Genomic DNA, 57,671 nt, shown 5'->3' with positions numbered 1-57,671 from the left:
CGCCAGCTTCGTGAAGGGCGATGTGCGCGGCCAGGCTGCACGCGCCGGGGCAATAGTAGAGCTTCATCAAATTTCTCCGGTTCCGAGCGTTCAGGCGGCGATGGCTGCGTGCGCAACTTCGGGATGGACCGCCCGTAGGCCGATCTGGATGCGGTTCCAAAGATTGATCGCACCGATCATCGCCGTCAGGTTGGCGATCTCGCCCTCGTCGAACTGGCTCTTCAGCAAGTCGTAGTCGGCATCCGGCGCACCGGAGCGCGCCACGTTCGTCAAGGTCTCGGTCCAGCCGAGCGCGGCACGTTCCCGAGGCGTGAAGGCGGGCGATTCCCGCCAGGCGTCGAGCAGATGGATGCGCATGTTGCTCTCACCATGCTTCACCGCATCGGTGACGTGCATGTGGATGCAGAAGGCGCAACCGTTGATCTGCGAGGCCCGTAGCTTGACCAGTTCGAGCAGGCTGTGCTCGAGCCCGGACTGCGCGATGGCGGTCTCGACCGCCATCATGGCCTTCATTGCCTCGGGAGCGGCGGCGAAGATGTTCATGCGAGGAGTCATGACGGGGTCCTTTGCGCGACGATGACCGGGGATGCGGCGCGGCGGCGATCGTCGCGCGCCGACCAGAAGGCGAGAAAGGTGCCGAGAAGCGCCGGAAGGGTGACGGCCGGAAAATCGCGAGCGATGGCCGACGCGCCGCAGATCCCCACGGCGACCTCCCAGAAGTGGAAGAGCGCATGCCCCCACAACCACACGGTCGGCGCGGCCCAGCAGACGATGCGGTAGCGCGGCTGCGCTGCGCCGAGCAGGAACGCCGCACCGATGAACAGGAAGATCAAGCCGATGTCTCGGATGAAATGCTGGTTGAACGGGCCGGTCGTCGTCACGCCGGGAACGGCGAAGTACCAGCCCGTCGGCGAATAGAGCATATACGAGCCGTTGAAGATGGCGGCCGCGCCCATCACGGCCGCGAGGCCGAGGCAGAACTTCTTCATGGAGCGATCCCCGCGCTAGTTCTTGGGCGGCGGCGCGACGTTGGCGATCCACCAGTCGAACGTCGTCGCCCCCAGCTTGGCGCTCGCGCCGGGGATCAGCGAATCCTGCGACAGCTTCACGCCGAAGTACGGCGCTTCGGGATCGATCACCACCTTCCGCGGGTCGCGATCGTATGCCAGCACGCGAGCCACGATCTCATTGATCGGGAACTTCTCCGGGCCGGCGATCTCGATCGTGCCGTTCACCGCGGGTGCGAGCGCGGCTTCCACCACTGCGTCCGCCACGTCCTCGGCCGCGATGGGCTGGATCGACGCGTGCGACAGCCGCACCACGTCGCCATCGGTGGCCGCCTGCGCGATGCCGCGCAGGAACTCCATGAACTGCGTCGCGTGGAGCAGCGTGTAGGGGATCGGCGCCGCCTTGATGAGGGTCTCCTGCGCCAGCTTGGCGCGGAAGTATCCGCTGTCCTGCAGGTTCTCGGTGCCCACCACCGACAGGGCCACGTGCAGCTTGACCTCCGCCTTCGTCTCGGCTTCCACCAAGTTCCTGCCGGCGGTGGTGAAGAAGTCGAGCACCGCCTGGTCCTCGAACGATGGCGAATTCGCCATGTCGATCACGACCTCGGCTCCCGCGAGCGCCTCGTCCAGGCCCTGCCCGGTGATGGTGTCCACCCCGGTGTTCGGCGAGGCGGCCAGCGCTTCGTGTCCGAGACCGCGCAGCTTGGCGACGACTTTCGATCCAATCAGCCCAGTGCCGCCGATGACTACGATCTTCATCTGCATTCGCCTTCCGAAATGGTTTTCCGAGATTCGGGCACGATGTCGTCCCGAGGATGTGAGCTAACGGGCGGTCGTGTCGCGGACGAGGACCGAGACGTGGCAAACGCACTGTACCAATGCCGGACGCTCGCAGCGCCGGCATGGAGGACCTCCCGCGTTGCGCCCCGGCGGCCGGCACGAAGCATCACAGCTCGTCGGCCTTGGCCAAGCCCAGTCCGCGCTCGCGGTGGACGACGACAGCGTTGAGGAGGCTGTTCGCGATGCTTCGCGCCCGCTCCATGACGAGCGCGCGGGCCTCGGCCGATCCGATCTCCGTCAGGGTCGCATCGAACAGGTCCAGCCACCGCGCGAACTCGTCGCGGTGGAGATCCGGGATCACGACGTGCTTTAGCATCGGATTGCCGTTGAACTCGCCCGAGCTGAACAGGATGGAGCGCCAGAAGCGGTTCATGCTCTCCAGATGCGGCGCCCAGTCCGCGACGTGCGCCTCGAAGATGGGGCCGAGGACCTCGTCGCTCCGGATCCGCGCGTAGAAGAGGTCGACCATCCGCGCCACGAATTCGTCATCGACGCCGAGCGACGCCGCATGGTCCCGCTTGGCGGACCGAGCCGCCAGGGCGTGTCGGCTGGCGTTCACGACACCCCCCTCGCGCAGCTGGACGCGAAAACCAACGTGACGGACGTGCCAGCACCGGGAGCGCTGTCCAGCTCGACGCGGCCGCCGATGTCCGCGGCGAAGCGCGCTACCATGGGCAGGCCGATGCCGCTTCCGCCGCGCTCGCACTTGGTTGTGAAGAACGGTTCGAAGGCGCGCGCCCGGATCTCCGGCGACATCCCACAACCCGTGTCGGCGACCCGCAGGAAGGGCCCGTCGCCCAGTTCGCCCACGGCGATGGACAGGATCCCGCCTTCCGGCATCGCGTCGCGCGCGTTGAGCACGAGGTTCAGCACGACGTTCTCCAGCTCCGCGACATCGCAGCGGACGCGCGGGCCCGCGAGGGCCGTGAGGGCGACCATCACCCCCGGACCCGCTACGGATCGAAACGTGGGCAGCAGGTCGGCCGCGCAACGGCCGAGATCGACGGGTTCGACCAGCGCGGCCATGCGCGCGGCTCCTAGGCGATGGCGGATGAGCGAACCGGCGCGGTCAAGCGAGCTTCTCGCAGTGGCCATCACCTCGCTCAGGTTCTCCGAAGCGGCGATCTCGCGGGAGATTATGTTCAGCGCGCTGGAAGCGACCTGAACCAGATTCCCCAGATCGTGGACGGTGCCCGCCCGATCATGGTCGATCGACACCGCTGACAGGAAGCGGCCCGCTTCCACGGACATGTTCTGCTGCGACATCTGCATCGACCCACCCCTCATCGAGATACTCGATGCCGTCTTAGACTGCGCGTTGCCCCCCGCCAGAACCGAGGCGTGCCATTACCACTGTACCAACCAGCCGGATGCGGCCGGTCGCCCTCCAGGCTCGACCGTCGAGGCTCATTTGCGTCCGATCCACCCGCTGCGCCGCCGCAACGTGGAATCGCTTGCAAAAGACCGACGGTCTCTTATTCAGGTCGCCGAAGGGAAGGCGTGCGCATGCGGTTCACAGACGAGGACATACCGAAGCTCGATGTGGATTTCCGGCGCGGGGTAATGGCCATACTCGCGAGCGTCGCCGCGTCGCCTTCCCGAACGGCGGCGGCGGACCGGATGGCCGCGCGCAGCGCGCCAGCCCCGTGAGGAACCGGTGCGGCCGGCATGCCGGTCGCGAGGCGCGCCGAGGTCAGAACAGGTTCAGCGCGTCAACCTCGCACGCATCCAGGTCGAGATTGAAGACATCGCGCAGCCGCGCCCTGTAGCTGCCTGCATCGGCGATAACCTCCTCATGCTTTCCGCCGCCGGAACGCTCGGTGTAGTGCCGGTCAAGCATGAAGGCGAAACCGTCCAAGCGGACGATGTTGACGAACTGGCGGTCCCGGAAAATGCTCCCCGCGGCGGTCGACGTCCAGTGGTTGGCCAGTTCGAGATCCGCCGGGAACACCTGTCGCAGATCGAAGCTGTACTGCGCCTGGACCTCGGTCTCCTCCGCCGCCCCGTCGCCTCCCGGGACGACGCGGTCCAGCCGCCAATCGTCGGGCTTACGCGTGAGCCTGAAGTATGCCCCGTCCCGATCCTCCGTCCGCGCGCCATCGACCAGCGGCATCGGCGGTGCGAAACTGCCGCCGAACCCTGCGTCGGCTATCCACCGAGCCCCCTCGAAGTCGACGAGCAGGAGGCTGTGGGTCAAGGGCGGCGTTTCGGTGGCTCCGAGCCACACCCGCGCAAGCAGCGGGCGCACGTCGAAACCCAATGACACGAGCGCATCGAGGAAGAGGCGGTTCTGCTGGAAGCAGTAACCTCCTCTCCCGCCCGTCACCAGCCGGTCGAAGACGCCGTCGCCGTCGATCCGCACCGGCCGCCCCAGGCGCACGTCGACGTTCTCGAACGGGATCGACGACCGGTGCGCGAGCTGAACGGCCGCCAGCGTGGCCGCGTCCGCGTTCCCGGTCTCGGCGATACCGATGCGTTCCAGGTATGACTTCAGATCGAACATGATTCACTCGCTCCGTTGTATGTTTCAGGCAGGAAGCGGCCCGCATCGCTCAGCACGGCGGCGCGTTCCGGTGCGAGCGGTCGGGTTTCCGCGAAGAACGCCTTCAGCGTCTCGCTGAGATGGCGGGTCATCCTGCCGAACGCCTCCTGCGTCTTCCCAGACATATGCGGCGTGAGGAAGGCGTTCGGCACGTCCGCCCAACGCGACGCGGGCGTCGGCTCCCTATCGAAGACGTCCAGCGCGGCGCCGCCCAGGCGGCCGGCACGAAGGGAGCCGATCAGCGCCTCCTCGTCGACGAGCTGGCCGCGCGCGACGTTGACCAGGAACCCCTCGGGACCGAGCGCGTCGATGACCTCGGCGGAGATCAGACCGCCATTGTCGTGCGACCGGGCCGCGACCGCCAGTATCTCGCTCGAGCGGGCGAGCTCGACGAGACTCGAGACCCGGGGCCAGGGAGACGGCTTGGCCCGCGGCCCCCACCAGCTTACGGACATGCGGAGGGCGGTGGCACGCTTCGCCAGGGCGCTGCCGATGCGGCCCAGGCCGACGATCCCCAGACGGGCGCCGATCATGGAACGGTTGAGGATCGTTCCTCCTCGGTCCCAGTCACCTCCCCGGAGCGCCTGGTTGCCCTCGATCAACGATCGCCGATGCATGATGATGGTGCCGAGCGCATGGTCCGCGACGTCCTCCTCGTTGACGCCTTCGGCCAACGTGAAGCTCATTCCCGCTTCCGAGAGCCGATCGACGTCCAGGGCGTCGTAACCGCGGGTCGCGCACGCGACGAGCCGCAGGTCGGGCATCATCTCCATCAGACCGAAGTCCAGGGGAACGTCTCCCGCCACGACCATCACGCCAGCGCCGAGGTAGATGCTCGGATCCTGCGGGACCCAACCGGCGATGACCTGATATTCCGCCGCAAGCCGGGGCATCAGCTTCGCAAGCGAGGAGTTGGCGATGACGACTTTCTCGGCTGGTCGGGTCATGACTGGTTCGTTCCGTAAGCGCTGGAGGATCGAGCGCCCCGCCGGGGGACGGTGGGACATCTCGGATGGCGTCTGGGGTGCGCGCCCCGTCCGCCGGACTGTCTCGCGAGCACTGGGCCATCCGGCCACCCGGCGGGATGCTCGCCTGCCGTTTCGTCGGCCGCAGGAGAAACCGGAGAAGCCCTGCGTTCATCATCCCCGTCATGTCCGGTCTACATGGCGCGCTCTTACGCCGGAACGGCACCACGCCGTCCCGCGCGGGAGCGCTGCGGACGTTGCGGCAATGCTTCGGCTACGGTCGGATGCGTCGTCGACCATGGTCGTGCCCGCACCTGACGAAGGCGCTTCTGCAGCCTTCCGAGCCGCGCCCACAGACCCGAATGTGGAGCTTCGAGCTATACCATCCGCAAGGCTGGACGACCGAAGGTCCAGGCGTCCGCGCGTCGGCATTTGCGCCACCGCCTTGCCGGCCCGTGCGCGGGGCGGAGGCTCAGGCTCGACGCGCCTTCCTGGCGGAATCAACGAGGCAGCGAACCTGAGCGCCGGCAGCGCGACTGAAGCCCGACGCCTCGAACATGTCGCCCTCCTCGGGACTCATCGACGCACCTTCGACGCGATACAGCAGAGCGTAGCGCCGGAGGGCTTCCAACCGCGAATTGGCCAGGCTCTTGTCGGTGTCGTTGCCGAACAGCCGCTGCAACGCGCGGGCCACGCGTCCGGCCGGCCTCACCGTGCGGGGATGGTCGAAGGCGGACAACGCGACGACGGTCTCCTCGAGCCTGGACAGAGTAGCCGGCCGCTCCGGCGGAAGCCGTCGCCGCATGCGCCCCTCGGAGACGGCAGTCCCCATTCCCTGCAGGCTCGCGCGCGCCGCCGCGCCATACGACGGTTCCCGCTCGACCGAACGCAATCTGTTCATCGCTATCTCCATCTGACGAGAGCGCGGGTGGTCGGCCAGCTCCTGGCAATCCCATGCAGCTCAGTGTTTTGGAGTATGCCCAACCCGGTCGAAGCGGCAGACCCAAGATGCGGCAAACCACATGCACCGATCAACGACGGGACGGTCAACCAAGAAGACCTTCGATCCGTCGGAGCGCAGGACCGTCGACGCAGGGCGTTCTGACCCCCGTGACAGTCGAACGGACGTAAATCGGATCATCGCGCGCCGGCGGCCGTGCAGCGGCATCACCGGGCGGGCCGCTACGGACGAGCCGACTCCCGGCCGACGCCGGGGCGTCGACCGGACGGGCCGGACGTGGATCGAGAAGGACCATCGCCGTGATGAAGCCGTTCGCCTGCATGACGCCAGCGAGCCGGTCGTGCCGCCGTCGGCCGCGACCGAGCAAGCGGAGGTCTGTAGGCCGCCGATCAGTGGCGACGGATGCGGTCGACGCTCCAGGCGCCGCCGCCGGCCGCCGAAAGATACAGGAACGCGAAGCAGTAGTGGATCGCCGCCTCGCCACCGTTCAGCAGCGGAAAGAAGCCCTGCGGCGCATGCACGAGGAAGTAGGCGACCGCCATCTGACCGGAGAGAAGGAACGAGATCGGACGTGTGAAGATGCCCACCAGAACCGCGACGCCGCCGAAGAGCTCCAGCAGCCCCGCCAAGCCGCCCAGGCTCATGAGCGGCGCGATGCCGGGCGTCGCGCCTGCGGGAAATCCGAACAGCTTAACGATGCCGTGCGACATGAACAGGAAGGCGACGACCACCCTGAAAACCGACAGGAGGCGCGGCGCCCATGCCGAAGCCGCCGGGACGTCCGTATCCGATCGGTGACGGGCATTGATTGATCCTTCCACGGCGGCCCGGGACATTCCCTGGACCGCATTTCCAACTACGACAGGTGCGTTTCAGGACGCGCGATGCCCGCCGACGGGACGTCGGACGCTCCCCGCGGCAGTCTGGAATCACGCCGGTCCGGCCTAGGCGCCGGTCTGAACGGTGGCGGGTGGGAGCCGGAATGCGACGCCCAGCCGGTTGTAGGCGCTCATGAGCCCGATCGTGATCGTCAGGTCGACCAGCACCTTCTCGGACATGACGTCCAGCGCCGCCTCGTAGTCCTCGTCGGGAACGTGGGTCGTGGCGACGTTCGCCACCGACTCGGTCCATGCGAGAGCCGCGCGCTCCAAGTCGTCGAACAGGCCCTCCGCCTCGCGCCAGGTCGGCACGAGGACGAGCTTCTCGACTGCCATCCCACCCTTGAGCAGGTCGCGGGAATGCATGTCGATGCAATGCGCGCACCCGTTGATCTGCGACGTCCTCAAGAAGACGAGGTCGATCAGCTCCTTCGAGAGATCCGTGTGATGATGAAGGTAGGTGTGAACGCCGAACAGCGCCTGCATTCCGGCGGGGGCGACCTTGCGGCTGTCGATTCTCGTCTTCATGTCTAACCTCTCATGAAAGGATGGGCGCTCCCCCGGCGATGGACGCCAGGAGGACGTCCACCGGCCCCGCCGACGATCGACTTGGCCGGCAACACTACCATCGTCCGTACCGCGGCTACGCCAAGTGGCGACGCCCACCGGAGGCCCCGAAGGACCGGGCGAGCAGGTCATTCCTCCGTGAAGCGGCCGGAACGGAGGTCCAAACCCACCATTCCGTCCGCCACGGCATTCGCTCCAAGCATTCGGGTCGAACGGACCGCGGAGGGGGACGACGCGGGTTCGGGGGAACGTCGCGGCGATCCGTTCGACCACATGCCCGACGCCCGGTCATTCCACCGAGCGTCTGACGAGCGTCGTTCTGCGACTCTTCACCGTGAACCGGTAGACCCTAAAGTCGATCTTCCTGCTGTACCAAGTGGCCGACCGGACCTGCGCCTGGCCCCGCCCGGCCTTCGTGCCGCTCCGGCGCGGCTTCGGGAAGCGATACTCGGGCCGGCATAGGCGGGCGATCACCGGGTCCGCGCGGGACGATCACCGGCGCCCCACGCGCCCGAGCCACGCGGCCTGCGGGACGGGAGCGGAACTTCGCGACGGCACCCATCGCCTTTGACGGGTCGCCTAGTGGACCGTCTCGATCAAACGCTCCAGCGCCGCGCACGCCTTCTCCAGCTGGCCGGGTCTGAGGTTGGTGACGCCCAGCAGCAGGCCGGGGTCGGCCCTGTTGGGATCCGAGCTCCAGACCGACAACGGAACCGGTGCGATGCCCGACTCCAGCGCCCGCGCCGCGAGCGCGACGTCGTCGATCCCGACCGGAAGACGCTTCAACACCGTCAGCCCGGCGAACGCCTCCGCGCCGCCGCCATTTCCGAGACAGGTCTGCAAGGCGTCTCGGCGTTCACGATACAGCGTCTTCATGTGCCGCAGATGCCGCAGGTAGTGACCGTCGGCTATGAAGCTCGCGAGAGCCAGCTGGGTGGTCGCGTTCGGAGCGGGGCAGAGATAGCCGGCCACCTCGCCGAACCTGGCCGCCAGCGACATCGGTGCGACCACGAAACCCAGACCGAGGGCCGGACTGATCGTCTTGCCGAAACTCCCGATGTGTATGACCCGGCCGTAGGGGTCCGAACCAGCCAGGGCCGGCGCCGCGCGACCGGACAGCTGGAGCTCGCTCAGATAGTCGTCCTCCACGATCCAGGCGTCCTCGCGATGCGCCCATTCGAGCAGCGCGCGGCGGCGCCGCGGCGACAGCGCGACGCCGGTGGGTGCCTGCTGTCCAGCCGTGACGACCGCGATGGCCGCATCCGGCGCGAGCGCCACGCCGTCGGCCACGACGATACCCTCCCCATCCACCGGGACTGGCACGACCTTCATGCCGGCCAGCTCCAGGCCCGTGCGCGCCATCGGAAAGCCGGGATCCTCCATCCAGGCCGTCCGCCCGAACGCCTGGAGCGTGAGGACCGCCAGGCAGAGCCCGTTCTTGTAGCCGTTCGTGAGGATGATCTGGTCGGGAAGGCAGCGGATGCCGCGCGCGATGGCCAGGTAGCTGGCGATCTGGGCCCGCAGTTCGGGATGGCCGCGAGGATCGGCCGGCCCGACCGGCGCCATCGCGTCGTCGCGGACGGCCCGCGTGCGCATCCGCGACCAGAGCTTGTGCGGGAACGCGTCCTGCGCCGGTACGCCCATCTGGAACGGCAAGGGCTTGAGATAGAAACCGAGCTCGACGCCCAGCAACGGACGCGGGATGTCAACGGGAGTCGCGGCGGGGAGGCTGCACGGCATCTCCGCCACCCTGGTGCCGGCCGCGCCTGCGGGAACGACCAGCTCCTCGTCCACGAGACGCTCATATGCCGCCTTCACCGTGCCACGCGCCACGCCAAGCTGCGTCGCCATGTCGAGCCACGACGGCAACCGCGCGCCGGGCTCCAGCCGACCCTCGACGATCGCATCGCGAAGGTTGCTGGTGATCTGCTCGGTGATGGAGACGGAACGCGTGCGATCTATCGCGATCGACAACCGCGTGGCAGCTAGGAGCTTGGTCATGGGTCCCCCTTCCAGCCAGGGCTTCGACGGACGTGGCGGAGCCCCGTATGCATCCACGCCGGAGCCGTGTCGATTGCGCGGGCGTCTATCTTTAGATAGTTCGTAACGGATCGCGCCGCAGACTACACCTCAACCATGGCAAGCGCAGTTCCACGGTCGGGCTTCCGGGGCTTCGAGCATTCTCCCTGGGGAAGCCGATCGGGCGATCGCGGCGGAGACACAATGCCTGAAGCGTCGCGACCGATGGGCATGGGCTCGACCAGCGATTGCGTGGTTCTGATCGTCGAGGACGACGCGTCCATCCGCGACGCGCTGCGCCGCCTCTTCAGGAGGGAAGGCCTGCCGGTCCAGGTGTTCGAGTCCGCCGACGCCCTCCTGCAGGCCGAGCTTCCCGACCTGCCGAGCTGCCTCGTGCTGGACATCCGCCTCCCCGGGCGCAGCGGCCTCGACCTGCAGGGCGACCTCATAAGCGCGGGCGTCCAGATCCCCATCGTGTTCATAACCGGCCACGGCGACATCGTGATGTCCGTCCAGGCGATGAAGGCCGGCGCATCCGACTTCCTGACTAAGCCGTTCCTGGCCGGAGACATGCTGGGCGCGGTGGCTTCGGCGATCGGCAAGGACCGCGCGCGACGGGCCGAAGCGGCGGAGCTGAGCGTCCTGAGGTCCCGTCATGACGCCCTCAACGACCGTGAACGGGACGTGATGGCGCTCGCGACCAACGGAATGCTGAACAAGCAGATCGCGTGGCAGCTGGGGCTGACCGAGATGACGGTGAAGATGCACAGGGGGAGCGTGATGAGGAAGATGAACGCGGGCTCGATCGCGGAGCTGGTCAGGATGGCCGACCGCCTGAAAGGTCGGGAACCCGGCCCGCCGATCACGCGGGAGCGATAGCCCAACCTTCCCTTCCTGACGCCGCCAATGGGTCCAGGACGGGTCGGCGGCCATCGCCGGAGCAATGTACTGAAAGGCTGGAACGACCACGTGCCGCAACAAGGTGTCATATCAATCGTCGACGACGACGATTCCGTCCGCGGCGCGACCAGCAAGCTGCTGCGGATCGATGGCTACGACGTGCACGGTTTCCCATCCGCCGAGGAATTCCTGCGGTCCCCCGTGCTGGGGACGACCCGTTGCCTGATATCCGACGTCCGGATGCCGCGGGTCGGCGGGTTGGAGCTGCAGGCGCGGCTGTCCGCGCTGGGCTACCGCATCCCCATAATCTTCCTGACGGCGTTTCCCGAGGACAGGAGCCGCGAACGCGCGCTCGCGGCCGGCGCCCTCTGCTTCCTGAGCAAACCGTTCGACGCCGAGATACTCACGGGTTTCATCCGGCAGGCGATGGAACTGCCGCGCTGAGATCCGCGCCGCCGGCTTCGGGAAGCGTGAAGCGGAGGAAGGCCCCGCCCTCACCGTTGGCACCCGCCCAGATGCGGCCTCCATGCGCTTCGATGATCGATCGGCAGATCGACAGCCCCATGCCCAAACCCATTTCCTTCGTCGTGTAGAACGCCTCGAAGGCCTCCTCCTCCGCGTCCGGCGCAAGGCCGGGGCCGCTGTCCTTCACAGTGACGACGACGTCGCCGTCCGCTGCCTGCCCGGTCGTGATGAGAAGTTCGCGGGGTCCCCCGTGCTCGAGGCTCATGGCCTCCACGGCGTTCATGATCAGGTTCAGTATCACCTGCTGGAGCTGGACCTTGTCCCCACGCACCGCCGGCAGCGCGTCCGACAGCTCGAGGCGGACCGAGACGGAATTCCTGTCAGCCTCTCCCCGCATCAGCTCCATCACCTCCCTGATCGGATCGTTGATCTCCAACTCCTCCTCGGTCGACGGGGACTTCTTGATCAGCCCGCGTATCCTGGCGATGATGTTGCCGGCGCGAATGCCGTCCTTGACGATGCTCTCGAGCACCTCCCGTATCTCGACCATGTCGGGGGATCGGCTCTGGAGCTCGCGGAGCCCGGCCTGGGCGTTGGTCACCGTCGCCGTGATGGGCTGGTTCACCTCGTGCGCGATCGAGCCCGTGAGCTGTCCGAGGGTCGAGGTCCGGTTCGCATGCGCCAACTCGAGCTGCGCCTCGCGATACCGCCGCTCGTTCTCCCGTGCCTCGAACTCCGCCCGCTTGAGATCGGTCAGGTCGAGGATGTAGGCGACCCCCTGATCCGACTGGGTCTCGAAGACCGCGGCACCGATCAGGATCGGCACCCGAGTGCCATCCTTCCTGTAGTATTCCTTCTCGCGCGCCCTCATCGCCCCGGTCGTCTTCAGCTCCTCGGCCTCCTCCTCCAGATGCACGTTCTGCCATTCCGGCGGCGTCATGTCGAACCAGCGGAGCCCTGCCTCCAGATCGCTTCGATCGTATTGCAGCATGCTCAGGAACGCGTCGTTCGCATCGATGAGGTTTCCGTCAAGGTCCCAGATGACGATCCCGATCACGTCCGATTCGACGAGCCGCCGTATCTTGGACTCGCGCTCCTCGATGCCGTGGTACAGGCGGGCGTTCTCCAGCGAGATCGCCGCCTGCAGCGCGATGAGCTTGAGGACGGCCAACCTCTCGCTCGTGAACACGCGGGGTGCCAGATTGTTCTCGATGTACAGGAGCCCGATCAGCTGCGTGCGGTTGATCAGCGGCAGGCAGAGTAGCGACCGGACGTCGTTGCGGTCGAAATAGGGGTCGTCCGAGAACGTGTTCGGCGCCAGGGCGTCCTCCAGGATCACGCTTTCCCGAACCCGCGCCACGTAGCGCAGGACGGAATGCGGCACCGAAGCCTCGGGCGCGACCTCGTGACGCGAATGCACCACGAGACCGTCCGCGTCGATCAGCGCATGGGCCTCGATGCGGTGACCCCCGTCCTCCATCAGCAGCAGCACCGCCTTCTCGCCGCCGGCATGCTCCATGGCCGTGCGCATCAGGGTGTCGATGAGCCTGTCGAGCGCGGTCTCGCCGGAAATCTCCTGGGCCACCCTGATGACCGTCGCCAGGTCCAGACTCTCGACCAGGGAGGTCGAGTGGGTGCCCGGACCGGACGCCTGCGCCGGACCGCGCACGTTCTGCATGATCAGATCGAGCTGTTCCACCTTCCCCACGGCTCCCCACCGGAGATAGCCCTCCCTCGCCTCACGCAGATAGGCGCGCGCGATCGTCTCGAACCCCTCCTCCCGGTAGAAACGGGCGGCCAGCTCGTTCGCGAGCGCCTGATGATGGACGAAGCCATGTTCCCCCGCCGCCTGGATCGAGCGCTCGTAAAGCCTCATCGCTTCCGGGATCCGGCCCTCGATCCGGGCGATTTCCGCGCCGACCAGGGTCGAACGGTTCTCGAAGTTCACCTGGCAGTTGCGGGTCCACCCTTCCAGACGCTCGCGGTGCGCCCGCAACGCGTCCATGTGCACGGACCTCGCCACCTCGTCCGCGTCGCCGTGCAGCGCCGCCCGGGCCAGGGCGGCGAAGAAGTGGTATTCCGCGAGTTCCAGCGATGCGGTCGAGGTCCAGAGCAGCGGCTCGGCCCTGGCCGCCGCGTCCAGCGCCTCCGCGTGGTCGCCCGACAGGAAGCGCGACTGGAGCTTGCGCACCCAGTAGAAGCACCCGGCGACGGGCAGCGTCTCGATCCTCCGCTCGAACTCGACCTCGCTAAAGCCCCCGCCATCGAAGCGCCCCAGCGTCGGCAAGGTCCCCCGCAGCGTGCGCACGAGTTGGAGCTGAGGCGCCATGAGGTCGGCTACGAAGCTGAACTGGTGATCCCGCGCGTATTCCAGGCCGAACTCGACCTCCCGCTGGACCGCCTCAAGATCGTCGCCCGCCGCCAGCAGTATCGTGATGAGGTTGCAGCAGCTGAACCCGGCGAAGATGACGTCCCCGACCAGGTTGGCCTCGTTGAAGGCCCGCTGGAGCATCGGCCGCCCCTCCCGGACATGCCGGGCCCAGGGATTCACGTGCGCGCCGAAGAGCATGTAGGCGCGCACCCTGAAGCGCTCCAGACCCTGCCGCTGGACGAGTTCGAGGCCGAGCTGGCCGAACTCGAACCCCGACCGGTAATCACCGAGATATGGCCCCAGCACCATCCCGAGCCAGACGTAGGCGGCGCAGGATCCGTCATTCCCGCCGTGGTCGAGGCTCAGGATGCCCATCCGGCAGACGATGACGCACAGCAGGTTGTCGTTCGTCGCCACCGCCGCGGGAGCGAGCTGCAGCAGCACCTCCATCGTAGCCAACGCCGCCTCATCCTCCATCGGCGGGAGGCCGCCCAGCGACGCGATCGGGCGCGCGGCAAGCCTGCGGCGCAACTCGGCGTGCTCGTCCTCGACGTTCTGCCGCGTGGGGTGCGCGGACCAGTTGGTGCCGATCTGGCGAAGGAACTCGAGCCCCACGTCCACCGCCTCCCTGGGCTGGTTCAAGGTGACGAAGATCTCCCCGCGCAGGCGCACCACCGCCGACAGCTCCGTCAGGTCGGCGACCCTGTGGCGCAGCGCGGCCAACCGCTCGTCCGCCTGGACCGGGAGGCCGGTCAGGAATTCGCATTCCGCGACCTGCAGCTCTAGCGCGAAGGCTAGATCCCGCCGACGCTCCCAATCGCCATCGCCGAGCTTCGCGGCCCCCGCAGCGAAGTAGCTGAGAGCCGACGCATAGGCGGCCGACGCCTTCGCGCGCTTGCCCGCCACCAGATTGAGCTCCGCCAACTCCGCCCGCTCTTCCGGGGAATCGATCAGCGCCGCCGCGCGGTTGAGCTGGTTGACGACGTCCAGGATTGCCGGCTCACGCCCCCCCGCCGGGACATTCCGGGCGAGCAGCCTGCCTATCCGAAGGTGGGCCGCCACCCGAAGCGTGTCCGACAGCATCGAATACGCCGCCTCCTGCACGCGGTCGTGCGTGAAGCGGTAGCCGTGGGGCGTGCGCTGAACGAGTTCGAGGCGGCGCGCGGGGAACATCGTCGCGTCGACCTCGGCGGCGCCCGCCTCGAGGACGAGCGCCAGCGTCTCGACGTCGGCGGCGTTCCCCAGGCAGGACAGCTCCCTCAGCGCCGCCTGCGTGTCGCCGGGAAGCCTCGCGAGCTTGTCGACCATCAGGTCCACGACGTTGGCCGTGTATTGCTGCGCTTCGATGCGACCGACGTCCCAGGACCAGCGACCGAGCTCATGGCTGAACGTCAGCAGGTCGTTCTCCGCGAGCGACAGGAGGAACTCGACGACGAAGAAGGGGTTGCCCTCGGTCTTGTCATGGACGAGCTCGGCCAGCGTCGCGACCTCCTCCGTGCCGCTCTCCAGCGCGTCCGATATCATCTCGGCGACGTGATCGCGCGACATCGGCCCCAGGGCGACCTCGGTCACCCTCCCCCCGGCCGACTTGATCGCGCCCAGCTTGCGCCTGAGCAGGTGGCCCTCGCCGACCTCGTTGTCGCGATACGAGCCGATCAGCAGCAGGTTCGCGAGCTCGGAACGCGTCAGCATGTCCTCGAGCAGGTCCAGCGTGGCTACGTCGACCCACTGGAGATCGTCGAGGAACAGGATGAGCGGGTGTTCGGGCCGCGCGAACACGCCGACGACCCGCTGCAACAGCGACTGGAAGCGGACGCGGGCCTGCAGGGGAGGAAGCTCGGCGGGCAGAGACTGATCGCCGACGACGAGCCTCAGCTCGGGGATCAGATCGGTGATCAGCCTTCCATTCGGGCCCAGCACCTGCAGGAACACGTTGCGCCACTCGGCAAGCTCCGTCTCGGTCTTGCCGAGCAGCAGCCGGACGAGTCCCTGGAGCGCCTGAACCAGCGTGGCGTACGGGTCCTCGCGCTGGTTCTGGTCGAACTTCCCGGACGCGAACAACGCGTGCGGCCGGGACTGCGCCTTGCGCAGATCCTCGACCACGGCCGACTTGCCGATCCCGGAATATCCCGACACCAGCATCAGCTCCGGGCCCTCCGACGCGACCACGCGCGCCAAGCATGCCATCGCGATCCCGTGTTCGCGTTCGCGACCATACAGCCTCTCCGGGATCAGCAGGCGGTCCCGGCAGTCATATAGCCCGAGCTCGAACGGATCGATGCGGCCGGACGCCGCCCACGCCACCGAACAGCGGTCGAGGTCGCGCATTAGACCGGACGCCGTCTGGTAACGCTCCTCCGGCGTCTTCTCCAGCAGCTTCATGATGATCGCCGATACCACGTCAGGCACGGCGGCCAGCCGCTCGCACGGGGGAACGGGCCTCTTCGCGATGTGGGAGTGCACGAGCTCCATGGGGTCGGTCGCCGTGAACGGCAGCACGCCCGTGACCATCTCGTAGAATGTGACGCCCAGCGAGTAGAGGTCGCTGCGCGCGTCGACCGACCGGTTGGTCCTCCCCGACTGCTCCGGCGACATGTAGGCCAAGGTACCGCCTATCGTCTCCGGCGGGGCCGGCTCCTGCCGCTCGCGGACGAGACGGGAGGCGAGCCCGAAGCCGGTGAAGCGCACGCTTCCATCGACCGAACCGACCATGATGCTGCTCGGCTTCACGTCCCGATGGATCAGACCGCGCGCGTGCACGCCGCCCAAAGCGGCAGCCATCTTCGACGCCAGCGGGAGGAAGCAGACGATCTCCACCGGCCGGTCCACCCGCCCAACGAGGAGCTCGCCGCCCGGATCCTCGAGCACGAGCACCGTCGAGCCCCGCACCCGCTTCAGATCGATCGGCAGCAGGGCCCATGCGCCGTCCAGGACGCTCCGGAGATGGTATTCGTGTGTCAAGCGGTCGAGGGTCGCGCGCGCGGGGTTATCCGACACGGGAAACGCCAGCAGGACGCGGCGGTCCACGTCGCCCGCCGCGTCCTCATAGGTGCCGCGGCTCATGCCGATGTCCCCGCCCAATAGCTGGACGTCGCGCTGCACGCCCATCTCGAAGAGGCGCTTCATCGGAGCCCGCCGCGGACCGGGCCCGTCCTGCCCAGGGATCGACGCGCCGGAGCCGGCGACCCTGCCGGACGCTCCGTCTTCAGATCAGCGGTTCCCTCTCGCGGCGCGACGGGTTCCGCCGCGGCGACGCCAACGAAGCGGCCGAATCCATTGCGTGGGCAAAATCCCGCCGTCACGCAGGCGGTCGGCCTACCCGAGATCGGCAACGACCGCCGCCCACGTCCTGCAGCCCGGACCCGTCTCACACGACCGGGGACATCGCGTCGCATGTGATCTTACCCCCGTCGACCGACCCACCGCCGGCGTCCGTCGCGGGCGGCGAGCCAAGCCCGGATCCAGCCGCGCCGCCCGTACGCAATTTCCACCTATCCGAGGAACCGTCGCCTCCACACAGGTGCGAGATGTCGTAAACGCACTGTACCAAGATGCCCATCCGATCCCGTTCTTGGGTCATAGGGCCGTGGGCGCGAAAAGGGCTCGCCAACACACGCGGCGAGCCTGGCGCGTTCGAATACGTTGGTAACTAAAGATAGCAGCCCGGTTCATCGACACGCGACGCGCTGGAGGTCATAGTCGGACCATTCCAACCACGCGACCATACCACCAGGGTTTTGACATGCCGGCACTTCCGAATGCGAAGAAACACGACATCGTCATCGATCGGTCGCGCGCGATGCCCATCGCGGAGCAGATCACCACCAACCTCCGCGACGCCATCCACGCGGGCCGGCTCGAGGCAGGAGCGCGTCTTCCCTCATGGCTCGACATGGCGACCCAGCTCGGCGTCGCCCGCGGAACGGTGAAGACGGCCTATGAGCGGTTGATCGACGAGGAGCTCGTCGTGTCCTCCGGCGCGTCAGGGACACGCGTCGCGCAGCGGAAGATCGGATCGTCGCCCGAGCCGTTCCTGGATATCCCCGCACCGATGCAGGGCTTCACGAGAGGGTTCTACCTCAAGCCGCTCCCGTTTCAAATGGGCGTTCCGGCGCAGGACGCCTTCCCCGCCAAGCTGTGGTCGCGCATGCGCACCAAGTCCGTGCGCGAGGACGCCATGGCGCCGGTCGGCGAGACAGATCCGCGCGGTCATCCCGACCTGAGGACGCAGATCGCCAGCTATCTGGCCATCGCGCGCGGCATCCGCAGCCACCCGGACCAGATCATCCTCACCAGCGGCTACAAGAACGGCCTCAGCCTAGCGATCACCACGCTCCAGATCCAAGGCCGCTCGGCCTGGATGGAGGATCCGGGATTCCCGATGGCGCGCATCGCGCTGGGGTTGGCGGGAATGAAGGCCGTGAACGTTCCGGTCGACGAGGAGGGCATCCAGGTCGATCACGGCGTCCGCGTCGCGCCCGACGCCGCGATCGCTGTCGTGACCCCGGGGCAGCAGGCTCCGACTGGCGTCGCGCTCTCCGCGCAGCGCCGACACGCGCTGCTCGCGTGGGCGGTCCGTGAGGACGGTTGGATCATCGAGGACGACTATCTTAGCGAGCTGCAGCTGTCCGGGCGCGCGGTGCCCGCGATGGCCAGCACCGATCCGGACGGTCGCGTGATCCACATCGGCAGCTTCGGGAAGACCCTCAGTCCGGCGCTCGGCCTCGGCTTCCTGATCGCGCCGCCATCTCTCGCGCAACGCTTCGGGGAAGTGGCGGCCTTTCTGAACCCCGCCCCCAACACGACCACTCAGCTGGCGCTGGCCGCCTTCCTGTCCGAAGGACACTACCTGCGTCACCTCCGTCACATGAAAGTGCTCTACCGGGAGCGGCGCGACGCGCTCCAGCGATGCCTGGGTTCGGACTTCGGGGTCGACGCCTTCGCGGGTCTGGCCCTGCTGAAGCATTTTCCCGAGGGCACCGACGACGTCGAGCTCGCCGCCCGCGGCATCCCACTCGGCATCGCCCCCCTGCCGTTGTCGATCTGGAGCAGCACGCCGGAGCACTCGCCGGGATTCGTCCTGGGCGTGACCAATCTGGCCAAGAGCAACCTCGAGAAGGCCTGCGCGTCGCTCCGGAAGCTGCTGGCGGATGCGGAATGATCAGTTTGGGAGAAAACAGTTGAAGCTGCTGCACGTCGACGCCGGTCTGAGACAGGGCAAGTCGATCTCCAGGGATCTGGCGAGGCATTTCGTGGAACGGCTGCGTCGTGACGTCCACACCCTCTCCGTCGACCATCTCGATCTCGTCGCCGTGGCGCCGCCGCACATCACCGAGGCCTTCGCCACCGCCACCTACACGCCGGCGGCCGAGCGGACCGACGCGATGCGCAAAGCGCTCGCCCGCTCGGACGCGCTCTGCAAGACCCTGCTGGCGGCCGACGCGCTGCTGTTCGCGATGCCCATGCACAACTGGTCCATGCCGTCCGCGTTCAAGGCATACATCGACGCGATCGTGAGGGGCGGCATAACCTACGTGGTGACGCCGGACGGACAGTTCCAAGGGCAGCTGACGAACCGCAAGGTGCTGTTCCTGACCACGCGAGGCGTGGATCTCCGAGCCGGCTCGCCGCTCGCCGGCCTCGACGCGCTGACCCCCGCGCTCAAGGCGGCGTTCGGCTTCATCGGGGTCGAGGATCCCGTGTTCGTGGATGCCCAACCCGTGCAGTTCGCCTCCGACGAGGCGATCCGGGAAGCCCTCGCTCGCGCGCGCGATGAACTGGACGTCGTCGCCGATCAGTGGGCCAGCGCATGGGCCGCGGCGCCCGAACGGTCCAAGGCCGCCGCCTGATCGTCCCCGTCCCCTTCCCGCCATACCGGTAGATAGATGTGGAAGGTCGTCCCCTCGCCGACCGCGGATTCGACCTTTACGCCGCCACCCGAATCTCGGGCGAAGGCGAAGACCTGGCTGAGCCCCAGACCGGTGCCACGGCCAGCCACCTTGGTCGTGAAGAAGGGCTCGAATATCCTCGAGGCCACATCGGGAGGAATGCCGGACCCCGTGTCGGCGACGGACATCCGCACGTAGCCCCCCATGGCCAGGTCGACCGCCCTAGCGTCGTTAGCGACGAGATCGATCCGCTCCGTGGAGATGGTGAGCCGCCCACCCCCAGGCATGGCGTCCCTCGCGTTGACGCACAGGTTCAGGATGGCGTTCTCCAGCTGGCTCTCGTCGCCGCAGGCGCGCGCGGACCCCGAACCAGTGGAGGTCTCGACGATGACCCCGCCACCGAGCGTCCGGTCCAGCAGGTCCGTCAGGCCCCCGATCACGGCGTCCACGTCGACCGCCGAACACCGGACCTGCTCCTTGCGGGCGAAACCCAGCAACCTCGCAGTCAACGCCGTCGCACGGCGCACCCCCTCCTCGGAATTGTCCAGGCACCGTTCAACGGCCGGTTCGCACACGCCGATCCTTCGGCGCAGAACCTGCAGACACCCCGAGATGACCGCGAGCATGTTGTTGAAGTCGTGCGCGATCCCACCGGCCAGCTGGCCGATGGCGTCCATCTTCTGCGCCTGGACCAATGCATCCTCAAGGTCGCGCTGAGCCATCAGCGCCCGCGCCCGATCGAAAGCCGCCGACGCGACGAGCTCGAGCGCGTGCCAGCGTCGGAGCATGGCCCAGAGCGCGAGGGCCGTCAGGCTCGCCGCAAGCAGAACGGCGATCCCCACGGCGAACGCCTCGGACCGCCAGCCTGCCAGCACCTCGGCCTCGCTCCGGCCGATCTCCACCCGGATCGATGGCGCGAACGTAACTGTGGCCGCGACCAGGTGCCGAGACGGCGCTCCACCGCCACGGCCCGCCACCTCGTACATCCCGCCAACACCGTAACGGCCGCTCGGGACAAGGGCCGCTGTGGAGCCGCTGACGGGATCGCCCGGGCCTGCCGGAAAGACCGTTATGGTTCGGCCGTCAGCCTGTCGCAGCGCGATGAACTGGCCACGCGCCAGATGGAGGGATTCGTAGAAGCGCCTGAAGTAACTGAGCCGGACCGCCCCGATGACGATGCCCACGAACCGCCCCTTCGCATCGTTCAGACGCCTCACGAGATACACCGTAGGCTGCCTGGTGAACCGATCGACCAGCGCATCGCTGAGATAAGGGGCGTCGCCTCGCCTCGCAGCCACAGCCTTGAAGTATGGCCGGTCGGCGAGGTTCCAATACCGCACCGGCCACTCGCGGGAATAGTTCAGGATCGTTCCGTCGGTGGCCACGATCGTGACCGCGTCGAGCTGGGGAAGACCCGACAGCCGGGCCCGCAGGGTCTCGTGCATCGCTTCGGAGGTTCCGAGCCGCGACAGGCTACTGACGCTGAGCGCACCACCGGAGGAGAGCTGCGACGCCACTCCGTCCAGCACCAACCCCACGCTCTGGAACGAGCGCTCGGTCTCGCCCGCCAGCAGCAGATCCAACGTACGCAGCTCCGTCGCGGCATCGGACAGCCTGCCCTCGCGCCGGGCGAGGACGCCGAGCATCGCGATCAACGCCAGCAGACAGACGAAGGCCGTTCCGAGTCCGACGACGAGCCGCGCGTTCGGCTTCGGCCCGACCCCAGTGCGCCCATGCGCCCCAGAGCGCGAACCTGCGGGCGCGTTCACGGTCGTGCAGCCAGACCCGAGGAGATCGCGGCTGCGCCGCCGGACGCGCCCGCGGGCTTCATCGCGCAGGCGTGTCCGTGATGTGGGCCGCGGCTAGCGCGGTGGCCACGAACGTCACGCGGCGGCCTTGGAATTCGGCCACCTCCACGTCGTCCGCCGTCGGCAGCGCACCGACGTTGTTGGACACGGCGGACGCCCCGTAGGGCGTGCCGCTCTTGAACATCGCGGGGTCGGCATAGCCTAGCGGCACGATGATGAGCCCGAGATGCGCGAGCGGCGTGTAGAGCGAGATCAGCGTCGACTCGTTACCCCCGTGCTGCGTCGAGGACGTTCCGAACACGGAGCCGGCCTTGCCGTTCAGCTTGCCTTGGAACCAGATGCCGCCGAGGCTGTCGATGTAGGCCTTCAGCTCGGCGGCGACGGAGCCGAAACGCGTCGGCGTCCCGAAGATGATCGCGTCCGCCCACTCCGCATCGGCTTCCGATGGAGCGTCGTAACGGGCGTTCATCTCCTTCGCCTGCTGGGACCAGCCCGGCGCGAGCGCCATGGTCTCCGCGCTGACGAACTCCCGCGCGCGACGCATGCGGACTTCCGCTCCTGCGGCGCGCGCACCCTCGGCAACGGCAAGGGCCAACGCTTCGGTGACGCCAGAGCGGGAGTAGAAGGCGATCAATACCTTGGTGGCGTCCATCTTGGTTCCTTGCTTCAAAATTGATGAAGGCGGGATCGGCTTCACCGGGGAAAGTCAGCCTGAGCGTGACAGCGCGTCTATCGTCGGCCCATCGGCGAGGTCGCCGAACCAGATCGTCAACATGGATCGAACGACCGGCTCTCCGGTCGCCTCCGCGAAGAGCGTGAGGCTCGCATGCAGCCTTCGGACGTCGGCTTCGCCGAAGAGGACGATGGGCGAGATGTCGGCCAACCAGCCCAACGTCTCGAGGCATTCGCGATAACGGCCTCCGAGGGTCGGAAACTCGAGGATGGCCCGCGCCTCGTCTAGGGAGCCGACTCCGAAGTCGGAACTGCGCGCCTCAACATAGACGCCGGTCAACCGGGGGAAGATGAAGTCCATGTGCGGCGTGCACATCACGCCGTGGCGCAGCATCGCCAGCGCCTCGTCGTAGACGGGCGCCTGGGCCGTCACGAAGCGATGCAGCCGATACTCGTCGTCGATCATCGTCATCGGCTGTTCATCCGTCCACGACGTCGGAGTATTCGGGATGATTGGCGTAGAACGCGTTCATAAACGGGCATCGGATCAACGCGCGCCGCGCACTGCGCCGGATAAGCTCGAACGTCCCCGCCGCGAGCTTGGTCGCGATGCCATGCCCGGCATATTCGGATGGCACCTCGGTGTGGATTAGCGCGACCCGCCCCCCCTCGTCCCGGTAGTAGGCGGCGGCGATCGCGTCGGGAGATATCTTGAGCTCGAAGCGATGCATCCCGACGTTTTCCGTCACCGTCGTGTCCATGAGCATCGTTCCCTGCTGCCGGCGCGATCGCCACGACCTGACTAGGGGGCGTGCTCGCACTGCTCCAGAACCGAGAACCGAGGATGACGCTATACCAAGACCGCCGCCAGCCCGGCGGCCGAGCGCCGCGCCGGACGGACCGCGACCCCACGCCGGGTTCACGGCAGAGCTGGGTGCCTGGCGGATGCCGTCGCGCACCGCGCCCGCCCGCAATTGCCCCCCGTCGGCGAACTCTCTTCGCTGACGAGCCCGCTTCAGCCGACCACTATCATCCAGTCTGCCGGCACAGCGCCCGCCGGGCCCGGAGTCGGCTGTGACAAGGGGTGGCTGTGCGGCGACGCCAGCTCCCGTCCTTCGACCTCCCGGCCCAATGCGTAGTCCCAGAACCAGTCCTCACCGGGCTCGAACGACTGCATGACGCGGTGCCCGGTTTCCTCAAAGTGGGCCGTCGCGTGGCGGTTCGGGGAGGAGTCGCAACAGCCGACGTGGCCGCATTGCGCGCATCGGCGCAGGTGGAACCACCAGCCCCCGGTAGCGAGGCACTCGACGCAGCCGTCACCGGAAGGCGCGACCGTGGGATCTATGCCGTTCATCATGTCGTGGAATCCTTCTCGTTGGGGATGAGCATCAGCGAAGTGCCGCAGGCTTGGACGCGATCAAGTCTCCGCCCCGGCAACGGTGTGCCAGACCGCGCCGTCCAGCGGCACCTCGGACGCGATCCCCTCGAGGATGTCCGGGAAGGCCGCTGCAGAGACGGCGCGCGACATGACGTAGTGATCATCGAACACGATCGACGGAACGGACCTGACGCCTTTGGCTCTCCAACCGGCCAACTCCGCCCGGACGTCGCCCGCGAACCGTCCGACTCCAGCAGCGCCCGCGCCGCGGACCTGTCGAGCCCAGCCGCGCCCGCCGCCTTCGCCAGGACGGCGTGGTCGCCAAGGTCGAGGTTCGCGCCGCAATTCGCCCGATGGAGCTCCTCGGCGAGCTGCAGCTGCCGCCGTTGCGGACGAGCCCAGCGGAGGAGTCGATGCGCGTCGAACGTATTGGCTGTCCGCAGCGATCGCCATGTCGACGCCGGCCTCAGCTGCACGTTCGCGCAGGACGGCGCGCCGCCGGTCGAACGCCGCGGGATCCATGCCGTGCATCCACGCCGAATACTCCATCAGGTTCTGACCGCCTGCAGGCATCCACGGGTTCAGTTCGTAGGGACGGAGCACGATCTCGGCGTCGATCAGGCCGAAACTCAGCACGAGCGCGCGCCTGAGCTCAGCGAGACCGATCGCGCTCCGGGGGCACGACACGTCGGCAATCACATCGATGTTCACGGGTCTGGTCATCCCGACATCTCCGACCACGCGATGTTCATGGCGCATCCGGCCGGAAGGACTTCCCTTCGACCACCGGCGGCGAGAACCGCGACCCACGCTCCAGGGTGCGGTGCACCGGGCAGCGATCGGCGGCGCCGAGCATCGCGGCGCACTGCGCCTCGTCAATCTCGCCATCGATCACGATCCGCCTGCTGAACAGGTCCGATCGCTCGGCATCACCGTCCTTCCGGTGCGACACCGAAGTGCTGATGCGGTCGATCGGAAGGCCGTTGGCCATCGCGTGCAGCCTCAGGGTCATCGTAGTGCAGGCGGCGAGCGCCGCCGAAAGCAGGTTGAAGGGGGTCGGGCCGGAGCCGAGGCCGCCGACGGACTCCGGCTCGTCGGCGATGAAGTTCGCCTGTCCGGCGCGCATCGCCAGCTGGAACTTGCCCAGCCCCGTCTCCTCGGCCTCGGCGTCGTATCCCTCGCTGGCGATCGGAGCCGCCGCCGGCAGATACCGCGACGCCCATGTTCCGATGACGTCGGCTGCGAAGTCCGCGTCGCGGGGATCCGACAGGAGATGGTCGGCACCGTCCAGCGACACGAAACTCTTCGGATGCCTCGCCGCGACGTATATGCTGGTCACGTTCTCGATCCCGACGATCTGATCGACCGACGAGTGCAGGATCAGGAGTGGCCGCCGGAGACTGGCGATCGCCGCCGCCTGACCGCCCGTCCGCAACCCCTCGATCAACCCCCGCCCCACGACGAACGAGCGCCCGCCCAGCGTGACGCGCGCGCTCCCCTCCTCCTCGATTCGGGCAAGGTCGTCCTCGCCGAACAGTCCGATCGCATGGGCCGTGTCGAACGGAGCGGCTATAGTCGCGCACGCCCGCGCTTGCGGTAGCCGGCCGGCCGCAGCCAGGATGGCGGCACCTCCCAGGCTGTGGCCAAGAAGGAGCGAGGGGGCGATCCCAGCCGCGCCCATCGCGTCGCTCGCGGCCACCAAGTCGTCGACGTTCGACGCGAACGTCGCGTCGCCGAAGCTGCCGCCGCTGGCCCCTAGCCCCGTGAAGTCGAAGCGGAGCACGCCGATGCCAACTCCGGCCAAGCGACGCGATATCCGCACCGCCGCTTTGTTGTCCTTGCCGCAGGTGAAGCAGTGCGCGAACAGAGCCCACGCTCTGGCCGGGCCGGCAGGCATCTCCAGCTTGCCCGCCAACCGGTCGCCGGCGTGGTTCACGAAATCGAATTGGGTGGTCGGCACGGCCGTCTCCTAGCGTTCAGGCGGCTCTCGGATCGTCGCCGGGTAACGGTGTGGACTCGCTCTCGCCAAGCACGCCTAAACAAAGCCGCAGCCTCTTCCACGAACAACGCATCGCTCGGGTCCCATTGCTGCTTATGGTCCACAAAACCTTATATGCGCGAAGCGGAGACGGCATCAGTTCCGAGACCTGACAATCTTGGTATACCAATGCCCGAATGCGACGGGGTCCGCGGCGAGGGAGAAGAATCACGCCTCAGCAAGGGCAACCCGGATCCGTCATACGAGCGCGTGCCGCACACGATCCGGTGGCCGGGGACGAAGGAGCGCATCCTTCGTTGGTCAGCCGCGTATCGCGGCGTCGGAGGGAGGCAGGTCCGGCTGCACCAGTCCCATAAACCGCGCAGCCCGACCTTTCATGCGGCCAGCAGTTCGTCCGCCGGTCCGAAGAACTCGTAGTGAAGACGCGACGCCGGAACGCCGGCGAGCAGCAGGCCGCTCACGAAGCTGCGCAGGAACGGCTTCGGGCCACAGAGGTAGACGTCCGAGTCCGCCAGCGGTGCATTCGCGCGAAGCCAATCGATCGAGACGAACCCGTCCTCGTCGTGCGTGGTGCCAGCGACGTCACCTTCGCCCGGATCACTGTAGAACGTGTGGACCCGGATGTTGCCGTGAGTGGACGCCAGATCGCGCACATGGCGGTCCATCGCGTGCGTCGCGCTGCTCGTGGTTCCATGCACATAGTAGGTCCGCAGCGCGGGATGACGGGCGGCGATCTCCTCGACCATGCTGATCATCGGCGTCAGGCCCACTCCCCCCGACAGCAGGATGACCGGCCGCTGCGGCTCGTCCTCCAGGAAGAAGTCCCCCGCCGGAGGGGTTGACTCGACCACGTCGCCGATCTGGATGCGATCGTGTAGGAACAACGATCCACCGTTCCCGCGAGACTCGCGCTTTACCGAGATGCGGTATTGGTCGGTCTGCGGTCCGGACGAGATCGAGTAGTTTCGCTTGAACGCGACCCCCTCCGGATCGTAGCGGATCGTCAGGTATTGGCCCGCCTTGTGGGGAATGACGGATCCGCCGTCCGCCGGCTGCAGAATGAACGACGTAATCAGCGTGCTCTCCTGGATGCGGTCCACCACGACGAAACGCCGCCAACCGGTCCAACCGCCAGGCGTGCCAGAGATTTCCGCGCGAAGCGCGCTCTCGCGGCCCATCAGGATGTCGGCGAGGAACCAGTAGGCTTCGCCCCATGCGGTCACGATCTCATCGGTCGCCGCGGCACCGAGGACCTCCCGGATCGCGCCGAGCAGCGCCGTTGCGACGTGCGGATAGTGCTCCGGCAGGATATGATAGCCGATATGCTTTTGCGCGATGCGCTCGACGACGGGCAGCACGGCACCAAGGTTGTCGATGTTCTGGGCGTAGGCGAGGATGGCCGCCGACAGCGCATGGACCTGCGCCCCGCCCTCCCCCTGGTTGGCGTGGTTGAAGAGCTTGCGGACCGACGCGTCCTCGAACAGCCGCGCATACATCGTCTGCGTGATGTTCGGCCCGTGCTCGATCAGGGCAGGTATGGTCGCCTTTACCAGTGCGACGGTCGTTTCGCTGAGTGCCTTAGTCATCATGCGGTCCTTGGATCTGCGTAGGTCGCGGCAGCTGGCCGCTGGTGGATGTGAACGGTCGGAAGACGGTCTCCGGCGACCCTCGTCGCCGTGGGACGAATCGAAGCGGCGGGCGTGGGTGACGCCATCTCGGCCATGCTCGTGCGCCACATCGACAGCCAACGCCGGAACAGGTCGGGCGTGAGCTGACCGGCGTGGCGGAGGTGCAGCTGCACCGGATAACCGCCGCGGCTCGCGGTGCCGCCGACGAAGGACGACCAGAACTCTTCGAGGTGCGCCTCCCCCGGACGCGCGTCGTACATCTCTTCGGCGAACACCCCGGCCAGCGCCGGGTCGGCTCGAACGCGGTCGTAGAAGCGCTCTACGAGAAGACGCACTGACTCGTCGGTGATGCCTGCGGAATGTGTCGTGCTCATGGGCGAAATCCTCCGATTCCCGAATGCATCAGATAATGATGCATTGCGCATGCATCTTTACGCCCGAGCCGTAGATTAAAACAAGTAGCGAAAATGCATCTAATCGTTAAAAACGTTCGGACGACGGGTTGGGCATGGGAGCGATGGACCGGATGATGCGGATTTCGGACGAAGAAGACGGTACCGGCCGGACCACGGGAACGCGGGTCCCGACGGCCCGCGCAACGGCCTCCGCTCTCGGCTGGGGCGTCGCGACGCGTGGGCGGCCGCCATGCAACTGACGCGCTACACCGACTACGGCATCCGGATCATGCTGCACGTCGGCGCGCACGACGAACTCTCGTCGATAGCTCAGATCGCCGGTGCCTACGGGATATCCAAAAACCACCTCATGAAGGTCGTCCAGCATCTCGGACAGGGCGGATTCCTGGAGACCATCCGCGGCCGGAACGGAGGGCTTCGCCTCGGCCGCCCCGCCGACGAGATTACCCTCGGGCAACTTGTGCGTCGAACGGAACAGGGGTTCGATCTGGTGGACTGCACCAACTGCCTGGTCGCTCCGGCCTGCACCGTGCCGCGGATCCTGGGCGAAGCGACGCAGGCGTTCCTCGGCGTCCTCGACCGCTACACGCTGGCCGACATCCTCTCCCGCAGAGTCGACATGCGCAACCTCTTCGGCAGCGCCTCATCACTCGGCGAGGTCATCGCCGACATCTGAGACGCCGCCGCTGGCAGGACCGGACTTCTCCCGCCCCTATTCCAGATCGACGCCTGTCAGCCTGCTGCTCACGGTCCAAAGCCGTTCGGCGTTCGCCGCATCCGTTCCATAGTCGGCCACGCCAGGCTGACCGATCACCCCCTTCGGCAAGACCGAGGCGACGTCGCCGTTCTCGCAATAAACGCCGCCCATGCCGTCCAGCACGGGGGCGGTGGCGCACCAGACCGAGGTCGCGGCCCCCTGCTCCGGCGTCTTCATATCGCGTCCTGGGTCGATGACCGGACGGCCCTCGCCATCACGTGCGCCGAAGGAGTCGATTTCAGCGCTGGTCAGATGGCGCGCCAGCGGGCCTAAAACCGACCCAGGATGGGCGGAAAAGGCTCGAACGCCGTGCCGCTCACCAAGACGATCCAGCTCTAGCGCGAAGAGTATGTTGGCGGTCTTGGACTGACCATAGGCCGCCCACTTGTCATAGGCCCGGCGGTCGAAGGAGAGGTCGTCGAAGTCCAGATCGGCGATCTGATGGCCACGTGACGATAGCGACACCACTCGCGCGCCGCACGCCCGGCGCAGCGCAGGCCAAAGCCTGCACGTCAGACGGAAGTGCCCAAGGTGGTTCGTGGAGAACTGCGACTCGTTCCCCTGCGTATCCCGCCCGATCGGCGTCGCCATGACGCCCGCGTTGTTGACCAAGATGTCCAACGCTCGACCGGTGGCCAGATACCTGGTGCCGAACGCGTCGACCGACCGGGCGTCCAGCAGGTCGACCTGCTCGATCGTCGCCGAGGGCACCGCCGACAGAGCATACCGCGCGCGCTCCGGGTCGCGGGCGGTGATCACGATCCGGGCGCCGGCCCCCGCCAGAACGCGCGCTGTCTCCAGCCCGAGATTTGAATGGCCACCGGTGACGATCGCAGTCCGGCCGCTCAGGTCGATGTCACGGATAACGTCCTGGGCCGTGCTGAACGCATTGAAACCGGAACCCAGCGGTCGTTGTAGGCTCGTCATGTTCACGTTTCTCCTTGGCGACCAAAATAACGCCAGGATATTGGATTATCTATGCTTGAAAGTCTCGATTTGTATATCAATAATCCGACAATGGCCGATCCGTTGTCCGATGTACTGTCGCTCCTCGATGCTGAAACTTTCGTATCCACCAGCCTCAAGGCCGGGGGCGACTGGTCCCTGCGCGTCGGCGGCCATGAAGGCCTGAAATTTAACGCTGTTTTGTCGGGCACGGCCTGGTTGGCGATCGACGGGCGTGCCGACCCAATCAGGCTCGCAGCGGGCGACTGCTTTCTGCTCGCGCGCGGGCTGCCCTTTACGATGGCGGCCGACCTCGTGATCCCCCCAGTCGACGCGGCAGAAGTCTTCCGCGCCACGCAGGGAGCCGTCGCGACGATGGGCGACGGAGCGGACTTTCACGTGGTCGGTGGAAGGATGACGCTCGACGCCGCGTCGTCGGCGATCCTTGTCGATGCGCTGCCCGACTGCATCCTTCTCCCCGCGGGATCCGAACGTGCTTCCGCGATGCGATGGCTCCTCACCCGTTTCACAGTGGAGGCTGAGGGCACCGATGCCGGGCATAGCGCGAGCGCGGCGAAACTGATGCACCTGATGTTCATCGAACTGATCCGAGCCCACCTGTTACTCTCTGATCAAACACGGGAGGGGTGGCTCCACGCCCTCGCCGATCCAAGGATAGGCAAAGCGCTCCGCCTCATGCACGAGACGCCAGCGCACCCTTGGACCTTGAGCCAGTTGGCCCTTAGCACGGCCATGTCGAGATCGAGCTTCGCGCAACGGTTCCGCGAACGCGTCGGAATGCCTCCGTTGGAGTATCTCGTGCGGTGGCGGATGCGATTGGCGCGTCGTGACATGCTCACGCGACGGCAGTCGATAGCGGAAGTCTCCCAGCGCTACGGATATGCTTCCGAAAGCGCCTTCGGCAACGCTTTCAAGCGCGTGTTCGGCCACTCGCCGCGACGATCGGTGCTAGAGGCGACCCGGCATGAGGGCCGACGGCGACCCGATTGATTGTCGCGCGTCCCAAAGGTGGGATGCTCGGCCGCCCCGCTCGCGACGGCTTCCGACCCTTGCCGGCGGCCACTCCCCACCTGTCGGCCCTGCCGATTACGCGGCCGGTCAATCGGTGACGCCCACGAAGCCCTGAAAATGCATTCCAATGCGCTCACGTCATCGCGGTACCGATGTCAGCCCCCGCCGGTGCGCGATCGAAACCAACGCCATCTTGTACCAAGCTCGACGTCATATGCTCGCTCTTGGTACATTGCGAGCGTCACCTCTCGGTCCTAACAGCCTCTTTTCGCCCATGGTCTAAGGGCGGAAGCGACGTGGGACTTCCAAGCCGCCGCATCAACCGCCGGGGTTAACCCGGCCTCCTCCGCTAGAGAGCAACAATGGCGCACAGTGGCGATGGAACGTTTGATGGCCTTTCGGACCCGACAATACTCCCGGGCATACTGGCCATGGCCGGCTGCTCCGGGCAGGCCCCTGCACGCCAGAGAATGATCGATCTCGCCGTCGATTGCGTCGTCGCGCTCGGTGCCGACGTCACGCTCCTCGATCTGCGGGATCTCGATCTGCCGTCATATACAAACCACGACGACGCCGGCCTCCCCCAAGGGGCCTATGCGTTCCGCCAACTCGTGTGCGCGCACGATGGCTTCCTGATCGGGCTCCCCCACGAAAACGAACCGTCGCTTTCACTTCTTCTGAATGCAATCGCATGGAGCGTCTGTCCCCAATTCGGCACGGGAGCGGCGCAAGCCTACTCCGGCAAGTGCGCGTCGCTGATATCGGGGATCGTCGCAACCGAGCCGGCAAAGCGGAACGTCGCGGTTCTGACCGCGAAGCTGACCGAACTCGGCGTCCTAGTAATGCCGGAATTCATCAAGTCCCCTGAAGCCGGGACGCACGAGCAAGAAACTGCCTTTCATCAAGCCGGCGAGCACAGGATGAGGGAGCAGATGGACATGTTCATCAGCACGATCCGCTGGGCACAAGACCGGTCACGGAAGGGGGCCGCCGAGAACGGCCACAGGGAGACGTAAGTTGTCGCAGGTGGTCGAGACGCCGCTCTCGCTGGAATACCGACGTTGATATCCCGTGATTAACCTCGTATTCGTAACGGAAGGGCGCCTCTTGGACAGAGCCAGCAGGGCTTCGACGCCGGCATCCGCATCATCAGGGCTGTGCCGCAGCACATGATCGCGGTCCCGATTGGTGGTGAGATCAAAATGGTAGTGTTCGGCTCCCTCGCGTACTTCGCGGCCAGGTACGGCCGCAAGTCCCGGTCGATCTGCTGTGTCACCGCTGCGTCCGTGCCCGGATGGCCACCGGTTCCGAATAGCGTTGGGAGTTCGAGCGTCGCGTTGAGGCACTGGACATCGACGTTCCAGGCTCGCTCACGCTCGACGAGATAAGCCTGATTCTGCAGGCCGCCCTCGAAGGCGCTGGCCTCTGCTACGTCAGCGAATGGTCGGCTCGAACCCATATCGCCGCCGGTGAACTCATCCCGGTGCTCGAGGACTGGAGCCCACCCTACCCCGGCCTGTGCCTCTACTATCCGGGACGTCGCCACATACCGGCCGGCCTCCGCGCGTTCATCGACCTCATCCGAGAGCAGAACCGGGAGGCGGACGTCAACCTTCCCCCGACCAACTGATACCGCGCCCCGGATCACCCCGATCGCACTGCGACGCCATCGGCGGCACAGATCGCATCAACTGCGAGATCGATGTCGTCGTCGTCGAGGTACGGAGCCTGCGCGTAGATGATCGAGGGTTCACCGCTGAGGCGCGCCGCCAGATGGCCCAGGCCGAGCAGCTGCTCGGCCCCCTTCACGCCCAGCGCGATCTCCGACGTGCCGACGCTGGCCACCTTCAGGATCAGTCGGTTGCCGAGATTATCCCGCAACTGCATCGGCATGACGTTGGCGTCCGGGCGCTGCGCCGCGAAGATCAGGTGCATGCCGGCGGCGCGGGCCTTCACGCCCAGACGCGACACGTTCGCCGTGACCGCCGTCTTGTACTCCTCGGTCAGCATCCACTCCGCGAACTCGTCGTGGACGAGAAAGACGTACCGGAGCCGCTCGGCCGGACCGACCTTGGTGTTGAAGGCGCGGATGTCGCGGGCGCCATTGGTCCGGAACAGCTCGTATCGACGCTCCATCTCGGCGACGAGCAGCTCCATCACCTCGACCGCCCGGGTCTGATCCACTATGACGCCGCCCTGCAGATGGGGCAACCGCTCGACCGCCGCGTAATCAACACCCATCTTCGGATCGATCAGATAGATGTGGGCGAGATCGCTGGTGTTCGTGGCGGCGATGTCCAGCAGCAGCGCCTGGATCAGCACCGACTTCCCCGATCCCGTCGCACCCGCCACGAGCGTGTGGGGCTCATGCCCCTGCCCGCCCGCGAAGGGACCGCCGAGATTGAGATAGAGGATCTCGCCGTCAAGCTCCTTCAGCCCGAGGACGAACGACATGTTCACGCCGGCCGCATTCCGGTTCAGCGCCCTCCGGCCCCAGACATCCCACAGCGACACCACCTGTCGCTGCGGTCGGGCCACGCCGACGACGATCTCGCCCGGAAGGGGAGATATCGAGATCACCCGCATTCCGTGAGTCGTCAGCAGCGCCGACTGCCTGCCTTCGATGTCCTGCACACTCAGCCGGTCGCTGCCCATGAAGCGGATGAGCGCCGCGTTGGGAGTCAGCCGCGTCCCCAGGACCTTGGCCTGCAGGCTATATCCCATCAATGCCGAGCGCAGCTTCTGCGCCGTCGCCTCGAGCCAGGCCTGCTCATCCGCCGAGTCCTGATGAGCCTCCTGCGCACGCGCCTCGATCAGAGGTCCGATGGCGAGCGTCGAGGCCGCTCCGGCCGTCGTCGTAGAAGTCGGCGAGTGGCTGACCGTCATCTCGACGGCTTCCCCCTGTCCGACGGGAACACCGTCACCGTCCGTGGCCGGTGGCACCTGCGCGACGTCCGGATCAACGTGACCCTCAGTCGGCGGGATGCTGGCCCCACCTCCGACGACGACCGCGGATGACGGTTCGGCCGCCGTCGGGCCGCCAACGGCCGGCGACGGGGCACCTTCTTCGTCCTCGTCCTCGTCATAGTCGTGCACGACGGGAGTAACGGGCACTTCGCGCTCCGGTTCGAGCGTGATCGCCTTCGTCCAATCCACCCGGGGCGCCGGATCGCGATAGGACGGGCGCTCCCAGCTGTCGGTCTCCCCCAAGCCGGATCTGATCGGCTGCAACGGCTTGCCTGCCTCATACGCCTTGATCAACTGGCGGAGACCTTCACGCGTGAAGGTCTCCTGAAGGCCGTCGGTCACGCCCGGAACCGGATCCTGCTCACCCAGACTGCTGCCGTCGGCCGCGGGCCCGGAGATGAAGATGTGGGAGTAGCCACGCAGATCGATCGGAACGGCGCCGCGACGGATTCCGTCACGGACCTGTTCCAGCAACGAGGCCTGGCCGAGAGCCGCGGTCCCGTCCAGGAGAAGGTCCGCGATCCTCGACAGCCACAGGTCGCGATCGAGCCGCCCTGGATCACCGAAAAGCGCGTCGTCGATGCGTGCGACCGTCTGCCGCAGTTGCTGCTGCGACTTGCGGCTGGCCTCCGCCGATCCGGACTGATCGACATACTTCGCCTCGGTGACGATCGCGCGCAGGCGGGGTGCTCCATCCTCACCCTCGACCAGGCACAGCGCGAGGATGTCGGCGATGCCCTCCTCGCGCTGGCCGAGCCACTCGGCGTAGTCATCGAGAAGGAACCAGGCGACCGCGGCCTGAGGGCGCAGCTCCTCCGCGACGAGCGCGCGGCTCAGCACCAGCCCGATCAGCTCGCCGGCCGACACGCCGCGCTTGGCGGCGCGCAGCACGATGTCGCCGGAGATCGAATTCGCGTCCTCGATCATCCGGCGCGCGAGCGCTGAGACGCGCTCGTCATCGAGACCCAGCGAGAGTTCGGTCAGCCGTCTGCGAACGAGCACGTTGAGGATGCGGAGTTCGGAGGTGGAGGACACGACGATGTTGCGCCCGTGCGTCCGTTGCCGCCGGTACCGTATGACGCTGATGCCCTGCGCCGCGAGCTGCCGCTTGTCGAGGAGGTCGTCGTAGGTCGCGACCCATTCGGCCATCTCATGCACCTCGTCGAACATCGCCTTGAGGCCCGAGTCTTGAAAGGAGATCTGCCGCGCCGGGAGGTAGTGTTCGCCCGCGCCGTGCGATTGCCGGCGGATCACGTTCGCGACGGCGTCGACATAGGCCCAGCCGGCGTCCGGCTGCCTCGGGCACGTGAGGTAGACCGTCGCCTTCAGCTCGTCCTCGGCCGTCACCCGACGATAGGACCAGCGCGCCGGCACATGCTCGAGCAGACCGGGATTCGAACCTGCCGCCGGGACCGGGAACCACTGCTCGCGCGCCTGGCGCGACACGACATCGTGAAGGAATGCGACGTCGATCTCGCGGGTGGCGTTCCCCGGACGCACGGTACCGCTGTCGAGCATCACGCCGATGCGGAGCTTGGACATGAAGTTTCGCGAGGTCTCGCTAACGACCACCGCATCCGGATCGCCTTCCGAACGGTCGAGCAACTCGCCATAGACGCGGGAGAGCCGGGTCCGATCGCGATGACGCACCAGGACGTTGCAGTGCACCTCCTCCTGGTCCTGCACCGAACTCAGACCGTTCACCGTCGCGAGCGGCAGGCCGGCCGCGTCGCAGTTGAACAGCATGATGCTGAGGTTCGACCTCTCGTGCGGTTGCAGATCAAGATAGCGTTCGAGCAGCGCCCGTATCTGCTTGGCCGCCTCGGCCGGGTCGACGTCGGTCGTCGCCTCGGACGGATCGCGCACCGGGCGTTCGAGCAGGCTGTAGTCGTTCACCGTCCCGGTGTCGGAAAGGAGCACGGCCTCGCTGCCGTCGTATCCCACCGCGATCTCGGGGTAGAGCGGATGCGCGAGCTCGTCACGGAGATCGGAGAAGAACAGGCGGGAGTCGCCGAAATTCACTTCGACGTCGGAAAGCAGGTATTCGGCGAGGCCGGCGACCGACCGCATCTTGACCGCGGATGCCGCGAGCCGAAGCGGATGCCACGGCGCCACGATCGCCGAGGGTGCGCTACCGGCCACGGGGACGACGCCGAGGCTCAGCACCGGCTCCCACAGGTCCCGGCGGTTGAGATCGCCGGGTGCGTGCGCGGAAAGCGCGTTCAGCAACGTCCCGTAGGTCGCGGCCTGCTCGATGAGGCCAGCCGATGCGTAGCCCGACACCTGGAGCGCGCCGATGGCACCGACGTACGCGGTCTCGAACGCCGTCCAGGCCGAACCGATCGCCGAAACCCCGGCCGGGTCGATGCGACCGCTCTGCGCCGCGGCCTTCAGTGCCTTGGAGAACGCCTTGGCGACGTCCTCGCCGCTCGCCGTGCGCGGCACCAGGGAACCCGCGTCCTGCCCGAAGGCGGGCTGCAGCGTTCCGACGTCGGCGAGCGAAACCGACTGCAAAGCACCCTTGCGGCTGACCGGCAACCGGGCGACGCTGCTCCTGGTCATTGGCCGCTTCAGCAGGCGCGCGAGGTCCTTCGGCAGTTCAAACCCGATGGCGTTCGGCTGCGCGATCCAGATCAGCTGGACCGTCGCACGCTCGGACCCCGAGGTCAGCACCACGTCGAACTTGATCTGGAGCGCGGCCCGCGAGCTCGACTCGTTCCGCCGATACTTCTTCCGCTTCTTGGCCCTGTCGAGCAGCTCCTCATACTCGAACAGGTAGGGCACATCCCACTCGACGGCCGTGCCCATGAGCGCCGGCAGGCCACGATAACGGAGCCCGAACGCCAGGCCGACGTCGGCGTTGATGTCCAGGACCTGGGACCGACTGCGCCGAGCGGCACGGATCGTCAGCGTGCGCTTGCTCGCGAAGTTGATCTGTCCGAACAGGCGTTCGAGCGCGCGCAGTATCCCTTCCAGGAAGTCGTTGCACTCGATCGGCCGGCCGAAGATGAAGCGCTCCCACTTCACGCGGAGCGCCTTGTCCTGGCTCAGGTCGTCGCGGTGGGTTTCAAAGAATTCCCGATCATCATCCCTCGTCTCCTTCAGCGACCTCGACTTCAGGGCCTCGAGGTAGTCGACGTCCTTCGGACTGAGCCGATCGGGCAAGGTGAACTCGAAGAAGGACAGCGTCTCCTGCGGCAGCGTGGTCTTCTTCAGCTTGATGCCGGAGAAGAGCTGAAGGACGCTCTGCCCCTCCCATTCGAACTGCGCGAGCGCGTCGGCTGCGGCGTTCCAGCCGGGCGTCGCGGCGATGAAGGCCTCGATCGCCGGATGGACCTCCGTCGGGATGTCCTCCCTGACGCTCTCGAACTGGCTGCGCAGATCGTCGCTCTCGATGATCTGGCGGTTGGGGCGCTGCTTGGCCAGCAGCGGGCGCCGGTCCGACACCAGCTTTTCGAACAGCCGGCTCCAGCTCCGCGACTTATCGAGATCCTTGTCCCGGATGCCGAGGAAGTAGCCGCTGTCGCGCGGGAGGTGGAGCGCGGGCAGAGCCCAGCCCAACGCGTCGGAGACCGTCGTCGACTCTTCCGCGATGCGCTCGCGCGTGAGCGCCACGTAGTTGGAGATCTGATGAAGGGTCCAGTCGTCGGCGGCGTTTAGACCCTTGAGCGCGGCCCTCCACGCCGAGAGCTGGTTGTCCGGAAGTCCCAACCCGGCCGCCGCCGCTCCGACCCAGGGTTCGGAGTCCTCGGTCAACTGCTTCGCGCCGATCAGAGTCACGTCGCCGAGGGAGGCACCCTGATCGTCGTCGGTGTTGGCCAGGAGAAGCGCAGGCCGGTCACATTCGGCATGCCGGATCGCGACGGTCCTCTCGTCCGTGACGACGTGGTCGGGCAGATCGAACCCGCCGATCAGCGTTCGCGGCAACTGGATCTTGAGCAACGCGTCGGTCTGCGGATCGACGAGCAGCGCGCTCGTAATCGCAGCCACCTGTTCGCCCGTCAGTCGGTCGAGGAGGTAGCGCGCCACACCTTCGCCATCACCGATGGCCGAAAGTCGCTGGCGGATGGATGCGGCGCCGGCGGCGCCAATGAGATCAGATGGTGTCACGCGGCTTGGGCTCGCTGAAAGGGATTTTCGACATAGGCGCAGGAGTCCGACAGCCGCTTCAACAGGCCCAGGCTCGCCAGCCGCTCCTCGAGCCGACGGGCGTTGTCCGAGAAGTCCTCCTGATCGGCGTCACCGCTCGCCACGAAATCGCGGGCCTGCGCATCGCCTATCACGATGCCGTAGCGATCATGGAGCAGTGCGAGGAAGTCCCGGAACTCGAGACGCTTCGAGACCGAGCACACGACGAGCGTCTTCAGCAGACGATCGGTCGGGGCGTAGCGGACCCGGCGGCTCGACCGACGTGAGGAAAGCCCGATCGCACGCGACCACGTCATGTGGATCTTTCCGATGTGCTGCTTGTGCCGACTGAGCGCGCGCGCCGCGAGCTGTTCGATTAGCGCGGCCGGGTCGGGGGCGATGTCGTCGTCATCCGCATCCGGCCATCCGAAGGCCTTTCGCAGAATGTCGCCGGCGTTCAGGACTGGATCGTCGGATGCGGTTGCGGCCTTCCACTCCTCGGTCTCGGCGACTTGCCGGACGAAGCGGTCGACCGCTTGCTGCGGCAGTCCGTTGTTCCGCTGGTACGAATCCGCCGAGAGGTCGCGCACCACCGACTTCCTCGGCGAGACGATCTCGCAGACCAGCCGCACCGGATCCTGATCCAGCACATCACGGGCGCGTTCGAGCTGGTAGAGCATCATGTTCAGCCCCGTCATCGTCACCAGATGCGGTATGGCGTCATATGCGGGGATCGGCAGGCTGAGGATCGCGAGCCAGTCCTCGGCCAGACGGTCGAACAGCGGGTGGGACGCACATGGCAGAAACGCGCCCGCGCGCTCCGACTTAGCCAGCTGCGGCTCTCCCTGGATGGCGCGGGCCATGCGATCGTAGGGTGCCGCGTTCTCGAGGAACCGGCTGACGAGAAGGCCGCGAAGAGCATCCGCATCGCGGCTCCGGCACAGCATCAGGTAGAGGAGCTCGCCGGTGCGGGCGAAGAAGCGGCGGTCGTTCGACACCCCGCCGCGCGGATTGACGTTCGCATCCTCGTAGAGGGCGTTCGGACCGAACGGAAAGACGAACTTCGAACTCCAGCGCTTGTTGCTGGTCCCTTCGATCGCCGACCCCTGGAGGAAACCTATGACGGCCGCGAAGTCCTGGAAGCTCTCGAAGCGATCGCGGAGATAGGTGAAATCCGGCTTGTCGAGACCACCCGCCGTCTCCGTGATCTTTTCGAGCCAGCTCGTCCAGGACGCGTCATCCGCACGATCCTCCGCCAGCACCGTCATGATGTGCGGGTTGTTGAACACGAGGTTGCGCAGGCGAAGCTGCAGCTGCGGACGGTAGGACAGGCTGTTGAGCGCATCCTCGCGAAGCGCGCGCCCCTCCCGGTGCTCCGCGAGCAGCACGGTCATGAACTCCAGGAAGGTCAACCACGGGGTCTGCTCGTCGTACAGACGATGCCCCCAGATCGCCTCGTCGATCCAGAAGTCAGGCCCGCTCCGATCGTCGAAGCTCGTCGGGCGCGGCAGTATCTCGATCGTCATATCCGCACCACGACGCGACGAGCGACCGCTCGACCGTCACCGGCCAGGTCGATGAACCGGAGCATCAGCTCTCCCTCATTGATCTCGTCGTCACCATCCAGCCTGCGCCGGTTTTCCGTCTCCCGGAGCAGCCGCGCCTTGAAGGCGAGGAGGTCCTCGTGACACTCGAGCGAGAAGCTGCTCGGCAGCGCGCCTTCCGCGACGCGGCCGAGGAACTCGAACCGGGTGGGCGAAAGCGACAGGGTCACGGGAGGGATCTCGGCTCCACGCACGAGTTTGACCGACACGCAGAAGCCGCCCGCGCCATCCGTTATGATCGACACCTCCTCGCCGCCCTGCCGAGGGACCGAGATCAGCTCGTCGAGAAGCGGGCTGCGCTTGGATTGCGAGTAGCTGCCCGACGTCGCGAGAACCAGCTCGTCCTGGTTCTGCGCCAGCATGCCCGTGAAGATGCGGTTCAGTCCGCGCACGACCATGGACACGGCCTGTCGCGGCACAGGCTGCTTGTCCGCGACCTTGGCCGCCACGTCGAGGTAGAGACCAGCATACCGGAAGACGGTCAGGTCCCAGAGATCGTACGTGGAGGCCAGTTCGTCGGGCATGGTGAAGAACAGACGCTGCCGCTGCGCGCGGAGGGCGCCGAGGAACGCCCGCCGGTCCGTACCCTCCGCGCCCTCGAGATAGACCCGCTGGGCGCCGACATACGAGGGGGTCGCACCGTAGATCGGATCGGCGAGCACCAGCCGCGCATAGTCGTCCGCATAGGCCGGGTCGTCGGCTCCGTAGACGAGCAGATTGTCGACTCGGTTGCTGGTCTCGGCCCCGATGCCGAACATGTTCAGCTTGCGGAAGAGCTCGGTCTTCTCCGCCTTGCTCGGCCGAAGGTTCTCGCCGAAGATGTTGCGGTAGATGCTCGCGCGGTCCGCCTTTCCGCTCTGGACGATCGCCGGCACCTCGGCGCAGCTCATCAGGCCGTCACGAGCGTCGGGGTGCCCCAGGATGCTGTTGGCGACCAGTGCGAGCAGCTGCCGGACGGGGAAGTGGTTGCCGTTCCGCTCGCTCAGCTCGATGAGAGCGGTGATGCGCCGCCTGAAGGGGTCGTCGGGCCCCTCCCCCGTCAGACGCCGGCGGTTCTCGAAGATCGGACAGATGCCATCGCCCGAATTGGCGGCGCAGCTTCCACATCCCTCCCAGCCATTGTGGGAGGTGACCTCCTCGATGATCTGCATCGCCATCTCCGCGGCCGGCGATCGGCTGAGATCGTCCAGCCCGACGGAGATGCCGCCATCGGGGTTCCTGCCAGTCACCAGCAGTTCCTCGACGACTGCGGTGACGCGCTCGACCTCGGGGCTCGGCGGCGCGGACTTGAGCTTCTCCAGGAGCTGCCCGTGATTGGCGGCTAGAAGGTAGGTCGTGGAGGCCGCGGGATCGGCGACGTCGCGGGCGAAGGCGACGATGATCTCGGCGCTCTCGTCCTCGCGAAGTTCGCTCAGGTCCTTGACGATGACGAGCGTCCGGGCGCCGACCTTGAGCGTCTGCACCTTGTCGCCCGCATTCCATACACCCGCGTCGCCGCCGAGCGCGGTCCAGACTTCCCGGCAATGGTACGTCTTACCGTCGCCCGCAGTGCCGGTGATGATGTGCGAGATCGCATTCTCGCCTTCGAAGTTCGCGACCAGCCTACCAACCAGTGGCGCCGGCAGCGTTATCGGGGCGATCTTGTGACGCTTCAACGCACGCTGGATGGACTCGTCGTACATGTTGTCGTTGGTGGGAATGGGGCCGTAGTTGCGTAGAAAACGTACCCATGCCGACGTTGAAGAATGTGCCGACAAACCGTTCCCCCTTGTGCCTACCCGCACTTGTAAGGGATCATCCTAGGTAGGCAACGTAAACCAACAATGACTCGCTGAGCCCCATATTCCGCTGAACCGAGCTCAATGCGCGGTGCGCGTCTTCCCAATCGTGTTCAAACCCACTGACGACTACGCCCGAGGGTTTCAGCTCGAACGGCATCATCATCGCCAGCTTCACTGAGAGGGGGGACGGGACGGTCCTCAACCTGTTGGGCGCCCCAAGCGCTGTCCCCCCCTCTTGAAGACGTCTGCTTCTCAGGCCGCCAAGCGCAGAAAAGATCGAGTTTGGACCATTTCCTCGGTCTCGAAGAACAAGACCTCGTCCTGCGACAGGCGCACGAGCTGCCGAGGCTTCACGAGAAAGCGCTCGCCCGCGCGAACGAGCCAGAGCGTACGATCGACCGGCCGGCCCGCCTTCGCGAGGAGGGATGCCGTATCGATGACCTCCGCATCGATCGCCAGCAGCTGCCCGTCGACGTCGACGATGTGACGGAACCCGATATCCCAGAATGCCATTTCGCTTCTCCTGCTATCCGAGCTTCGACAATCGCACGCGTGCGTGTCAGAACCGGTCACCCCCATATTCACGCAGCATGCAGAGCGCGTTGACGAGCGACATCTCCTCGACCGTGCGGCACGGCGTCTCCAGCAAGAGCGGACTCGCGAACACCATCGCCGCCGCCTGCGCCCGCGACACGGCCACGTTGATGCGGTTGAGAGAGAAGAGGAACGCGATGTCACGCGGAAGCTCTTCCCCGCTCGAGGTCGTCATGGAGACGAGGCAGATCGGTGCCTCCTGACCCTGGAAGCGATCGACGGTGCCGACGCGGATCGCGGGCGGGAGGTGAGCGCGCAGCGCGTTCACCTGGGCGTTGTACGGGGCCACGACCATGATGTCCCCGTGGCCGACGACGCGCTCGCGGCCGTGGCGGTCGCGGTACGTCGCGCCGATGAGTTCGTCGATGCGGGACGAGATCGCGTCGATCTCCTCGGGGCTGACCTGCGAGCGCCCGAGATGGCTGACGGCGCGCATGCCGGCGCCGACCAGATCGACGCCGGTCGATGAGATGAGCGTCTGCAGGCCCGACGCTTCGTCGCTTCCGAGCCGCCCCTCGTACACCGCGCTCGATATGAACCCGCACACAGTCGGATGCATGCGTCGACTGATCGGGATGAATACGCCGCGATCGGGCGGCACGACGCGGTGCCCATCTATCAGGTACTCCAGACACGACCGGCCGCTGTCACCGGGGTGGCTGCCCTGCAGCGGTTGCGGCAGCTGCATCGGATCGCCCACCAGGACGATGTTGTTCGCGCACCGCGCCATGGCCAGGATGTTGGCGATCGAGACCTGCCCCGCCTCGTCGACGAACAGATAGTCGAAGGTAGGCGCGGCGTACCGCGCGAAGTGCCAAGCGGTGGCGCCGACGACATGGGCGGACGCTATCTCGGGCGCGTCGTTGTCGCTGACGAAGACGATCCCGGAGTGGGCGTCGTCGTCACCGTCCTCCGACGCCTTCTGGACCACGCGGCAGTTGACCCCGTCCGTCCGTGCGCGGTCAGCCACCGCCTTCAGGAGGTTGCCGATGGCCTTGTGGCTGTTCGAGGATACGGCGACGCGCTTGCCCGCCCGCACCAGGTCGACGATCGAGAGCGCGCTCACATACGTCTTCCCCGTCCCGGGCGGCCCCTGCATCGCCAGAGTCGTGCCCGCCATCGCGGCGATCGCGCGGCTCGTCTCGCTCGGCAGATCCCCGTCCGCGGCAATTATGCCGTCCGGACGCGTGCCATCGAAGAAGACCGGCGACGAGCGGGACAGGAGATGCTCCACCGCCGGAAGCCGTCCAGAGCCGGCGATGATCTCATCGGTCACGGCCGCCACCGCGTCCTTCAGGATCGTGTTGCGCAGCGGGCGTGGCGGAAGGAGGTCGAGACGATCGGGCAACGGCCCCTTCGCCGTCGAGCGGCGCAGCACTAGAGTGCATGCGTCGTTGTCGATCGACCTCAGATTCACGTCCTCCGGCATCGCCGCAGGTTTCACGCAAGGCATCTTGCCGGCGCGGAGCTTCGTCTCCTGCTGCGGGAACCGGTACGTCCGTTCGAACGACTGCCGGGTCACCTGCACGGGCGGGCCAACGGCCTCCAGCCCCTGGATGCATTCCAGATCGTCGAGAAGCTCCTCGCTCTCCTGGGCCAGCCGGTCGAAGATCGCCCACCAGGTCGGCTTGTCCTCGCGCTTGTGGAACTGCCCGAGGTCCAGCAGCAGATCGGCGACGCGGTCGCCGAGCCTTTCGCGAACGGGCTGGAGCCGGCCGCGCAGCACCTCGACTTCCTCGTTCTCGGCGGCCACGTTGGACAGCGCACCGGCATCGGGGACATCGCCGAGGACCGGCCAGGGCATCGCCGCGGGCCTCGCATCGCGGATCAGCCAGTCGCGCAGCAGCTGCGTCGAGACGCAGTCGGTGCGGTTGTAGTCGTATATGTCGTCGAGCAGCTTCTGGTCACCGGTCTGACGCCATTCCTCGTAGAAGACGACGCTCGCACCGGCCGTCGCGACGTCCGCGGCGCGCTTCTCCATGTAGAAGGCCTCCAGATCCTTGATGGAGTAGCCCTTCTCCGAAGCGATCATCGCGCCCGCCACGACCTTGAAAAGGTCGACGAAGCGGCGCTCGCGCTGAAGCTGATCCATCGCCGCCTCGCCGGTCCGATGTTCGGCGGTCAACCGCCGGAGAGCGGCGATCTCATAGTTGGCATAATGATAGATGCGGGCCGACGGATGCCGGCTCATGTGCTCCACGAAGAACGCCAGAAGATCGGCGACGGCGCGTCCCTCCTCCTCGCGCGTATGCGCCCAGAACGCCCGGAAGACCCATTCGCCGGCCTCGCGGTACCAGAGGCCATGCAGATACTCGAGGCCGTCAGGATAATAGGGATCGCCCTCGATGTCGTAGAAGATGTCACCGTCGTCGGGGGCCGGCAGGATGCCGAAGCCCTTACCCGGCTCGGCGTCGCGAAGCTCGAACGAGGGTGGTGATCCCGCCCGTCGGGCGGTCTGCAGCCGTGCCTGGGTCACTAGCCTGCGCTGGGTCTCGATTGCCATCTTGGGCACCCGCTGTTCGCGGACCGCTAGGGCGCCCATCGTCACCACGCCCGCGGCCTCCAGCTTCTGCCGCTGAGACCGGCTTATGCCCGCGACGAGCGAGAGACTGTTCTCCCGGTCCCAGCGCTCGGCACAGGCCTCGCTCCAACGGCACAGCGTGCATGCCGAGACCGGTTCCGGTCGGGTCTCCGGACGGGCCGCGAGGAACTCGTGCATCATGCGCCGCGCATACCGCGCATAGGCGGAAACCTCCGCCAACCTGACCGTGAACCGTTCGCCGCTTCCCAGTTCGAGATGCGCCGCCTCGGGCGCGACGCCCTGCACCGTCGCGAGAAGGTCGCTGTACAGACAGAGCTGGAGGACGTGCTTGGGGTCGGGCTTCCGCTTCAGCTTGGTGTCGGCGACCTCGTACGACCAGGCCCCCAATGCAGAGGGCCGTTCGACCCGTTCGAGGAAGTCGGTGTAGCCGCCCCAGGCCCCTTCGAGCAGCGCGCCCTGGAAGATCACGTCGGGCCCTTCGGCCATCGCCGCATGGGTGAGCCGCACCGACTCCTCGAGCGGAATGCCGTCCTTGGGAATCTCCACGACGCTGCGTCCCTCGGCCTTCAGGCGCGCCAGGAACGCGAGTTCGTGCTCGTCGCCCTGTCGTTGCAGCAGCTCCGCCTCCGCGCCGTCCCGGCGCGGCCGGAGATCCCCGATCTCCATGAGCCGCAGGTCCAGCGTCGTCGCATGCCGACAGCCCTTGAACCGCATCAGGTCGGACGCGGAGAGCCTCAGGACGTCGTTGATCATACGCATGCGCAATCCCCTTTCCTCTGCTATAGCACACATGGGTGACAAAAGCTGTCAGGGTATCTCCATGTCGTTCGCCAAGGCCCAGGAACTGCTCAAGCTGGCCATGATGGCGACGCGACGGAGCGGCGTGTCGCTCGAGGAGATCATCGAGGAGTTCGGCTGCGTGCACCGCTCGGCGCAGCGTATGACCGTGGCGCTCGAGGCGGCCTTCCCCCAGACGCAGGCCGACGACGGCGAAGACCGGAAGCGCCGCTGGCGAATCGCCGCGCGTGCCATCGCGCCGCTCCTGACACCCTCGGCCGAGGAACTCGCGGCGCTGACCACGGCGATCAACGAGCTCGACGTCGCGGGTCTGACCACGGAGGCGACCGCCGTGCGAGGCCTCAAGCAGAAGGTGCGCGCCCTCATACCTCCCGAGGCGGGAACGCGGCTCGCCGTCGACGAGGAGGCGCTGGCCGAGGCGCTCGGTCACGCGGCCCGCCCAGGACCACGGCCGGCGCAGAACGGCGGCGTCGATGCCGCCATCTACGAAGCGCTGAAGGGCCCCTTCCTGCTGCGGTTCCCCTACCAGACCCGGAGCCAGCCGAAACCCAGGGACAGGATCGTCGCGCCCCACGGCCTGTTGCTCGGAACGCGGCGCTACCTCGTCGGTCGCGACACGGCGAAGCCCGCGTCCTCGCCGCTTCAACACTACCGCGTGGAGGAGATCACGCGGGCCGAGGTCCTGCCGGACAGCTTCGAGATCGATCCGGGCTTCGACATCCGGGCACATGCCGAGAAGGGGTTCGGCTCCTTCGAGAACGAAGCAGAGCACGGCGACGTCGTCTGGCGCTTCTCACCGGAAGCCGCTCCGCACGCACGGCGCTTCGTCTTCCATCCCACCCAGACCGCGGTCGAGGAGCCGGACGGGTCGTTGCTCGTGCGCTTCCGGGCCTCGGGTCACCTCGAAATGTGCTGGCACCTCTACTCGTGGGGCACGTCGGTCGAGGTGCTGCAACCGGCTGCGCTGAGGGAGCTGGTCCACGGACACCGGCGGGCGTTTGGGGCCTTACCGTGATCTGCGCAACAAGCGCCAAGAGAAAGGTAAAAGGATCCGGATCGGATTGGATCCGACGTACCCTGTCGACGCCTGCTTGAGGAGACGATACCGGGTCCGCCACTGCAACCAACGGGCTCGGTTCGACCAACCGGTAAAACTCGATCAAGGATGATTCGGATGAGACGCGTCCAGCACAATTCGACGCCGGTGCCGTTGATCCTCGGTTCGGACGAAGCCGCAAAGGCTCGCGTCGAAATCGCAATCTTCCTCGATCGTAGTGATGAGGAACGTTCTACCCGCCGCGCTCCCCTGCAAGAACGCTTTTTCCGCTCGCCCGAAGTTCGAAAGTCGCTCGAACATCTGTTCCACGGGAAGTGCGCGTATTGCGAGGACCGGTCGGAGGTCAGCGTGGAGCACCACCGCCCTCCCGCCAATGCATCGGGCGGCCGTAAGAGCGCTCCCGACCACTACAGCTGGCTCGCCTACGAGTGGGAGAACCTGCTGCTGATCTGCGCCGCGTGCAATCGCCGCAAGGCGTCTCGCTTTCCGCTGCGAGGCAGTCGCGCCCCGGTGCTGGCCGAGTTCGACGAGGTACGCGCACGAGAATCGCCGGTTCTGATCGACCCCGGCTATGATCGTCCAGAATGGCATCTGGCCTTCACGATCGACGGCCGATGCCATCCCCGCACCGATCGGGGAGCCGGTACAATCGAACTCCTCGAACTTAATCGTCCGTCGCTGATCAAGATGCGCGAGCATGAATTCCGTCGGTTCACGTCCGGGGTGCTGGACGCGAATAGCCCAACCGAAGTTCTCGCCCTGATGCTAAGCATCGAAGCCGATCAAGAATGCTACGGCGCATTGTTGATATTGCGGTATCGCTACGCCGTCGAACTCGCAAAGGTGCAAGGCCTACCCGTCTTCCCCTTCGACGACACACGCGGCGGCCTCGGAATGCTGCACGCGGATGCTTCCATGCGACATGTGAATACGGCATTCTCGGCGCTTGGAACGATCGATGTCGAGCCACAGGTCAACGTCCCATCGGGCGTCGTCGAAATACCAGCTTGGCGCGGCTTCTCGGCGCCAATGCGTCGCGTGGAAATCCGTAACTTCAAAGCGATCGAGTCGCTTGACCTTGAATTCCCGGTACATCGAAAGGACAGGGGCGGCGCTACGTGCATGATGATCTTGGGCGAGAACGCCACCGGTAAAAGTTCAATACTCGAGGCGATCGCGCTGACGCTCGCCGGCACCAAGACGGCATCGACGTTTCCCGTGTCCCCCCGAGAACTAGTCCGCCGTCCACCGCCCGGCTCCGGCCAAGGCCGCGAACCAGCGAGGGTCACGATCTTCTTCGTCGAGGGCGGGACCGCCGAGCTCCGCATCCCCGTGGACGGGAGCCGCTTCGAAGGAAATGAAGAGGCAAGCGCCAATGTCCAGGCCTACGGTTCACGACGCTTTTTTCTCAAGGGGCGACGGAAACGCGCAAAGAGCGGCGGCATGCGAGGGTTGTTCGATCCGCTCTGGGTACTACCCCATCCAGACCTCTGGCTTGGAAAGCTCGAAGAGAAGGCTTTCCGCGAGGTTGCTCGCGCACTGCGCGAGATCCTCGGACTCCCGGACGACAGCGACTTCCGGCGGGACCGCGCCCAGGGCGTGCTAATCGTCAGCAAGGCTACTCGCGCTAACGCCAACGGGGTGTCCGAACATGTCGGGGAGACCGGCATCTCCATCGAGCAGCATAGCGAAGGCTACCGCTCGCTGTCCGCTACGGCTGTCGACGTGATACGCGCCATGCTCGGTTCCGCGCCCGATCTTGCAGAGGCGGAAGGCGTGGTGCTCATCGACGAGATCGAGACGCATCTCCATCCTCGCTGGAAAATGCGCGTCATGGCCGCGCTCCGGACGGCGCTGCCGAAGGTCCAGTTCATTGCGACGACGCACGATCCGCTGTGCCTGCGCGGAATGGATGACGGCGAGGTGCAGGTGCTCGTTCGCGACCAGGACACGATCGAACGCCTCATAGACCTTCCAAGCGTTACCGGCATGCGGGCCGAGCAGCTTCTGACATCGGAATTCTTCGGACTTGGGTCTACGGATCCGGAAACGGACTCCAGGCTGATCCGGTATCAGAACCTGGCATCGCGTCATCACCTTGATGATGACGAGACGGCGGAAAAGGCCGAGCTCGGCCAGCAGCTCCAGCGGGAGATCTCCGTCGGCAACAGCTTCGCAGACCAGATATTCGTCGAGGCTCTCCGTCGTGCCGATATCGACCCGTTCATGCCACCTGCCAAGGTACGAGCGAAGTCGCGTCGGGACATGGTCGAGACGCTGCTTGGAGAGATCGATTCCATCAAGGCCGGCTTTGCGAGGTCACGTCCATGATCTTTGTCGAACGGTCCAAGGTTCCAGCGTCGCTCGATCCGGATGACGAGAACAGCGCGGGCGCGAAGGAGCGTGCTCGCTTCGTCGATGCGTTCAGCACAGAAGGCAATCTTCCGGAGACCAAGGACTACAGAGCTTATGCCGGGGACGACGTCCGCGAGGCGTTGACCGTCCTCTTCCACGGTAAGTGCGCCTACTGCGAAAGCGGCGTCAGCGGTTCAAGCCAGACGGACATAGAGCACTTTCGACCGAAGGGCGGCGTCAAGGACGCGGACGACGCCGGCGTTACGCATCCGGGCTACTGGTGGCTGGCGATGTCGTGGGACAATCTCCTGCTGAGCTGCATGCATTGCAACCAGCATCGCCGCCAGCTGATAATGAGATCGGGCCTTACGACGCAGGAGATCGAGGATGCTATACTGGACAACGATCTGCAAACGACCGGTAAGAAGAACGCCTTTCCAACAGCGGACGGTCAGTGGGTAACAACTTACGACGGTAAGGTAGCGGACGAGAAGCCGCTTCTGATCGACCCGACGAAAATCGATCCCGCCGGCCTCTTCGACTGGGAGTTCGAGGGCGAACTATCGACTGTGAAGGCCAAAAACGGCGATGCCAGAGCGGAGAAGACGAAGGACGTCCTCGGCTTCAATCGTCGCCACCTAACGGAGGACCGTGCGAAGACGGTGTTGCTCATGCGATCGCTGGCAAGCGACGTCCGCGAGGCGGTCGATTGCATGGGAAGGGCCGTGAACGACGAGGTCGCCGACGCTCACCGAGCCTCCGCCATCAGGTCGCTCAAGTCGCTTGCCGAGTTCGCGAAGAAAGAGAACAACTTCGCCGGCATGGCTAGAGCGTTCCTTGACGAGGTCAGGGGAACCGTGGCGGCGGCGCTATGAACCCGCGTCGCTGAAACACTTACTTCAGATCGGTCCGGCACCAGTCTCAGCGAGGTGTCGCCAGGAGCAGTAGAATACCTGGCATTGCATCCGATACATCGGCCGCATCGGGCGCGGGTATCAGAATGTCGAAGTGCGCAATCATCGACGTTCAGGCTCGTACTCGTATCTCGATGAGGTGTAGAAGTTCCGGCACAGGCCCCGCCGGTTTACCGGGACGCTGCAGTCCAGAGTACGAAGCCAGTGCCGGTCGGGGGTTCGTGACAGGCCTCCGAACGCTACTAGCCACCACGAACCATTCCGCTTCACCCGACCCGACGCGAGCATACAGATATTGGGAGACCGAGACGTGCTGATGATGGTGGAGGAAACGGCCGATAAGCGCCGGTCGCAGCGCGATCTCGAACGATCGGTGACCGCACGCCTAAAGTCACAAGGCGTTCGCAACATCGGCTTCCCGAGCGGAAACCGCGATGAGACCGTCTATTCGAACGGATCCGGTTCTCTGTGGTGCGCTTTCGGATCCGCCGAAGACGCCAAGATACCCAGGCGTTGGAACGCCTTCGGCGTCTTCGACGACAAGCGACACGCTCAGATCATCACGGTCGAGATCAACATACCGACGTTGACGAATTCCGGAGCGGTCGCAGGCTTCTTCGCACGGGATCCCGCGACGGGCATCGTCTACCTCATGCATGATGGCGGGATCGGCGGCGGCAAGCCCGGGGTCGGTCAAAGCGCCTTCCTTGCATGGTCCGACCACGAACTCATCGAGGTCGGCCGTTCCAACGGGAATGTCCGCGAAGGCATCCTGCTCGGCCGCGTGGACGCGGGCGACATCACGTCTCGTATATGGCGCTACGTTCAGATTGTTCGAGACTTCAAGGATGCGGTCGACAGCGGCGCGCTCGACACCGATGCCGTGCGGCGGCGCGTCGCCGAATGGGACGCCTATCGCAAGGAGGCTCGCGGTCGACGGCGCGGGACGCGACGGGCCGAGATCGACTACATCTCGTACCACGGCGACGTAGTCGATCTGCTGCGCGACGAGCGCGAAGGTCGCAAGACCAAACGGGAGGAGGTTCTCAACAGCCCCCTCATCGACCTGTACGTCAGGGCCGGCGGGACGATGACCGAGCTCTTCGAGGTCAAGACCAGCATCAGCCGGCAGTCGCTGTACACGGCCATCGGCCAGCTCGTGACGCATTCGGCGGATGGCGGCGGAAACGTCTCGAAGACCCTCGTGATACCCGAGGGCGACCTGCCGGACGATCTCGTTCGGAGCATCGGCGCACTGAACATCGATGTCCGCCGCTTCCACCTCAGCCGAGGCGCCAAACCCAAGATCTCGCTGCTCTGAGCGTTGGGGGCAGGCTCGCCGTCCGCCAATGCCGCCGACGCGGGCCGTCGCGGTTAGACGGCATCGAGACCGAAAGACATCTGAATAGAGGAGAGCGTTGCATGGATTCCGGGTTCACCAGGGAACAGTTCGATTTGCTGCGCGACCACGGGGGACGGCCGGCCGAGAACGGTCCGTCGGGTCACGTCTACGCGGTTCTCAAGGACGCGCACTACGCAACCCGGGACTGGGCCGACGATCTTCAGGCGGCACACTTCCCGATGGGGCGGGTCAAGGCTCGGCGAGCGCCTATCAATCAGGGGGGCAACTACACGCCCTACACCTGGGCGAAGATATACCCGCGTCCCGACGCCCCGAAGGTGCTCGCCTACACCGTCGGCATCGACGCCGTTGGCGCATTCATCGTGAAGATTGACACTGTGAACGGGGGCGGCGTCCTGCAAACTAAATTCGAAGCCGTGCGGGGCCCAACCAACGACGGAGCGCCGATCGCCGCAGTGATGGACGCCGCGACGGGCCTGGCGATGAGCCGGGAGGATCTCGTTTCGTGGAGCGCGAAGGCCATACGCGGCTTCTCGCCGACTTATGACGAACTCGTGCAGATGCTCGACCTCGGAGGACCGCTTCGCCTCATCACGGAACCCGACACCGCACGGACGGCCGCGGCTGACTGGCGGCGGGCGATGACGGATGGCGTGGTCCGGCGGGGATCGACACGCTGGGTGCCGGACGGTGAGATCGTGCTCAAAACTCCGAAGGTGGAGGAGGAGCGGACGACGCTCACCATGGGCGTACTGCCCAAGGGAACCGGATGGACGGTCGGCATCGCCGATCCACTGAAGCCGGGATCCCAAAACCCGCTATCGAACTTCGCCACGGACTCGACAGGCCGACGCTACCTCGTCCACCAGGCCCGCCTCGGCTCGAACGCGAAGAACATCCTCGAGACGGAGTTCCTTGAGGTCACCGGATTGACCACGGTGGACGTCGAGGTGCCCGACGAGGGCCTGGCGCGCAAATGGGTCATCGTCGCCGACCTCGATGCCGATCCGGTCCAGATCCGTCGATCCACCGGCCGCTTCGTCCACCTGTGCGCTCTCGTGCGAGCGGCCCGCGTCTCCGCGAGCCAAGCGGCAGACTTGGACGACGAAAGCGTGCTTTCGAACTCGGATTCGGACTGGGTCGTCCGGATCGCGCCGGACGAGGTCGGTGGAACCTACGTCATCACCCCCCGCCCCGCCCTCGACGAACGCCTCGTCATCAAGCGTCACGGCCTCGTCTCGATGACGCTGCACGATCACCTGGCCAAAATGAACGTTACGATGCGGAAGCTCCAGCATCCCCTCGGCTTCCAGATCGACGGCGAGATCCTGCGGCCGGACTCCAAACCGCTTCTCATCGAGATAAAGACGAGCATCTCCGCGGCCGACGTGCACACCGGCGTCGGGCAGCTTCACCTCTACAGCCAGCTGATCCCGGGGCTGGATCAGCACGCGAAGGTCCTGCTGCTGCCGAAGATGCCCGCCGCACAGGTGGTCGACGCGATCGCGGCAACCGGTATAGTCGTGCACACCTATACCCTCACCGACACGGCTGAGGGTGGCGAAGCCGTATTCTCCAACGCCTTCCTCGCTCTATGCACGGGCGGCTGAACCCGCTCGACGTCGTGCGGCATCTTTCCGCCCGGGACCCGCGCCTACTTTGGGCGAGCCTCGCCGCCGCGGGCCCTACAGTTGAAGCACGAGGCGTCTCGTCACTAAAGTCGGGCGGCGACAACGGTCCCAAACCGCCGAACGCAAACAGCTGCCAGTGGTGCAGCCAGTCTGCGTCCTTCCGTGGACGCGTTCAACGTCGGAAGGCCGGGCTACCGGAAATCTTTCATGAGGTCGTCGATCGTTGGGTCCTCGTCGCTCACGAACGCTGCGCCCCGTGCCGTTATGCGGTGGCAGCCCCGACCGGCGTTCTCCACCTGGCCCTTCGCGTATAACGACGACGAACGAGCAGGCGCGAGCGCGTTGTTGATCCGGTTCTCCCATACGTACTCATTTGGACGGGTTGGGGATGCGGCACGTTCCGCCGGAGTCCAGGGGAGAGCACCCGCAAGATGCTTCTTCAGTTCGCCGTTTGTCCAGATCTTGCCGTCACGCATCACTTGGAGAATCGCGATCTGAATGGAGAGTTCATCCGTCTCAAGTGTGGAACCGGCCATCCAACGATCCTTACATAGGTCTGCACAGGGAGCTACGGCGGACGGGAAAAATCATCTCGTACGAAACTTGCTCTAACGTAAAGAGCGCCGGCCTAATCTTGTCGGTGGAGATCAATCTGAAGCGCTGGGTGCGATCTGTTCGTCTCCCGCACGATTGGTTCGCAACCTCACGTTTGCACAGTGTAGAGTCTTGCCGGAGGCGTCCATAGAGGACGCTCGTCGTCTGAACGGCCAGCTGCCACAAACGCGGCCATGGTTCCGGGATTGTCGAGACTCCGCCATCCGCGCGGAGTGCGTTGATCGGGCGCAGCGCGCTTCGGAGGAGGCCTCGAGACGGAAGGGGCTCCGGCAACATCGCGCAGAGGCGAGCGCCCCCGTCGCCTTTGGCCATTGCGGAAGGCCGGTTGCAGCTGCTGGACGGGACGGTCGGCCGGGGTGCGACGGTCACGGCACGGATACCGCTGGTGCGGGACCGAGCGCGTCAGGCGACGGCCCGGTCCGTCGTTGACCTGGCTCTCGCGAACCCTATGGAGGGACCGGCAAATCGGACGGACAGGCCGTCCGGTGTGTACAGAGGATGGGTACAGAGACCATCCGGCGCGATACCAGAAAACGGCTGATTTCCGCCATTACTTGGGTATCATGTCCCCTCTCGTAGGGGTCACCAGCTTCCGCTTCGTGACGGAAGCGATCAGCGACATTCATTCTCCGCGCGAGCATCAGGGTTTTCCCCTTTCCCGTCGATACTTGTCGACGCGCATTTCCAAACGAAACGTTTTTGTGTCGAGTGGGGAAACCGATCGATCGATGGCCTGCGTCTCACCGCTGCAACAATCCAGACCGGCCGCCTGCGCGCCATCATTGAACGCTACACCGCCGCGGCGATCGAGGGCGACGTCTGACCCGCGCGGCACGTCGTTCAGGGCACGGCAGACGGCTAAGCAAGCCGACCCGAATCGATGCCGGGGGAGGCATCGATTCGGGTCGAGCTGAGTGCGTCTCAAAGGCGGTGACCTCGTATCGACCGCTCAGCGCCTCTGAGGAAGCGTTACCTCGCCGCGTTGTCAGCCGCTGCGGCGTCGAGCTTGTCCTGCGTCCGCGCATCGAAATCGCCAGCGTCATGGCGCTCGGGTAGCTGACTGGAAGGATCACCCATTACGCGGTTGACCATCCTCCCACGCGCCACTGCGGGCCGTGCGGCGATCAGGTCGGTCCAGCGGATGACGTTCTTGTAGTCGTTTACCTGAAGGAACTCCGCGGCCTCGTAGACCAGCCCCTTCACCAGAGCACCGTACCAAGGCCACACCGCCATGTCGGCGATCGAATACTCGTCGCCGCCAAGATACTCGCTCTCGCCCAAGCGCCGGTCGAGAACGTCGAGCTGCCGCTTCACCTCCATCGCGAAGCGGTCGATCGCATATTCGATCTTTACCGGCGCGTACGCGTAGAAATGCCCGAACCCGCCGCCGAGCATCGGCCCCGCCCCCATCTGCCAGAACAGCCACGAGAGCACCTCCGCGCGCTTGGCGACATCGGTGGGCAGGAACGCACCGAATTTCTCGGCGAGATAGACGAGGATCGAGCCGGACTCGAAGACCCGGATCAAGCTTTCACCACTGCGATCGACGAGTGCCGGAATTTTCGAGTTCGGGTTGGCCTCGACGAAGCCGCTGCCGAACTGGTCACCGTCCATGATCTTGATGAGCCAGGCGTCATATTCGGCACCCGTATGGCCAGCAGCGAGAAGCTCCTCGAGCATCACCGTCACCTTCACCCCGTTGGGCGTCGCCAGCGAATATAGCTGCAGCGGATGCTTACCCACCGGCAGCTCCTTGTCGTGCGTGGCGCCGGCGATCGGCCGGTTGATGCTGGCGAACCGACCCCCGCTCTCCTTGTTCCAAGTCCAGATCTTCGGCGGCGTGTAATCGGCGGTCTCGGTCATTAGGATTCTCCGCGTGGGGGTTATTCCTTGTCGGCGCCGTGAGCCGTTGCGGAATATGACGCAAGTGCGGAGTACGCCTATCGAGTTGCTTTGCGCTCCGCCGCTGACGCAACAAGGGACGCCCCGTAAGACCGGGGCACCCCAAGGAAGTATATTAGGCCCACCAGATAGTCGGCCGGTTTTTCGCCTTACTTGATCGCGACGCGGATCGAGAAGGTGAAGCGGCGATCGTTGATGAACCAGTTGCGAGGCCGCGTCAGCAGGTCGTCGTTGATCACGTACGAAGTCCGCGTGATCGAGTTCGTCAGGTTCACGCCCTGGAAGCCCATACGTACCGAGGGTGTCACCGAGTAGAAGATCGAGGCATCGACCTGACCATAGGCTTCTGCGAACACCGGTGAGTTCGGCACGATCACGTCACGAATGGTGAGCAAATTCCTCGAACGCCAATTATAGGCGGCGCGTATTTCCAATCCATTGCGCTGATAGAACGGCCCGGCGTTGACTTGGTATTTCGACAGACCTTGCAACGGCAGACCGGCGGTATCGATATTGGAAATTATGCCTGCGGTAACGTTCGGATCATTCGGGTCGAGGGTCTGCTGTGGCACGCCGGACGATTCGATGTACGTAAAGTTTCCGGAGAAGCCGAACCCGGCCAGAAACCCGGGCAGGAAATCGTACGTCTGCTGGTACCCGAGTTCGAGTCCCTTCAAGCGACCGGTATCGGTGGAGTTGAGCGGCGTTGTCACGATACCGTCGAAGCTTACACCGTTGTTTGTGAAGGTCTGACGCTGCAAACTGTTGGTCTGCACGCCAAACAGATTCTTCTTGAACAGCGACAGCGTCAGCTGGCCAACGTTCGAGAAATACCATTCGGCGGTCAGATCATAATTGTCGGCACGCACGGGCTTTAGATACGGATTGCCCACGGTAAAGTTCGCTATCGGCCCGCCGTTGAACAGAATGTTCTGGTCGCTTGTGTTAAGGCCGACGTTGTAGAACGCCCGGGTCTGGTCGAAGTTCGGTGGCGCGACGCTCTTGGTGAAGGCCGCACGGAACTGAAGACCACTGCCGACCGCCAGCTTGACGTTGAAGCTTGGCAGAAAATAGTCATAGCTCAGCTTGGCGGCGATTGGCGACAACGCACCATTCTGGAATGCGGCCGCAGCCGCTTGTGTGGCGCCGGGCAAGGCGCAGAAACGGGATACCGTCGCACCGGTTGCGATCTGCTCCGGCGTCAAGGTCGGACAGCTGAAGGACTGTTGCGGGAACGAGTAGAAGCCAGACGAGATTCGGCGTGTCTTCGTGTAGCGCACGCCGACATTGCCACTCAGGTTCCACCCGTTCGACAGGTCATTGCCGAATCGCACGGAAAGATACGCCGCATTGTTGCGCTCGCTGACCGGGTTGATCTCGCCGGGCAGGAACGGCGTTCCAGCGACTGCGCCAGCCCGCCCAGCCAGCGGGACCCAGCCATTGGCACCCGACAGATTGCTCGTGAAAGTCCGCCATTCCTGGGCAATCTGCGTGATCGCCTGGGTCGCTGCGCCGTAATCCTGGAGGAAACCTCCCGGTACGAACACGCGCCCGCCATTGGACGCATCGTTCGCCTGACCCCGGAAGAAGTTGTCGTAGAGGAACGCTTGCTGCGGGCCGAGTTGGCCCGCGTCGCGGGTCGCCGGATTGCCATCGATCGGCCGATCGAACCAGACCGGGCCGCCCGGACCGACCGATGCCGTCGCGGCAGGATCGGCGGCGGTCGGCGCCGGGACGGTACCGCCGCCCCAGATTTCGCTGAGCACGCCCCAGTTGTACGCCGTCGAACGCGCATCGTTCTGACGGTCGGAGAATCGATAGCCACCCCGGATCGAGGTTAGCCAGCTGTCCTCAGGAAACGAGTAATCCAGGTCGATACGCGCCGAATCCTCATTACCCTTGCTGTCCTCGATGTGATCCATCGCAGCACGGTAGAAGTTGTTATAGGGGTCCGTGTAGCTGGGGTGCGCGGCGTTTTGGTAGTTATTAGGTCCATTGGCGACCGGCACGAAGTTCACATAGGCAGGATCGCTACCATTCAGACGTATGTCCGCGTTCTGATAGCTCGTGCCCCACACAGTCAGGTCGGTTACCTTCACCTGCGACCAGACATGCTGATAGTCTACGTTGACGCCGAGCCGGCTTGTCGCCTGCCATTTGAAGTTGAAGCTCGCGTCGTTGGTGCGGAACCGCGATTCGTTGCCGCGCGCGATATTGTTGCTCTGCAGACCATTCGTCGGCGTACGCATATCGGCAGGCGCGCTCTGGTCGGCGCGGTAGCCGTTGGGGCCAGTGATCAGGCCGCCGGTAAAGACGTTGTCGTCGTCAAAGGTAAAGCTCGTGCCCGGGAAAGGCTGCGTATCGCCCGCCGCCAGCACGTTGTCCGTCGCCACTTCGATTGAATTCTCGGTCCAGGCCTCGCGCGAGTCCGTGCGGAGAAACTGTGCCGTCGCGGTCTTCGACCTGTCGGGGCTCCGCCACTGACCGGCGGCCGAATAGCCATAGCGCGTGCGATCGAATTCCTGGCTCCGGATCGCGGCACCCCGCGGGAGATAGGTCGTGCGGGCGAACGGCACCGTCACCGCCGCCGACGTCGCCGTTGCGGGAGTCGCGATGATCGAGTTGGGATTGTTCGGATCTATGTTGCTTGGCTGATAAAAGACGCCGTTCGTACCCTCCGGACGCTCGCCCCAATTCGAGATCTGCACGCTGTCAGCGCGGCTGCGGACCTGCGAGCGGACGAAGCTGCCGAGCAGACCGAAATCGCCTATGCCGGTTTCCCAGCGGTCGCTGGCGAGGACCGAGACGGTCGGCGCCGACTTCTTAACGAAGTCACCGTAGTTGTTCTCCAGCGTGCCACCAATGGCAAACCCGACGGAGTCGAACGGCAGACGCGTCCGCAGATTGACCGTGCCGCCGATACCGCCTTCGATCATGTCGGCCGATGGGCTCTTGAACACATCGACCCCGCCCAGAAGCTCGGACGGCACGTCGGCAAACGACAAGCCGCGACCGTTGTTCGCGCTGAACGAGTCGCGTCCGTTGATCTCCGAGCGCGTATAGCTCAGGCCGCGAACCGTGACGCCCGATCCTTCGGTCGAGAAATGGTCTGGGTCGACGCCGGCCGAGAAGTGGCTGATCGACACGCCCGGAACGCGCTGCAATGCTTCGGTGACCGAACGGTCCGGCAGTGCACCGATATCCTCGGCCGAAATCGAGTCTACGACGACTTCTGAATTCTTCTTGATCGCCTGCGCGCTCTGCAGGCTGCGACGAATGCCGGTGACCACGATGTCCTGGTTGGCGGCCTCGTCCTGCGGGGTCGCAGTCGACTGCTCGGCCTGCGTCGGCACGGCGCCACCCGACGGAACCTGCGCGTTTG

General features: G+C 65.8%; 45 protein-coding genes (2 of these 45 running past the window's edge). 14 read left to right on the top strand and 31 right to left on the bottom strand.

The features are described from left to right. From AC59GX_RS03910 to AC59GX_RS03885, 6 genes are all read right to left on the bottom strand, one after another. Positions 1-67, bottom strand: partial view of a glutathione S-transferase N-terminal domain-containing protein gene (locus AC59GX_RS03910; protein WP_497300905.1) — the start only. 518 nt of this gene lie to the left of the window's left edge; only the first 67 of its 585 coding nucleotides appear in the window; it begins with the start codon at positions 65-67; its stop codon lies beyond the left edge, outside the window. Between the two features lie 23 nt (positions 68-90). Beyond that, positions 91-543: a carboxymuconolactone decarboxylase family protein gene (locus AC59GX_RS03905; RefSeq protein WP_497300903.1), complete on the bottom strand. Its 453-nt coding sequence runs from the start codon at positions 541-543 to the stop codon at positions 91-93. Positions 544-551: 8 nt separating this feature from the next. After that, on the bottom strand, positions 552-989 hold the full coding sequence (locus AC59GX_RS03900; RefSeq protein WP_497300902.1) for a hypothetical protein: 438 nt from the start codon (positions 987-989) through the stop codon (positions 552-554). 15 nt (positions 990-1,004) lie between these two features. Then, positions 1,005-1,772 (bottom strand): SDR family oxidoreductase, encoded by a 768-nt coding sequence (locus tag AC59GX_RS03895; protein WP_497300900.1) that lies wholly within the window; start codon positions 1,770-1,772, stop codon positions 1,005-1,007. A gap of 181 nt (positions 1,773-1,953) precedes the next feature. After that, on the bottom strand, positions 1,954-2,406 hold the full coding sequence (locus AC59GX_RS03890; RefSeq protein ID WP_497300898.1) for a group III truncated hemoglobin: 453 nt from the start codon (positions 2,404-2,406) through the stop codon (positions 1,954-1,956). Continuing rightward, positions 2,403-3,119: a sensor histidine kinase gene (locus AC59GX_RS03885; RefSeq protein WP_497300897.1), complete on the bottom strand. Its 717-nt coding sequence runs from the start codon at positions 3,117-3,119 to the stop codon at positions 2,403-2,405. Before AC59GX_RS03885 ends, AC59GX_RS03890 begins: the two co-directional genes overlap by 4 nt. 234 nt (positions 3,120-3,353) lie before the next feature. Here AC59GX_RS03885 and AC59GX_RS03880 point away from each other — a divergent pair, with 234 nt between their 5' ends. After that, the gene (locus AC59GX_RS03880; RefSeq protein ID WP_497300896.1) at positions 3,354-3,497 is read left to right on the top strand and encodes a hypothetical protein; all 144 of its coding nucleotides are present in this window, start codon (positions 3,354-3,356) and stop codon (positions 3,495-3,497) included. A 43-nt stretch (positions 3,498-3,540) separates the two neighbouring features. On the opposite strand, the gene AC59GX_RS03875 is transcribed toward AC59GX_RS03880, so the two are convergent. From AC59GX_RS03875 to pdxR (AC59GX_RS03850), 6 genes are all read right to left on the bottom strand, one after another. Next, positions 3,541-4,350 (bottom strand): arylamine N-acetyltransferase family protein, encoded by an 810-nt coding sequence (locus tag AC59GX_RS03875; protein ID WP_497300895.1) that lies wholly within the window; start codon positions 4,348-4,350, stop codon positions 3,541-3,543. After that, on the bottom strand, positions 4,338-5,282 hold the full coding sequence (locus tag AC59GX_RS03870; RefSeq protein WP_497300893.1) for an NAD(P)-dependent oxidoreductase: 945 nt from the start codon (positions 5,280-5,282) through the stop codon (positions 4,338-4,340). The genes AC59GX_RS03875 and AC59GX_RS03870 overlap by 13 nt, the downstream gene beginning before the upstream one ends. 544 nt (positions 5,283-5,826) lie before the next feature. After that, a complete protein-coding gene (locus AC59GX_RS03865; protein ID WP_497300891.1) occupies positions 5,827-6,255 on the bottom strand; it encodes a hypothetical protein in 429 nt (142 codons plus the stop codon). Between the two features lie 449 nt (positions 6,256-6,704). Further along, entirely contained in the window at positions 6,705-7,151 is a 447-nt protein-coding gene (locus tag AC59GX_RS03860; RefSeq protein WP_497300890.1) for a DoxX family protein, read from the bottom strand. 108 nt (positions 7,152-7,259) lie between these two features. After that, the gene (locus tag AC59GX_RS03855) at positions 7,260-7,721 is read right to left on the bottom strand and encodes a carboxymuconolactone decarboxylase family protein (protein WP_497300888.1); all 462 of its coding nucleotides are present in this window, start codon (positions 7,719-7,721) and stop codon (positions 7,260-7,262) included. 618 nt (positions 7,722-8,339) lie between these two features. Beyond that, positions 8,340-9,761, bottom strand: coding sequence for a MocR-like pyridoxine biosynthesis transcription factor PdxR (gene pdxR / locus AC59GX_RS03850; RefSeq protein WP_497300886.1), 1,422 nt, complete (start codon positions 9,759-9,761; stop codon positions 8,340-8,342). Positions 9,762-9,983: 222 nt separating this feature from the next. Between pdxR (AC59GX_RS03850) and AC59GX_RS03845 the strand changes: the two genes are divergently transcribed. Together AC59GX_RS03845 and AC59GX_RS03840 are read left to right on the top strand one after the other, a co-directional pair. After that, complete coding sequence (locus tag AC59GX_RS03845; protein ID WP_497300885.1) at positions 9,984-10,658, top strand: response regulator transcription factor; 675 nt, start codon at positions 9,984-9,986, stop codon at positions 10,656-10,658. Positions 10,659-10,685: 27 nt separating this feature from the next. Beyond that, a complete protein-coding gene (locus tag AC59GX_RS03840; RefSeq protein WP_497300883.1) occupies positions 10,686-11,123 on the top strand; it encodes a response regulator transcription factor in 438 nt (145 codons plus the stop codon). Here AC59GX_RS03840 and AC59GX_RS03835 read toward each other — a convergent pair. Continuing rightward, on the bottom strand, positions 11,092-16,641 hold the full coding sequence (locus AC59GX_RS03835) for a trifunctional serine/threonine-protein kinase/ATP-binding protein/sensor histidine kinase (RefSeq protein ID WP_497300881.1): 5,550 nt from the start codon (positions 16,639-16,641) through the stop codon (positions 11,092-11,094). The two genes, AC59GX_RS03840 and AC59GX_RS03835, sit on opposite strands and share 32 nt — an antisense overlap. Positions 16,642-17,257: 616 nt before the next feature. Between AC59GX_RS03835 and pdxR (AC59GX_RS03830) the strand changes: the two genes are divergently transcribed. After that, positions 17,258-18,676 (top strand): MocR-like pyridoxine biosynthesis transcription factor PdxR, encoded by a 1,419-nt coding sequence (pdxR, locus tag AC59GX_RS03830; RefSeq protein ID WP_497300880.1) that lies wholly within the window; start codon positions 17,258-17,260, stop codon positions 18,674-18,676. A gap of 19 nt (positions 18,677-18,695) precedes the next feature. After that, positions 18,696-19,364 (top strand): FMN-dependent NADH-azoreductase, encoded by a 669-nt coding sequence (locus tag AC59GX_RS03825; RefSeq protein ID WP_497300878.1) that lies wholly within the window; start codon positions 18,696-18,698, stop codon positions 19,362-19,364. Here AC59GX_RS03825 and AC59GX_RS03820 read toward each other — a convergent pair. The 9 genes from AC59GX_RS03820 to AC59GX_RS03780 form a co-directional block, all read right to left on the bottom strand. Next, a complete protein-coding gene (locus tag AC59GX_RS03820; RefSeq protein WP_497300876.1) occupies positions 19,310-21,172 on the bottom strand; it encodes an ATP-binding protein in 1,863 nt (620 codons plus the stop codon). The two genes, AC59GX_RS03825 and AC59GX_RS03820, sit on opposite strands and share 55 nt — an antisense overlap. 58 nt (positions 21,173-21,230) lie before the next feature. Beyond that, positions 21,231-21,863 (bottom strand): NAD(P)H:quinone oxidoreductase, encoded by a 633-nt coding sequence (gene wrbA, locus AC59GX_RS03815; protein WP_497300874.1) that lies wholly within the window; start codon positions 21,861-21,863, stop codon positions 21,231-21,233. Between the two features lie 54 nt (positions 21,864-21,917). Further along, entirely contained in the window at positions 21,918-22,355 is a 438-nt protein-coding gene (locus tag AC59GX_RS03810) for a DUF1810 family protein (RefSeq protein ID WP_497300872.1), read from the bottom strand. A 7-nt stretch (positions 22,356-22,362) separates the two neighbouring features. Beyond that, on the bottom strand, positions 22,363-22,644 hold the full coding sequence (locus tag AC59GX_RS03805) for a GNAT family N-acetyltransferase (RefSeq protein WP_497300870.1): 282 nt from the start codon (positions 22,642-22,644) through the stop codon (positions 22,363-22,365). Between the two features lie 254 nt (positions 22,645-22,898). Then, the gene (locus AC59GX_RS03800; protein ID WP_497300868.1) at positions 22,899-23,240 is read right to left on the bottom strand and encodes a UBP-type zinc finger domain-containing protein; all 342 of its coding nucleotides are present in this window, start codon (positions 23,238-23,240) and stop codon (positions 22,899-22,901) included. Next, the gene (locus tag AC59GX_RS03795) at positions 23,237-23,737 is read right to left on the bottom strand and encodes a DsbA family protein (RefSeq protein WP_497300866.1); all 501 of its coding nucleotides are present in this window, start codon (positions 23,735-23,737) and stop codon (positions 23,237-23,239) included. Before AC59GX_RS03795 ends, AC59GX_RS03800 begins: the two co-directional genes overlap by 4 nt. A 272-nt stretch (positions 23,738-24,009) precedes the next feature. Beyond that, entirely contained in the window at positions 24,010-25,221 is a 1,212-nt protein-coding gene (locus AC59GX_RS03790; protein WP_497300864.1) for a bifunctional alpha/beta hydrolase/OsmC family protein, read from the bottom strand. A gap of 413 nt (positions 25,222-25,634) precedes the next feature. Further along, entirely contained in the window at positions 25,635-26,846 is a 1,212-nt protein-coding gene (gene hmpA, locus AC59GX_RS03785) for an NO-inducible flavohemoprotein (protein ID WP_497300862.1), read from the bottom strand. Then, entirely contained in the window at positions 26,846-27,262 is a 417-nt protein-coding gene (locus tag AC59GX_RS03780) for a group III truncated hemoglobin (RefSeq protein ID WP_497300861.1), read from the bottom strand. Before AC59GX_RS03780 ends, hmpA begins: the two co-directional genes overlap by 1 nt. A gap of 271 nt (positions 27,263-27,533) precedes the next feature. On the opposite strand from AC59GX_RS03780, the gene AC59GX_RS03775 reads away from it, so the two are divergent. Further along, entirely contained in the window at positions 27,534-27,980 is a 447-nt protein-coding gene (locus tag AC59GX_RS03775; RefSeq protein ID WP_497300859.1) for an Rrf2 family transcriptional regulator, read from the top strand. A 36-nt stretch (positions 27,981-28,016) separates the two neighbouring features. Here the strand turns inward: AC59GX_RS03775 and AC59GX_RS03770 are convergent, their stop codons facing one another. Further along, positions 28,017-28,988, bottom strand: a complete 972-nt coding sequence (locus tag AC59GX_RS03770) for an SDR family NAD(P)-dependent oxidoreductase (protein WP_497301330.1) — start codon at positions 28,986-28,988, stop codon at positions 28,017-28,019. A gap of 51 nt (positions 28,989-29,039) precedes the next feature. Here AC59GX_RS03770 and AC59GX_RS03765 point away from each other — a divergent pair, with 51 nt between their 5' ends. From AC59GX_RS03765 to AC59GX_RS03755, 3 genes are all read left to right on the top strand, one after another. Next, positions 29,040-30,017, top strand: coding sequence for an AraC family transcriptional regulator (locus AC59GX_RS03765; RefSeq protein WP_497300857.1), 978 nt, complete (start codon positions 29,040-29,042; stop codon positions 30,015-30,017). Between the two features lie 491 nt (positions 30,018-30,508). Continuing rightward, the gene (locus AC59GX_RS03760; RefSeq protein WP_497300855.1) at positions 30,509-31,054 is read left to right on the top strand and encodes an NAD(P)H-dependent oxidoreductase; all 546 of its coding nucleotides are present in this window, start codon (positions 30,509-30,511) and stop codon (positions 31,052-31,054) included. 329 nt (positions 31,055-31,383) lie between these two features. Continuing rightward, a complete protein-coding gene (locus AC59GX_RS03755) occupies positions 31,384-31,668 on the top strand; it encodes a LysR substrate-binding domain-containing protein (RefSeq protein WP_497301328.1) in 285 nt (94 codons plus the stop codon). Between the two features lie 14 nt (positions 31,669-31,682). Here AC59GX_RS03755 and AC59GX_RS03750 read toward each other — a convergent pair whose 3' ends face one another. The 5 genes from AC59GX_RS03750 to AC59GX_RS03730 all read right to left on the bottom strand — a co-directional run bounded on the left by AC59GX_RS03750 (position 31,683) and on the right by AC59GX_RS03730 (position 44,413). Next, on the bottom strand, positions 31,683-36,947 hold the full coding sequence (locus AC59GX_RS03750; protein ID WP_497300853.1) for an FtsK/SpoIIIE domain-containing protein: 5,265 nt from the start codon (positions 36,945-36,947) through the stop codon (positions 31,683-31,685). Positions 36,948-37,111: 164 nt separating this feature from the next. Beyond that, positions 37,112-38,659, bottom strand: a complete 1,548-nt coding sequence (locus AC59GX_RS03745) for a methylation-associated defense system protein MAD7 family protein (protein WP_497300851.1) — start codon at positions 38,657-38,659, stop codon at positions 37,112-37,114. Further along, entirely contained in the window at positions 38,656-40,419 is a 1,764-nt protein-coding gene (locus AC59GX_RS03740) for a Rieske (2Fe-2S) protein (protein WP_497300850.1), read from the bottom strand. The genes AC59GX_RS03745 and AC59GX_RS03740 overlap by 4 nt, the downstream gene beginning before the upstream one ends. Positions 40,420-40,770: 351 nt before the next feature. Next, complete coding sequence (locus AC59GX_RS03735; RefSeq protein WP_133032544.1) at positions 40,771-41,031, bottom strand: hypothetical protein; 261 nt, start codon at positions 41,029-41,031, stop codon at positions 40,771-40,773. A 46-nt stretch (positions 41,032-41,077) separates the two neighbouring features. Next, the gene (locus AC59GX_RS03730; RefSeq protein WP_497300849.1) at positions 41,078-44,413 is read right to left on the bottom strand and encodes a TM0106 family RecB-like putative nuclease; all 3,336 of its coding nucleotides are present in this window, start codon (positions 44,411-44,413) and stop codon (positions 41,078-41,080) included. A 31-nt stretch (positions 44,414-44,444) separates the two neighbouring features. Here AC59GX_RS03730 and AC59GX_RS03725 point away from each other — a divergent pair, with 31 nt between their 5' ends. From AC59GX_RS03725 to AC59GX_RS03705, 5 genes are all read left to right on the top strand, one after another. After that, positions 44,445-45,467, top strand: a complete 1,023-nt coding sequence (locus AC59GX_RS03725; protein ID WP_497300847.1) for a helix-turn-helix transcriptional regulator — start codon at positions 44,445-44,447, stop codon at positions 45,465-45,467. 159 nt (positions 45,468-45,626) lie between these two features. After that, the gene (locus tag AC59GX_RS03720; protein ID WP_497300845.1) at positions 45,627-47,840 is read left to right on the top strand and encodes an AAA family ATPase; all 2,214 of its coding nucleotides are present in this window, start codon (positions 45,627-45,629) and stop codon (positions 47,838-47,840) included. Continuing rightward, the gene (locus AC59GX_RS03715; protein ID WP_497300844.1) at positions 47,837-48,739 is read left to right on the top strand and encodes an HNH endonuclease family protein; all 903 of its coding nucleotides are present in this window, start codon (positions 47,837-47,839) and stop codon (positions 48,737-48,739) included. Before AC59GX_RS03720 ends, AC59GX_RS03715 begins: the two co-directional genes overlap by 4 nt. Before the next feature lie 349 nt (positions 48,740-49,088). Further along, positions 49,089-50,099: a hypothetical protein gene (locus AC59GX_RS03710; RefSeq protein WP_497300842.1), complete on the top strand. Its 1,011-nt coding sequence runs from the start codon at positions 49,089-49,091 to the stop codon at positions 50,097-50,099. Between the two features lie 101 nt (positions 50,100-50,200). Beyond that, complete coding sequence (locus tag AC59GX_RS03705) at positions 50,201-51,751, top strand: hypothetical protein (protein ID WP_497300841.1); 1,551 nt, start codon at positions 50,201-50,203, stop codon at positions 51,749-51,751. A 212-nt stretch (positions 51,752-51,963) separates the two neighbouring features. Here the strand turns inward: AC59GX_RS03705 and AC59GX_RS03700 are convergent, their stop codons facing one another. From AC59GX_RS03700 to AC59GX_RS03690, 3 genes are all read right to left on the bottom strand, one after another. Beyond that, on the bottom strand, positions 51,964-52,308 hold the full coding sequence (locus AC59GX_RS03700; protein ID WP_497300839.1) for a winged helix-turn-helix domain-containing protein: 345 nt from the start codon (positions 52,306-52,308) through the stop codon (positions 51,964-51,966). Positions 52,309-53,356: 1,048 nt separating this feature from the next. Next, complete coding sequence (gene yghU, locus AC59GX_RS03695) at positions 53,357-54,250, bottom strand: glutathione-dependent disulfide-bond oxidoreductase (RefSeq protein ID WP_426280930.1); 894 nt, start codon at positions 54,248-54,250, stop codon at positions 53,357-53,359. Positions 54,251-54,438: 188 nt separating this feature from the next. Continuing rightward, a protein-coding gene (locus AC59GX_RS03690) for a TonB-dependent receptor (RefSeq protein ID WP_497300837.1) crosses the window boundary here: on the bottom strand, positions 54,439-57,671 show its 3' portion. The gene runs 247 nt beyond the window's last position; the window shows 3,233 of its 3,480 coding nt (coding positions 248-3,480); its start codon lies beyond the right edge, outside the window; its stop codon occupies positions 54,439-54,441.

Source organism: Sphingomonas sp. 320_CC (assembly GCF_059691795.1).
Note: the sequence above shows the minus strand (reverse complement) of the source record. Positions and strands in the feature narration are given on the sequence as shown.

What these genes read in the sequence shown, in the direction of transcription:
- AC59GX_RS03905 (WP_497300903.1), bottom strand. Translation starts at nt 543, where the DNA reads ATGAACATCTTCGCCGCCGCTCCCGAGGCAATGAAGGCCATGATGGCG.
- AC59GX_RS03900 (WP_497300902.1), bottom strand. Translation starts at nt 989, where the DNA reads ATGAAGAAGTTCTGCCTCGGCCTCGCGGCCGTGATGGGCGCGGCCGCC.
- AC59GX_RS03895 (WP_497300900.1), bottom strand. Translation starts at nt 1,772, where the DNA reads ATGCAGATGAAGATCGTAGTCATCGGCGGCACTGGGCTGATTGGATCG.
- AC59GX_RS03885 (WP_497300897.1), bottom strand. Translation starts at nt 3,119, where the DNA reads ATGCAGATGTCGCAGCAGAACATGTCCGTGGAAGCGGGCCGCTTCCTG.
- AC59GX_RS03880 (WP_497300896.1), top strand. Translation starts at nt 3,354, where the DNA reads ATGCGGTTCACAGACGAGGACATACCGAAGCTCGATGTGGATTTCCGG.
- AC59GX_RS03875 (WP_497300895.1), bottom strand. Translation starts at nt 4,350, where the DNA reads ATGTTCGATCTGAAGTCATACCTGGAACGCATCGGTATCGCCGAGACC.
- AC59GX_RS03870 (WP_497300893.1), bottom strand. Translation starts at nt 5,282, where the DNA reads ATGCCCCGGCTTGCGGCGGAATATCAGGTCATCGCCGGTTGGGTCCCG.
- AC59GX_RS03865 (WP_497300891.1), bottom strand. Translation starts at nt 6,255, where the DNA reads ATGAACAGATTGCGTTCGGTCGAGCGGGAACCGTCGTATGGCGCGGCG.
- AC59GX_RS03860 (WP_497300890.1), bottom strand. Translation starts at nt 7,151, where the DNA reads ATGTCCCGGGCCGCCGTGGAAGGATCAATCAATGCCCGTCACCGATCG.
- AC59GX_RS03855 (WP_497300888.1), bottom strand. Translation starts at nt 7,721, where the DNA reads ATGAAGACGAGAATCGACAGCCGCAAGGTCGCCCCCGCCGGAATGCAG.
- pdxR (WP_497300886.1), bottom strand. Translation starts at nt 9,761, where the DNA reads ATGACCAAGCTCCTAGCTGCCACGCGGTTGTCGATCGCGATAGATCGC.
- AC59GX_RS03845 (WP_497300885.1), top strand. Translation starts at nt 9,984, where the DNA reads ATGCCTGAAGCGTCGCGACCGATGGGCATGGGCTCGACCAGCGATTGC.
- AC59GX_RS03840 (WP_497300883.1), top strand. Translation starts at nt 10,686, where the DNA reads ATGGGTCCAGGACGGGTCGGCGGCCATCGCCGGAGCAATGTACTGAAA.
- AC59GX_RS03835 (WP_497300881.1), bottom strand. Translation starts at nt 16,641, where the DNA reads ATGAAGCGCCTCTTCGAGATGGGCGTGCAGCGCGACGTCCAGCTATTG.
- pdxR (WP_497300880.1), top strand. Translation starts at nt 17,258, where the DNA reads ATGCCGGCACTTCCGAATGCGAAGAAACACGACATCGTCATCGATCGG.
- wrbA (WP_497300874.1), bottom strand. Translation starts at nt 21,863, where the DNA reads ATGGACGCCACCAAGGTATTGATCGCCTTCTACTCCCGCTCTGGCGTC.
- AC59GX_RS03810 (WP_497300872.1), bottom strand. Translation starts at nt 22,355, where the DNA reads ATGACGATGATCGACGACGAGTATCGGCTGCATCGCTTCGTGACGGCC.
- AC59GX_RS03805 (WP_497300870.1), bottom strand. Translation starts at nt 22,644, where the DNA reads ATGGACACGACGGTGACGGAAAACGTCGGGATGCATCGCTTCGAGCTC.
- AC59GX_RS03800 (WP_497300868.1), bottom strand. Translation starts at nt 23,240, where the DNA reads ATGATGAACGGCATAGATCCCACGGTCGCGCCTTCCGGTGACGGCTGC.
- hmpA (WP_497300862.1), bottom strand. Translation starts at nt 26,846, where the DNA reads ATGACTAAGGCACTCAGCGAAACGACCGTCGCACTGGTAAAGGCGACC.
- AC59GX_RS03780 (WP_497300861.1), bottom strand. Translation starts at nt 27,262, where the DNA reads ATGAGCACGACACATTCCGCAGGCATCACCGACGAGTCAGTGCGTCTT.
- AC59GX_RS03775 (WP_497300859.1), top strand. Translation starts at nt 27,534, where the DNA reads ATGCAACTGACGCGCTACACCGACTACGGCATCCGGATCATGCTGCAC.
- AC59GX_RS03770 (WP_497301330.1), bottom strand. Translation starts at nt 28,988, where the DNA reads ATGACGAGCCTACAACGACCGCTGGGTTCCGGTTTCAATGCGTTCAGC.
- AC59GX_RS03765 (WP_497300857.1), top strand. Translation starts at nt 29,040, where the DNA reads ATGCTTGAAAGTCTCGATTTGTATATCAATAATCCGACAATGGCCGAT.
- AC59GX_RS03760 (WP_497300855.1), top strand. Translation starts at nt 30,509, where the DNA reads ATGATCGATCTCGCCGTCGATTGCGTCGTCGCGCTCGGTGCCGACGTC.
- AC59GX_RS03745 (WP_497300851.1), bottom strand. Translation starts at nt 38,659, where the DNA reads ATGACGATCGAGATACTGCCGCGCCCGACGAGCTTCGACGATCGGAGC.
- AC59GX_RS03740 (WP_497300850.1), bottom strand. Translation starts at nt 40,419, where the DNA reads ATGTACGACGAGTCCATCCAGCGTGCGTTGAAGCGTCACAAGATCGCC.
- AC59GX_RS03735 (WP_133032544.1), bottom strand. Translation starts at nt 41,031, where the DNA reads ATGGCATTCTGGGATATCGGGTTCCGTCACATCGTCGACGTCGACGGG.
- AC59GX_RS03730 (WP_497300849.1), bottom strand. Translation starts at nt 44,413, where the DNA reads ATGCGTATGATCAACGACGTCCTGAGGCTCTCCGCGTCCGACCTGATG.
- AC59GX_RS03725 (WP_497300847.1), top strand. Translation starts at nt 44,445, where the DNA reads ATGGGTGACAAAAGCTGTCAGGGTATCTCCATGTCGTTCGCCAAGGCC.
- AC59GX_RS03720 (WP_497300845.1), top strand. Translation starts at nt 45,627, where the DNA reads ATGAGACGCGTCCAGCACAATTCGACGCCGGTGCCGTTGATCCTCGGT.
- AC59GX_RS03715 (WP_497300844.1), top strand. Translation starts at nt 47,837, where the DNA reads ATGATCTTTGTCGAACGGTCCAAGGTTCCAGCGTCGCTCGATCCGGAT.
- AC59GX_RS03705 (WP_497300841.1), top strand. Translation starts at nt 50,201, where the DNA reads ATGGATTCCGGGTTCACCAGGGAACAGTTCGATTTGCTGCGCGACCAC.
- AC59GX_RS03700 (WP_497300839.1), bottom strand. Translation starts at nt 52,308, where the DNA reads ATGGCCGGTTCCACACTTGAGACGGATGAACTCTCCATTCAGATCGCG.
- yghU (WP_426280930.1), bottom strand. Translation starts at nt 54,250, where the DNA reads ATGACCGAGACCGCCGATTACACGCCGCCGAAGATCTGGACTTGGAAC.